Source organism: Chryseomicrobium palamuruense (assembly GCF_042649045.1).
Classification (GTDB): Bacteria; Bacillota; Bacilli; order Bacillales_A; family Planococcaceae; genus Chryseomicrobium; species Chryseomicrobium palamuruense.
In genome coordinates, this window is the sequence record NZ_JBHSEF010000029.1 from 1 (window position 1) to 45,066 (window position 45,066).

Consider the following 45,066-nt stretch of genomic DNA (forward strand, 5'->3'; position numbering starts at 1 on the left):
GCCATGCAAAATCAAATTTTGCATGGCATTTTCTTTTATAAGAAACAACGTGTTCACTATTTGACGCTTACATTTATGTTTTTCTTAGGATTATTTTTTGTTATGATTTCACCAGCCATGCTGATTACGCCAGAGCGAGCTATTGAATTACAGAATAGCAACGACTACTAATAAAAATAGTGAGAAGATGGAAAGAATCCAACAATTCTCTCCATCTCTTTTTAGTTAACGATATAATAAAAAGATGGAATATTATGAAAGTGGGAATGAGTCATGGGGTACATACAAAATTTGCGTAAATATGTGGGGACTGCACCGCTCATCATGGTGGGGGCATGCGTACTTATTTTTGATGAGGACGACCGGTTATTTTTGCAGTTGCGAAAAGATAATGGCAATTGGGGGCTCGCCGGAGGTTCCATGGACCTTGGGGAAAGTCTGGAGGAAGTGGCTATCCGTGAAATGAAAGAAGAGACAGGGCTCGTTCCAGAACAACTCGACCTCTTTATGACGTTCTCGGGAAAAGATTTTTATTATCAGTACCCTCATGGGGATGAAGTTTATAACGTTGTGACTGCTTACATCTGTCGAGACTACAAAGGAAAGCTAAGAGCTGATGAAAATGAAGCCAGTGAATTACGGTTCTTTTCATTAGAAAGTTTGCCTGAAACCATCAGTCCTCCAGATCGGCTAGTGATTGAGAAGTATCTGTCTGTTTACTCGAATGAGGGGAGAATATGAAAAAGCAAGTAAGTGATCAATTGGTGTGGTGGGGAAGTATGCACCCGTACATTGATGTCATGAAAATCGATTTAGTGAATGAGATCGTTATAGGCAGGTATGGAGGAAATAGTCGAGCGGGCGCTTACAAAAATGAAGACGGATGTGTTGTATTCAATGGGCCCGATTGGGAGTTGGTCGTCATTGTGGACGGTCACGATTCCGACGAGAGTACTCAATTGATTGTGACAACACTGGCTCATCGAGAACACGAAATAGAAGCGATACTAAATGAACCTGTGTCAATTGCTTTGAAAAAAATGGAGGAGTACATATTAACAATTTTTCAATCCGCGGAGTTTAAAGAATCTTGCAGACAAGTAACCGGTGAAGCAGCATGTTTATTAGCTATCCGGAAAGAAAATTATTTTTGGTGGCTTTTGATTGGGGATTGTCTAGCTTACGTTTTTCATCCCGAACTTCATCAGTTAGGGCAATATACAGTGAACCAACGGCATTTCTATGAATGGATTGGGAAGGTCAATACTTTCGAGCGAAACGTCCCAGGTTATTCTTCCGGTATAGTAGAATTGCGACCTGGAAAGAATCAGTTACTGGTAGTGACAGACGGTGTGATTGAGTGTGCAAATCGACAATTGGAGAATTCTCGTGAACTCTATAAGTTAATACAGCAATCATCATCAGTAAATTTAGAGTCAGTCGTTTCGACTATTCTACAACATGTACACAACAGCAATGGGAAAGATAGCGCTACGCTTGTTTATTGGGAAGTAGAGAATACATTTTCTGCTGACTATGCAGGGAATCAATCAAAAGGAGAACAAAAATGAATCAGATGATAAAAAATGTCTACACGACAGCGCGCAAGTCTACAATTCCAACCCAATGGATACATGAAGAACAGCCATCGTCTGTGCTATGTATCATGCTTCCGGGAAAAGGCTATACCACCCAGCGACCGCTATTCCACTATGCGACCAGTGCATTGCGTAATCAGGGGGTGGACATTCTTCATATCAATTACGATTACTCAGAAAATGAAGCATTCAACTCGAGTTCCCATGCGCAGCAAGACCAGTGGATGTATGAAGATGTTAACGAAATTGTGCAATCATTTCTTCAAGAACAATCATATGATCAGGTGATTTGGTTCAGTAAGTCGATTGGCACGATTCCCATGGCACTTGGCTGGAAAGAGGGATTTCAAACGGATACAACCGTTTGTGGAATTTGGTTGACTCCTTTACTGAACGAAGAACGCGTATGCGAGTCTATTCAAGCTTCCCGTGTACCCTCGCTCGTCATTATAGGTGATCAAGATTTCGTATATGAACAAGAAAAGCTAGACCAATTGACAAGTGAACATGTCCAGTCGCGCGTGATTCCAGGAGCCAATCATGGATTAGAAATAGAAGGAAATACGATGGTCTCTATCGACACCATGAAGTCCGTAATTCAGTACATACACGAGGTTGTATCCAAGACGAAAAAAGGATGATTGGATGAAGGTGGTATTTCTCGAACGTGCTGGTTCTTTTAACGGGAATTTCCCCTCATTTTATCGCAAAGGATGTTTTAGAAGCAGCACAGTGAATTGTTCGTGACATGGCACTGGAGAGATAGGAGCATGGAAATGGAGACATGGATAGAAGTTGAAGGGGCAACGATTTGGACAAAGCAAACAGGCACAGGAACCTTTCCTGTCTTACTCGTAAGTGGCGGGCCAGGAGCGGCAGATTATATGGACGCCGTGGCAGATCTACTAGTTGATGACTGCAAGGTCATTCAGTTTGATCCACGCGGTTGCGGGCGGTCAACTGAAGACGGGACAACCTTTACTATAGAAGCATGCTTATGCGATATAGAGGTAATTCGTAAGTATTACGGATTTAGTCAATGGACCGTGGTTGGTCATTCATGGGGAGCGGACTTGGGGTTGGCGTACGCACTCAAGTATCCTGATGCACTTCACGGCTTTCTTTCCTTGGCTGGGACAGGCATTCAAAATGATCGTGACTGGAAAGAAGCTTACGTAGCAAATAGACAAAAACAGGGCGAAAGATTACCTGAATTTCTTTACCCTCTAAACAAAGATGTACATAGAAGCCTCCTCACTTCGTGGAGAGACTTCATTAAACATCCGGACTTGTTGAACAATCTTGCAAAACTCGATGTGCCGACGCTCTTTGTAGTAGCGGGGGAGGACATCCGCCCCTCATGGCCAATTCAGCAACTTGCCAAGCTTGTCCCTCATGCGAACTACACAGTAGTCGAAGGAGCAGGACATTATCTCTGGCTCAGTAAACCAGAAGTACTGAAGAGACTACTCGTGAAGTTTATTACCACACCAAGATTGAAGGAGACAACTCATGAAAATCACAAAGTATGAACCACAGTACGAAGAAGGGTGGCTGCGTTGCAGAGTGCTCGCTTATTTACATACGTCCATGTACGAAGATGTCAAAACCTCAAAGCCTATGTTTGATGGTAGACCCACAATTGAATTACTGGCTATTGAAGATGACATGGTCGTAGGAATTCTCGATATGGTACTGGACACCGAAGAAATACAAACATCCTTTTTAGCGAAAGGACTCGGTGCTTTTTTAAGTGTCATAGCGGTCCATCCGGATTATCAGGGAAGAGGGATTGGTCAACAACTTTATGACAAGGCACTAGAAGAATTAAAACAGACACCTATTGAATTTATTGAACTCTATACACGTGGGGATGAGTCAGCCAACAACTTTTACAGAAAGTTGGGGTTTGAATTGCTCTTGGAAACCTACGATGTGTTCGGTGTAGAGCACCGACTCGGAAAAGACGTCGTCATCAAAGGCATACAGGACAAAAAGCTCCTGGTTGAAACAGAAGACGGGCAGCCATGCACGCACACACTAGATCGACTGGGTTGTAGGAGACAGCCAAAAGCTGAAACACGAGTCCTATGATTTTGTTGTCATGACAGCCAATGTCGCGCAGGTGTTTTTAACAGAAGAAAGTTGGGTTGAGACGCTTCGAGCAATCTATCAGGGTTTAAAGCCAAACGGTCAGTTGGTGTTTGATACAAGAAACCCAGAAAGAAAAGTTTGGGAAGATTGGCAACAGGATCTCACGCCGGATAAAGCAAAACGTCCTGAAACCGGAGAAGACCTTGAGATTTGGACAGATTACGACGGAATGAACGGCAGTATTTTTACGTTCTATGAAACCGTAAAATTTGTAGAAACCGGAGAGACCCTCTTACATAACAAAATGCAGCTTAAGTTTCGTACCTACGAAGAACTCATTGCCTCACTAAAAGATGTTGGCTTCTCAGAAGTCCAAGTATTTGGGGATTGGGAAGATCAACTGGCGGACGAACAATCACACTCATTTATTTTTTGTTGTAAGAAGTAAATGAAAAGACATGAGCTCAACATATAAATGGAAATTTGCGAAAAAAGGATGTAACGAGATGACAGTAACAAATGAAGTACAACGTGCGATAGCACTTCGAGCGGAAAAGAAGTATGAGGAATCGAACGAACTCCTAAAGCACCTTGCCGACACGAATCTGACAGATGCCTATATTCAGTACCAGTGCGCGTGGAGCTATGACGTTCTGGGGGAGGAAGCGAAGGCGGTTCCCCATTACGAAGCGGCGATTCAAGGAGGCCTTCAAGAAGATGATCTTCAACGTGCATATCTAGGGCTGGGGAGCACGTACCGTGCACTTGGTGAGTACCAAGACTCAGAGCGAATATTTGAAGAGGCACTCACGAAGTTTCCAAATCATCAAGCCCTAAGCACGTTCTATGCGATGACACTTTATAATCTCGGTCAGCATAACCAGGCCATCCAGCTACTACTAAAAACACTCATTGATACCACCAGTGACCAAGGTGTAAAAGATTATGCACCTGCCTTGTCCTTTTACGCGGAGCATCTGGACGAGACCTGGAAGTCCTAATTTAGGGCGACTGGAATCCGAAAATACCAATAAAGGCAATCACTCCTGTAATGAGCAAAAGAAGAATGCTTAATCCGATGAGAATTGCTTTATACGGGCTCTTCGGGCTCAGGAAAGCAAATAGGGTCGCAAACACGCTATACATGAAATGAAGGACTATATATGACATGCCAGTGGTCTGAAATGTCAGCGTCCGGAACCACGTATTTCCTTGAAACATGGAGATGATGATGCTAAAGCCAAGTAGCAGGAAGATAATAGAGAGTAACGAGAAAGACTTTTTCACAAGATAATCTCCTTTCTATAATGGTAGCACTTGGAAAATTAAACAACAACACAGAGTCAATTACAGACTTGAGAGAGAGGCGAACAGAGTGTCCATGATGAATGAAAGTACAACGATTCAACTGGTTGACTATCAACCTATGCACTACGAGGTCTTGACTCAAATAGACATCCCGGATGAACAGCGAGAATTTACAAGTCTTCCTGTGGAAAAAATAAATAGCCCACTTGTCGAGGCGTCCGCTTGTCATGTGGTCATTTTACATAATGAAGAGCCCATCGGTTACTTTGCTCTAGAAGAAGGGAAGAAACTGCAAAAGTATTCGGCGAATACCCATGCAAAGTTACTTACCGCGTTTTCCATTGACTATCGTCACCAGGGAAAAGGGTATGCGAAAGCAGCCCTTCATCAACTTCCCGACTTCGTTAGAAAAAGATATCCACATGTGGATGAAATTGTTCTGGGAGTGAATCAGGGCAATATCGTAGCCGCTAGTCTCTACCGAAAGCTAGGGTTTATTGACCATGGAGAAGTATTCGTGGGACCTAAGGGACCTCAGCATATCATGCACTTGAGTCTCAACAAAACAGAAAACAGCTAGCTTATGGAATGAGGTTATTCATAATATCCCCTGGAGTCGGGCAACTGTTGATACTCTTCTGTGTTGCGTGCTATTTCATGGATGAATTCTTCCAGTTTCAGAAGCTGTAAAACATCATCTGGATATTCACAGAACGTGCCTTCCTCTTCAAATAGACCGGTGTTTATAGAAAAAAGTTTCAACAAAGGTGAAAAAAGAAAACACAATAAAAAGGTAATCGAATTTTTCATAGGGGTTAGTTTTCTTACCAGCTTCCTCCTAACCACAATCCTATTCCTGCAGAACATACTTCAACGCAAGTTCGGGAATGGATTTAAAATAGGTCGTCATCTTAGTGACATTCGAAGCAGTAGCGGGAAAAACACTTGGCATCTATCAAACCATGAAAGTAGGAAAAGGTAATGAAGTACACCATTCGTGAAGAACGAACAACTGATTATGAATCCACAGAAGCGATAGTGGAAGAAGCGTTCCGCGGGGAGGAATTCAGTGATCAGCAAGAACATCATTTGGTTCGACGCATTCGCCAATCTGCTGAATTTATTCCAGAGCTATCTCTCGTTGCGGAGACAGAAGGAAACCTTGTCGGTCATATTTTATTATCGAAAGTTCAAATTGTAGGGGACACCGAAGAGTGGGAGTCGCTCGCTCTAGCACCTGTATCTATTTCACCGGCATATCAGAAGCAAGGAATAGGGGGTGCGCTGATTCAAGAAGCCATGAAGCGGGCGAAGAATTTAGGTTTTTCATCCATTGTCTTACTAGGGCATCCGGCGTATTATCCGAAGTTTGGGTTTGTGCCAGCGAGCCGTTTTGGGGTACAGTCGCCATTTCGTGTAGGTGACGCATACTTTATGGCCGTAGAATTAGAAAAAGATGCACTGTCAAACGTTAGAGGCACGGTGAAGTATCCTGCTACGTTCGACGAATAATAAAAAACCATGGAAGGACTTTTTGTAGCGAAGTCCATCCATGGGGATATTTTAATGTATCGGTTTTAGTTCAACTACACGCGTCGCAACCCGTTCCACAAAAGCCAAATCATGTTCGATAAAGAGCAGAGTTGGATGATACGTAGCTATCATTTTCTCAATTGGCTGTTGATTGTAGATGTCTAAATAATTGAGTGGTTCATCCCACAAATACAACTCTGCGGATGTACCAAGAGACTTCGCAAATTCGACTTTCTTCTTTTGTCCTTCACTCATGGCTTCGATGGGAACCTGAAATACATCCCGTGTGAATCCGAGAATGCGCAGGTTGTTCAAGAACAATGTGTAATCAATGCCATGCGTGTCCGCAAACGCATCAAGTGTCCCGGAATGAGTGGCCGTTTGAGTAACGTGACTAATAGAAAGTCCTTGCGGCATGATGATTTCACCTGTTTGATACGTTCGTGCGTCTTTCGTTTGAAAATGATTCATGAGCGTCGTTTTACCGGAACCGTTCGGGCCAACCAATGCGAGTTGCTCGCCTTGATAGAGCTCAAAGGAGACAGGTTCGAATAGAGGCGTGTTGCCGTAAGATGCAGTGAAATCTTTCACCCGCATGACAGGATTGCGATGACTGGTTAGAACTTGAATGGTCAAGTCATCTATTTTTTCGATATTCTTCAAGAGCTTTTTCTTTTCCTCGGTTTTTGCGTTATTTCGCTTTTCGATGGCTTTCCCGCGTTTCATCATCCGCTTCGCAACCGCATTGCCAAATGGGTCGTTTCCTGAAGGCTTTTCTCTTTCAAGTCCCCAATTGAATTTTTCACGAGCGGATTTCTCAATGCGGGTAATCTCCGATTTTAATGCGTGGTTTTGGTCCAGTTCAAAATGATCCTGATGCGCTTTTTGTGCTTCGTACGTTGAAAAATTGGCGTGATACAAGACGACTTGGCTTCGTTCAATTGCCAGCACATGGTCAATCACACTGTCTAAAAAGTGACGGTCGTGACTCACCACGATGTATCCGCGCTTTTTTTGTAGATACGTAGCAAGTTGGGAACGTCCGTTACCATCTAAATGATTGGTCGGTTCGTCGAGCAAGGCAAATCGGTTCTCTTCACAAAATAGCGCAGCCAGCATGACTCGCGTCTGTTCTCCACCGGAGAGCTGGGAAAATGGCTGCCACAGAATGCCTTTATCCATTCCAAGTAACTGGCACTCTCGCTCAAGCTTCCACTGCTCCGTGGGGAACACCGCATCAATGGCCAAATAGACAGGAAGCTCCGGATTCGCAATCGGAAGAGGGAAGTAGACAAACTCATTGTCCGTGAAGATGTCTCCTTCGTACGCAAGTTGCTGCATGAAGAGTTTCAATAGCGTGGTCTTCCCACGTCCGTTTCGTCCAACAAGACCGAGTCGCCAAGAAGTGTCGAGCGTAAGGGACACACCCTGAAATAAAGGTGTATCTAATAAGTCATAAGTAAATGTTACGTGTTTCAGTTCAATGGGCATGCAAAAACCTCCTAGTCATTGAGTTGCATGCACACGCATTCTACAAAAAAATCCTTCCACAAGTAGGTGGAAGGAAAAGTATGCGAACATAAATAAACTTTACGGGACCGTAAAGGGCTATAAATGGTCAGACTCATCCTATTTTTCGTGAAAATGCGTATACATTTTGACGTGTAAAATAGAATTAAGAAATCATCGACCATTCATCATCCCTTCTTGTGCGATACACTGAGTATACAAAAACAACCCAATTTTTTCAAATGAAGGAGGAACATATGAAAAAAATAATCATCATTGGATCCAGTGGGTCCGGAAAATCGACATTGGCAAGAGAACTGGCCAACATCTTAAAGTTGCCACTTTTTCATCTCGATCAGTTGAACTGGCGTCCGGGCTGGGAAGAGGTGCCGAAGGAGGAGCAGCGCGCTCTAGCACAAGAAGTAGTAACTAAAGAAGAGTGGATCATCGATGGGAATTACGGGGAAACATTCGATGTACGGATGAAAGAAGCAGACACAATCCTTTTTCTCGATTTTCACCGTCTCATTTGTATCACACGGGCCTTTAAGCGGGTGATTACCTACCGAAATCGTGTACGCCCGGATATGGCGGAAGGCTGTCCAGAACGCTTTGACCTCGAATTTTTCAAATACATATGGAACTTTCCCGAACAGAAAACGCCTCACATCCGGAAACGATTAGCCGATCTTCCGGAAGAAAAGCAGGTGATCCATTTTCGGAAGCCGAGGGAAGTGGAGCGGTTTTTAAAAGAATTGAAGCACACACAGAAAGCACAGACCTCGTAAAGTCTGTGCTTTAAAATCAGTACCTAAAACAAATGCTCTTCCGCTTTCGACAGTTTAATAAGTCGCGGATACGTAGTGATCATCAACACTAAGGCAATGCAAAAGAGGGCGAATGAGTACAAAGTGGGGTCAAATAAAATAGTGAATCCCATGATAAGAACAATGCTGGTGGCTGTAAGTAAGGCAGTGCTTCTGCGTGACTTAGCTGTCTGGAACTGGGCCGCTTCGCAATTTGGGCAACGCATATAGCTGGTTAGGGTAAACGATCGTTTCAAGGTCTCTGCATAGCTCCATGTATATCCGCAGTTTTGACAAATTGGCATTGGAGAGCACCCCCTAATCTTTATTCGCTCACCTTATCATGCGAGAGAAATCGTTTCAAATGAAGGATGGTTTGAAAATGGAGCCCGTCGTGAAAGGCAATGCGTAAAAAGACATCTTGGATTGTCGTGTACCCTTCATACTTTGTAGGAGGGAATACTTCAGAAAGTCGTGAACCATATCTTGTTTGTAAATCGGAAAATTGATCAATCAGTAATTGCTTAAGTTCCTCAAAACTTGGTGTGGCGTCCGTGAAATTTTCCGGAGTCGTGCCATAGCCAAACCACGTGTTCCACTCTTGAATACGTGCATCTTCCTCACCTGTTAGGCTATAGATCCACAAGTACGTGTCCACATACATGTGCCCAAGATTCCAGCGGATAGTGTTTCGGAATCCTGGGAGGATGTCGTTTGCCTGTTCATCCGTTACATCTTCTAATACCCCTAGCAAATACTCTCTATAAATCTTTAATGATTCAATCGGTCGTGCGAATTCCATAGGTCACCTCGTGAGATTAGATTGATTAGACAATTTGTTACTATAAATCGATTATAATCGTTTACTCTATAAATCAAAAAATAATCAATAGCCAATTACTTCATGGCTTATCTAACAGAACTTCAACCTTATCCCTAACACTACTCCGTTCGCAACAACGCATACCTTCCCCGATTAGCCAGAAGCAAAAGGACGAAAATACTGCTGCAAAGAAAAATAGTTCGTACATTCGCCAAAATCCGGGGAAGTCCTGGAAAAACATGTCCGGCTCAAAGAGAGGACCGATGACAAAGACGAATATGCCACCAAATCCTAAGTGAAGAAGAAAAGAAGCTACCATACGCATTCGCTCAGAAAGTGACTTTGTCCATTTGTCACTGAGTAAAGAAACAGGAAGGGCATAGAAAAGCATCAACGGCAGCGCTAAATACGAGACGAAAAGCATCATCGGGAAGAACGCGATAAATCCTTCTTTTTCTGAGACAGTGAAAAATAAAGAAATGATAGAAATAGAGAATAGAGCGGAAACCAAAAATTTGAGAGCCTGTCGTTTAAACAAGAGATCACCTGCTTTCTAAAGAAATAACTTTCTACTTACTAAGAGTGTCTGCTGAATGGGAAAGTTCCCTCATTTCCAATAAATTGTAACGAAAGGAGGATCTACTCGTCTACTTAGCAAGAACTACTCTGAGAAGAGGCGAGAAGATGAAAAAATGGTGGCTGCTAAATATTATATTGATGGTCTTGATGCTTAGCGGATGTATGAGCAGTCAAGCGAATGACAACAGACCAGATGTAAGCAAGTTAGAGCCTCAGTCGCTCTCTGAAATGATTCAAGATGCAGGACTCGAGAACGTGGATGCGCTTGAAGTCCAGAGTGGAAGTACGGGAGAGAAGAAGGACACAACGGATCCAATTCTCATAAATGAGTTTATGAAGCAAATCGCCAGTGTCACCTATACACCTGACCCAAACCAAGAAGAACGAATCGGGTGGGTCTACCGAGTGACGGCAAATGACGGGGACAAATCCTTCGAATTTTATCCGAACTATGTAGAAAATGTCTATTATTTAGCGGACGGGGACGTCAAAGAGATGATGGAAGCGCTGTTTCAAGAAATCGAAAAACAAGAGCCTGTGGGTGCGGGATGGTATCCCACGCAATCTCCACCAACACTCGAGCTTCAAGTCGGTTCTGAAACAGTTCGCATGGGGCTAGGAAGTTATCAGTGGAATTATATAGAGAAAGGAACAGGAGAGGTGCTTTCAATTGCAGCGGAGGCAGCCATGGCTCCAATAGAGCAGGTTCTCGCATTGTCCAATCCACCAAAAGTTAACATGAACCAGATGACGAACATCATTTTTGTGTATAAACCGCAGACCTATACCCTTACACTTTGGACAGATGATGATGCCATGGTGCCGATTACTTCCCTTCAGGATTTGAAAGGCATCGGTCCAGCCGTCATCCAAGTTTCAGCGGAGTGGGAGCAAGGCAAGGCCATGTATTATGGGGTCATGGATATTCAGTGATTTTAGTTACAACCCCAGGGCTTATTCCAATGAAACAAGTTATCTTTATGATGAAACAAGCCCTGGGGTTGTTTCAATCAACCCACCAAAAGGAGTCTGAACGATGATAATTCGAGAAGCACAAGACACCGACATCAACATATTAAGTGAACTCATGACCCATCTAGGCTATCCGACTACTCAACACCAGATTGCGGCACGTTATCAAGCAATTTCTCACCACGCCGATTACGTTCTTTTCGTAGCAGAAACTGAAAAGCAAGTAGTGGGTATGGTGAGCGTCATGCTCGTGTTAGGAATTGAACAAGATGGAGTGTATGGTCGAGTGAATGCGCTCGTTGTCGACCCACAGTCTAGAAAATTGGGAGTAGGTCAACAGCTGATGAAGACAGCAGAAGACTGGGCAACTGCTCACGGAGCAGTTGGGATGGTGCTCAATAGTGGCAACCGAACTGAGCGACAAGCAGCCCACCAGTTTTATAGAACCATCGGATACGAACCAAAAAGTACAGGATTTGTGAAAAAATTATGCTGATGTATCATTGTGTAATCACTTTATAGTAGATCACCGTAGCATCAAACTGTCCGTCGCCAGACTTCGCATACATTGGAATTTTCCCGACCTCTGTATATCCTAAAGACTGATACAGGAAGTTCGAGGGATCTCCTTCGCGCGAGTCTAACACAATCAGCGTCTTGCCGAGGTCAAAGGCGACTTGTTCTGCATGCTCCATCAATAGTCGAGCAATTCCTCTCCTCCGAAAAGCAGGGGAGACCATCAACTTGGCAATCTCGACGCGGTGAAGACCATTTGCTTTTGCTATCAGATGAAGCTGGATGGTCCCGGCGATTTGGTTCTGTTGCTTTGCCACAAAGAGGAGCGTTTGTTCATTACAGACGGATTGCCAATACGTTGCCGCCTCTGTATAAGACAATTCAGGTAAGAAGCCGATGGAAGCCCCGTCGTTCACAACATCAATCAGCAATTCCGTCAAAGCAGGTAAATCAGAGGAAACCTTTTCGAGCGTGTAAATAGTAATTGGTGCAGTCATGATAATTCCTCATTTCCAAGGTTTTCTTTAGTATACTCAAATGCACCAAATAAAAAAATACTCGCTAAAGAAGTTGATCCCCTTCCGGAAGTGTATCTACATACAGAGAATGCACCAGTACATGTTAGCGAAGAAAGATTCAAATCGTTCCACAACAGTCGTTGCGTGAAAAGTATCATTCGCAAATGTACGTGGGCCATGATGTGGTACTTCATTGATAAATCCATTCAATAGTAGGGTTGTCCGATTTATTCCTCTTGTTCCATGTGGCATTGCCCATTAAGATAAACGAAACGGAACTGGAAAGAAAAGATTTCTTTGTAGGCATAAAATGCCAACTTTTTTCAATGAAATGAGTTGGTTATATATGGCCTGGCCAAAACTTGAAAAGGTAGTTTCTCGAATGTGAGAAACTACCTTTTGTAATGTGTATCGATTCTAACAGACTAACTAGTTTCCATAAAATCAGTTGGTTCCTACAAATCGATTCTCTGTGCCATGAAATCTCCGTTCTGTACCTACAAATCTCGGTTTTGTTCCAAGAAACCGTTCCGCTGCGTCATGAACGCTCGCTCAGACTGACAGATTCCCGCTGAGTGGGGGTAGATCTTGCTAGTAAGGGCTTGGCATTCAAGCACTTAACCAAATATGAGTTGTAAATACTCATTGTGAGTGTCAATAAAAGTTTCCATAATACGAGTAATGTACTAATCAGAAAAAATAATGTACGAATGAATCAAATCAGTGTCGCAATCACCAAAAATAATGTCACAATCATTCAAATTAGTGTACTAATGAGACACCTCGAACAATCTTTCTTGATCTTTTATTCGAGTTTACGCCTACTGAATTCCTACCACGACCACATTATCTCCGAAAGCTACCTCAACAACAGGTACTTCTTCAGGAATCGCATCGACATGCAGGGAACGAACCAAGACATTCTGGCGAAGAAGCGATTCAAATCGTTCCACAACAGCCGTCGCATGAGCAGCACCATCCACCCACAAGTCCACATAGACCTCGACAGGCAGATCCAACTGCTTACGTTTGTCTTGAACCGCGCGAATCAGTTCCCGTACGTACCCTTCTTCTACGAGTTCAGATGTCAGCGTGGTGTCTAACAACACAGAGACCCCTGATTCCTCAGCGAGCACGAAGCCTTCGCGAACAATTTTTTCGACCAACACGTGTTCAGGCAGTATGGTAAACTCTGTGCCTTCCAAATCAACGACAAGTGAACCGGATGCCAACAACTCGTGAACAGCCATCGACGGCAAATCTTCTACCATAAGTTTGAGTGCATTGACGTGCTTCCCAAAGACGGCTCCAGCTGTTTTGAAATTTACCTTCGCTTGCAGTGTGAAGAAGTCGTTGAGCGCTTGCGTGCGTTCGACGTGTTTCACGTTCAGTTCGTCTTTTACGATGCGTAGTGCCGCATCATCAAGAGATACTTTCTCATCGAGTGCAATAACCAGGCGAGCTAACGGTTGTTTGGTCTTGAGACTTGTTGCGTTTCGAAGGCTGCGGCCGAGCTCGACAACTTGAAGAACTCGAGCCATCGACGATTCTAGGGACGAGTTGATCCATGCTTCTTCACATGCCGGATAATCGGCAAGGTGAACACTCGAGGACGTCAGTTTCTCATACAAATCATCTGCTACATACGGCGTAAATGGTGCCAGTAGACGAGTGACGGTCGTTAGAACTTCATAGAGAGTAGAAAACGCAGCCCGTTTGTCTTCTGACATCCCGCTTACCCAGAAGCGGGAACGCGAGCGACGCACATACCAGTTGCTAAGCTCGTCCAGTAGTGCCGCAATCTGTCTCGTGGCTGCCGTGAACTGATAGTCATCCATTGCAGCGACCACCGTTTTGATTGTGCTGTGCAAGCGCGACAAAATCCAGCGGTCTAACAGAGTGCGCTCGCCTGTGTTCGCTGCGTCATATTGAAAAGCATCGATTCCCGCATACAACGAGTAAAACTTGTATGTGTTATCGAGCGTATCAATCACTTTTGACTTGGCATCCTGTACAATCTTTTCCGAAAATCGTTTCGGGTTCCACGGCGAACTGTCGACGAGGAAAGACCAGCGTAGCGAATCTGCGCCGAAGCGGTGCATCAGGTCAGTTGGGTCGAGTGCATTCCCTTTACTCTTCGACATCTTCTGGCCATGTTCGTCCAGCACGTGACCGAGGGAAAGAACATTCTTATAGGGTGCCTTACCCGTCATCAGCGTCGATACTGCCAGCAGGCTATAGAAGAATCCGCGTGTCTGGTCGATTCCTTCGATGACCACGTCTGCCGGGAACTGTTGAGCGAATGTATCCTGATTTTCGAATGGATAATGGTGTTGCGCAAACGGCATGGAGCCGCTATCAAACCACACATCGATCACTTCTGGCGTTCGCTGCATGGAACCGGAACAGTCCGGACAAGCCAACGTCACGTCGTCGATAAACGGTTTGTGTAAATCGAACGCTTCCGGAAGAGGGTGCTCAGACAACTGACGGATTTCCTTCACGCTTCCGGGGGCGACTTCATGGTGACAGGTTGTGCAGGACCACACGTTAAGTGGAGTTCCCCAGTAGCGGTTGCGGCCAATGTTCCAGTCCAGCACATTCTCTAAGAAGTTCCCGAAGCGTCCGTCTTTAATGTGCCCAGGATACCAATCCACCGTCTGATTCGCAGCCATCAACTGGTCTTTCATGGCCGTCATGCGGATGAACCAGCTGTCAGTCGCATAGTAAAGAAGTGGAGAGTCGCAGCGCCAGCAATGTGGGTAGCTATGCTCATATTTCTCTTTATGAAACAGAAGCCCTTTACTCGCGAGCAACTGGATAATTGAGACGTCTGCATCTTTCACAAAGACCCCTTGTAGATCCGTCACTTCTACCGTATAACGGCCATCGAGTCCGACGACATTTACGAAAGATAACTCGTTTTCCTGGATGACTTTATAATCGTCTTCTCCGTAAGCCGGAGCCAAGTGGACAATTCCGGTTCCGCTGTCATCGGTGACAAAATTAGCAGCAACTACGACATGTCCTTTTTCGATGGAGACATAATCAAACGGAGCCACGTACTTCTTACCAACGAATTCTGCTCCTTGATGTTGTCTAGTTATGTGGGCATTGTCACCAAACAACTTCGCAACAAGAGCTTTCGCTACGATATAGACTGCACCTTCATGTTCCACCTCGGCGTAGGTCAAGTCCGGATGAACCGCAAGTGCCACATTCGCAGGAAGTGTCCAAGGGGTCGTCGTCCAGCCTAAGAAGAAAGTGTTCTCTTCTCCGATGACAGGAAATTTCACAGTGGCGGATAAATCTTTTACGTCTTGATAGCCTTGTGCCACTTCATGGGAACTGAGTGTCGTCTGGCAGCTCGGACAATACGGCGATACGCGGTGCCCCTTATAGAGAAGTCCGTCTTTATGGACCTTACTCAAGATCGACCAGACACTCTCGATGTAGTCATTGTCGAGGGTCACGTACGGATCATCCATGTCGACCCAATAGCCTAGTTCCTCCGTGAAGCTGCGCCATTTTTTCTCATACGTAAACACACTCTCCTTACAACGTTCGATAAAAGGAGCCACTCCGTATTCTTCAATCGGCTGTTTACCCGAGATGCCTAGTTGCTTTTCCACACCAAGCTCGACCGGAAGACCATGTGTGTCCCATCCGGCTTTGCGCTCCACATAGTAGCCGCGCATCGTTTTGTAGCGAGAAACGACATCCTTCACTGTGCGACCGAATGCGTGACCTACGTGCGGAAGCCCATTTGCAGTCGGCGGACCTTCGTAAAATACGAAAGGGGGACTGTCTTTTCGGTTGTCGACTGATTGTTCAAATGTCTTATTCAATTGCCAGTGGTCGCGAATCCGCTGTTCACGTGCCACAACGGTTTCTGATTTGCTTGATTTTTTCATCATCATCTCTCCTTTTTTGTTCTAAAAACACACAAAAAAACCCCGTCCCAAGAAGGGACGGAGTTATCCGCGATACCACCCTAATTCTATTGATCCGCTCAATAGCACTCAGCAACGTACAATCATACGTGTTCCTTGTAACGGAGGACTCCCGACTCAGCTTAAAACAGGTTCAGCCGAGCTTCTCAGAGAGGATTTTCACGCAACACCTGCACACTGACTTTCACCAAGTTGTCAGCTCTCTGGGGAACAGAATGAAACGTTACTCTTTCTCATCAACGAATTTGTATGCTTTTATTGAAATTGATTGTAACACACGTTTTCGTTTCGTCAACCTATTTGATGCAACCCCAGGGGTTGTATCAAAGAAACAAGTTAACTTAAGTTATGGGACAACCCTTGGAGTCACCACTCACATTTGTTGGAACTTATTCCTATTTGTTACGTACCCCATAAAAAGGGGTGAAGTTGCATGATGGTTGGTAATTTACTGCTTGGTTTAGTGGCGCTCGGTGTCGTGTTGACCATAGGAATCATTTGGGTTTCGTATAAGTTTTTGAAGCCGGATTAAAACAATTTTTAATTTTCAGTAACAAAATTTGTAAAGTTCCGTCTTATAATGTATGAAAGGCGGGAAGTCTTATACTTTTTTTATATGTTTTTCGTACTTATTTTTATTTTATTAGCTATCCTCGTCTACATGATTGTTTTAGATGCAGGACAAAAGCCAAACCCCTTAACGTACATATGGTTGGCAATAACAACGGTTCACTGGGTTCTCTTTTTGTCCGACCTCTATTCTCGACTGCCAGAGGAAATCCTTCGCTATTTCTGGGATATGAGCTGGCTAATATTAATTGGATTCGGTCTTTACTGTGCTTTAAAAGAATGGAAAACCAATAAAAAGATGAGCATTTTGCTAGCGATTATGTCGATGGGGCAACTTGGTTTTTATTTGTTATTGTTATTGATCACTAGTATGTGAGGGGGGTGTTCATGTTCACAGATACTCTTGTTGTCTTATCGATACTCGCTTTGCTTAGTAGCCCACTACTATTTAAACTCGTCCAAAGAAAAACGTGGATAGTTATGAGTATAGGTGTGGCCGGTTTGTTTTTGCTTAGCTGGTTCCTCATACTGTCCGGTATGAACGCTTTTGGGATTGGTGTTGTCTGGAATAGTTCTCTTATCTTGTTGCTCATACTCTTCTTTATCGGTTTTACGATGTACATATTGAAGAACTGGCAGCTTTCCCGTTTACTCCTCAGATCGATTATGGCGTTCACTTTTATTGTTAGCTTGATTTGGCTGATGTGGAACGACGTAACGACAGAGCGCTTACTGAATATGCTTCTGATTGCAACGGTTCCAGCGTTTCTAATCAGCGCCGCTGTCACGGCGCTCATTTCTTATGACCGGAAAACGACCACTACAAAACGACCACTGAATCCATAGGAAACAGTGGTCGTTTATTTAGTTCTTTTCCCAAATCAGTTTTTCTGAATGGATTTTTCTGTCCTCTACAAAAACATGCGTCACATCTTCTGGATTATCAAGGTGAAACTGTCCAGATGAAGAATCCAATGAAAATAGATTTCCATAAACAGTGACATACATGCTTGTGCCTTCTCTGCGAACCTTATGATGCGTATTTAAAAGTGCACTATCCACGAAATCGACTCTTAGAGTGACAGGATTAGATGACACTTCTTCGAAAGCAAGGTGACTTGGTGCAATGACGGTATCTCTAAGAAGATAGAGAGTGGACAATAGAAGTACCACAACGACAATGGCAAACCCGAGCCGTCCCTTATTCATTTCACGTCTTCCGAAAGTGGGGAGGTGACTTTTTGGGCATCAGCAGCTTCCGCCCATTCCAAATACCACTCTTGAAATAAAATGACAACGCCGACGAACCACATTAACACGCTGATGAGGAACATACCACCAATGACTACCGATCCAAAACTGAGCGGCTGCTCTTGAAAAATGGCATACATCAATTTGTTTCCTGACCATGAGCCAATACCAGAAGAAGTTATAGCAGCACTCACTAAGATCAGTCCAGATAACAGTGCACCGGCTAAAGTCAGGACCCCACCTAATAGAATCGTCTTCATTTAAATTCCCCTTTGTTTTGTCTATTCAGACGTTTATACTTAGAATAACATGAAGAAATTGGAAAATATAGTGTATGTTGATAAGTTTGAACTTAACTTTACTATGAAGGAGAATATATAAATGAAATTAAAGAAATCGTTTATTTGGCTTTTGCTGTTTCTACTTGTATTTCTAAGTGCCTGCGGAGAACAACGTATCGAATCGAAAATACCAGATGTGAATACCAATACGAATATAGTTCTCGAAATCGTTGATGACACATTGTCTCCAAGTGGTGTCGTCATCAAAATGACGAACTATACCGATGAAAATCTCTGGTATGGCGAAGGCTTTACTCTGGAGGAATCGATAAATGAGAAGTGGTACGTTGTCCCTTATCAAGGAACGGATGGACATAATGTGCCAGCCATCGGATATATTCTAAATGCGAATCAAACCGATGAGAAAGAGATCACATGGACTTATCCGTACGGAACACTTTCTGAAGGAACTTACCGATTGATCTTGTCATTTGGAGTTGAAGACAGCGGACGGAAATACAATTCGGCAGTTGAATTCTCTATTGAATAAGCTGAAAAAAGGAAGGGGATGCCCATGAAGAATATTTTATTTGAGTGGAGTCCAAGTATTGATGTAACGGGAGACTCACTGCGCACCGAAAAAACCATTCTGCCATGCCAAGACGCGGAAGGGAACGCGTATCTTTTAAAAGGGGAAGTGCAAGATCGGCAGGAGGTAGAGCGAATCTGTGCGTTTACGAACCAACTGAATCTGGTTATCCCCACGCCCTTCTACGAGAAGATGGATTCATCACACTATACGGTTGAGAGAAATCACGTGGTCTACACGCTCGAACGAAAGCTCATAGGCGAGGAAATTGAGGAAGTGTCCGACACTCATCTCACAGAAATCGCCACTGCACTGGGAACGATGCACCGTTTTAGTCTGAAAAATCAACTTCAACTCAACCGCGGTACGACATGGAGTCTCTTTGGTGGCAACGCAAGTGAGGAACTTGGCGACTATGACGAAAACGAAGTAAGCTTTTGGGAATGCCGTGATGCCTTTTCTGAGCACCCTCTATTCCGGGAAGTAGAAGCAGCCTACCACCATATCCGGCAAGACCTCCAAAATATCTGGAGTGAATTGCCGCTAGCTGCAACGCAAGGTGATTTCTGTTATTACAACATGGTGTTCGAAAACGACAAACTGACTGGTCTATTCGATTTTAATCTAGCGGGTGATGAAGTGTTAATCAATGAATGTTTGGCGGTCGCCGTCTATCATAGTTGGCACGCCCCGTATCAAGGAATACTTTCACCAGAGGAACGATTTACTCTATTTTGTGACGCCTATCAACGCATACGTCCATGGACGGAAAAAGAGTCCTCCGTGGTTCCTCAGCTGAAAGCGCTGATTCGAGCGTTTCGCTACGACCGGATAGAGGCGGGGATAAAAGCCAATCAACCGGATGTGTTTCTGAAAGAGACTTTGCAACTGTTGAGGGAAGCAGATACTCACTGACCTAGCTTATAAAACCATAACTCATTTTCTTTTTGAAATCCGACTTTCTCGTAGAGTGGATTTGCGGCCTCATTGTCCGTGCTGACGGTCAAGGTAACGTGTTGAACTCGTTCATCAGTAAATACTTCTGCAAGTACAGCGCTTAGCCAGCGGTAGCCAAGTCCTTGTCCACGAAATGCAGGAGCAATGGCGAGGTATTCCAGGTGAGCAGAATGTTCATCCGGCGCTTTCTCCACGTATGCATACCCGACAGAAGCTCCGTCTAGCTTCGCCATTAGAAGCAAATGGTCAGGAGAGGTACTTCGGTTGATGAGCGTCTGTGTGTCATAATAGGTATCCGGAAATTCAGTAGAATGCATCTTCAGCAAAGCTTCTTGATCGGCATCTTGAAACACATAGGTAAGAGAGTCACGAGAGGAATCAAAACCATCACGTGGACGTACATAATACAAATGTTTTCCGCGGAAATCAGCATGAATTTCGGACATAACTTGTTGCTGGGCAGTATTTTCCGCATGCAAGAAGAAGAGAAACGTTTGAAGCTCCGAAAACTCGTTTCGTGCAAACTGCCACAAAGCCACACTGTCGGATACGGAATGATTCAGGTGGAAAGGTCCCCATACTTCCGCTGTCTCGTCGTCGCAATCAAACCCGATTAACCCGACAAGTTGATCTTGCTCGAACTGACCGACGAGAGTCGTCAATTCGTCCTGAATAAAGTCTTCTTGAAAGTCATTCAGTAGAGCGGAAGCGTCGGTTCCACAAAATCCAATATGATGCGTGTTCTGTTTGTTTAGGTTTGCTATCCACTCCGCTATTTCGGGGAGCTGTTCAGGGAGTAGTCTGAGATACGTTGTCATGTGTAGCCTCCTAATAGATGTACTACCAACTAGTATGAAGAAAGAGTTTGAGGGTGTAAATAATTTACTTATACAAGGAAATGATAAATAGTTTTATATTTTTACCTTATACTTCTCATCGTGTAACGAATTCGCGTAGTGTACAGCCGATTCAGAATTTGCTATAGTTAAGGCGTGAATAGGATTTCCTTCGGGGTCGGGTGCAATTCCCAACCGGCGGTGATGAGGCAAGGCCTCTTAGTCCGTGACCCGGTTTCTGTGAAAAGAAAGCGGTGGATTTGGTGAAACTCCAAAGCCGACAGTAAAAGTCTGGATGGGAGAAGGAAACCACAATGTTTAAAAATCATGTGATTTTTGAACGCTTTTTTGTGCTGCTTTTTTCTCCCTCACCTTTCAAAAAGGTGGGGGTATTTTTGTGCAAGACAAAAACAAAACAATTACCAAGGAGGTATGTTATGACAGATCAAGCCTATATGCAGCTTGCCCTTTCTTTAGCAGAAGCAACGCGCGGGCAAACTAGTCCCAATCCGTCTGTGGCTGCCATCGTGGTTAAAAACGGGAGTATTCTCGGGACCGGTGTTCATGTAAAAGCGGGCGGCCCACACGCAGAAGTCCATGCTCTCCGGCAGGCGGGTGAGGAAGCAAGAGGCGCTACGATATACGTGACACTTGAGCCATGCGCGCATACAGGGAAGACGCCACCATGTGTGGAAGCTATCATAAATGCAGGTATTCAAGAAGTCGTTGTGGCAACGACGGACCCTAACCCGCTAGTCGCTGGAAAAGGGATCGCTTATCTCGAGCGACACGGGATTTCTGTAACCGTAGGCGTCGAAGAGGAGCGCGCGAAACAACTCAATGCTTCATTTTTTTATTCCATTCAAAACCAGCTTCCGTTCGTCACGCTTAAAGCAGGCATGACACTGGACGGCAAAATCGCCACGTCTACAGGCGAAAGCAAATGGATCACATCACAAGCTGCACGCGAAGATGCGCACACACTTCGTCATCAGAATGATGCCATCCTAGTAGGCAAACACACCATTCTTCACGACAATCCTTCTCTCACCACCCGACGACCCCGGGGTGGACACAATCCCATTCGCATCGTGCTCGATTCTGAGCTCACTATTCCAATCACTAGTAAAATCGTACAAGACAAAGAAGCGCCGACCTGGATTTATACGACCCGCCGCGCTCCAAAAGAAAGACAAGCTAAACTACAAGAAGCTGGTATTGAGGTCATCATGTGTGATGACGACACCATCTCTGTTTCTGCTGTGCTACAAGACCTGGCCGAGCGTCAAATTCAGTCTGTCTTAGTAGAAGGCGGTGCGGAAGTATTGGCATCATTTTTACAGGCGGAAGCTTTTCAACAGCTGGTCCTTTATATCGCGCCAACCATCTTTGGTGGTAGCGCAAAACCGATTTTCGGTAGTGCAAATATAGCGTCTATTCTGGATGCCTATGCCCTTACATTCGACCAAATCGAACAGCTAGGGCCTGATATTAAAATCACAGCCACTCCAAGACGAAAGGAGAGTGTGACATGTTCACAGGAATCATTGAAGAACTTGGAACCGTCACCCGTGTCAGTCGTTCTCGAGAATCAATGACCTTGACGATTGCCGCCCAAAAGATTTTATCCGATGTGAGCCTCGGGGACAGCATTGCCATCAACGGAATCTGTCTCACCGTCACTTCATTTTCAAGCAGTCAGTTCACCGTGGACGTGATGCCGGAAACATTTGCTGCGACGACCATCGGAGAGCTATCAACTGGCAGTCGCGTGAACCTTGAGCGAGCCATGGCTGCAAACGGACGATTCGGTGGCCATTTCGTAACCGGTCACTGCGATGCCGTCGGAGAAATCACCAGCATCCAAACGAATCAGAACGCGGTTCAACTAACCATTCAATTTCCAGAGGCCTTTCGTCCATATGTCATTCAGAAAGGTTCTATTAGTGTAGATGGCGTCTCGTTGACTGTGTTTGGACTCAGTCATCAAGAATTGATGATTTCACTGATTCCGCACACGGTAGAGATGACTATTCTGCATGCGAAAAAGGTTGGGGATTCAGTAAATCTTGAGTTCGACATTCTTGGAAAATACATTTTAGGTGCAGCTGAACATAGCCGATCGCCAAAATCGAAGCTGACACATGACTTTTTACAACAAAATGGCTATGTCTAAACAGGAGGAACGCGTATGCACACCATTGAACAGGCACTAGAACAACTGAAACTCGGACGCCCTATCATCGTAGTCGATGACGAGGACCGGGAAAACGAAGGTGATTTTTTAGCACTGGCAGAGCATGCGACGCCAGAGCTTGTGAATTTTATGATTACCGAGGGGCGTGGGCTTGTCTGCGCGCCGGTATCTGAAGAAAGAGCGGAACAACTTGGCCTTACGCCTATGATTGCAGACAATCGTGACCCTTACGGAACGGCCTTTACAGTCAGCGTAGACAGTGCCCTAGCAACGACAGGCATCAGTGCACAGGAGCGGGCAGAGACGTTACAGCTCTTGGCGCAACCTACTGCGACTGCTCAGGAATTTGTCCGTCCAGGACATATTTTTCCGCTTATTGCGAAGCGTGGAGGCGTAACCGTTCGGCCAGGCCATACGGAAGCGGCTGTTGACCTCGCCAACTTATGCGGAGCAGCGCCTGTTGGCATCATATGTGAAATCATGAATCCAGATGGAACGATGGCTAGACTACCTGAACTTGAAGTAATTGCCGAGAAACTGGATCTAGTGATGATCTCCATCGAGCAATTGATTGCTTATCGACATCAACAAGAATGTACGGTCGAAAGAGGAGCGATTGTGGACTTGCCAACACAGGTCGGAATGTTCCAGGCGGTCGGCTTTCGCGGCGTAATTACAGGAAAAGAACACATGGCCATAATCAAAGGGGACATAGAAAACGGACAACCGGTCACGATTCGTGTCCACTCGGAGTGTCTGACAGGAGATGTTTTCGGCTCTAAACGTTGTGACTGTGGACCACAGCTGGATGCAGCGCTCTCCCATATCGAGTCGCAAGGTTCAGGAATTATCCTCTATCTGCGACAAGAAGGACGTGGAGTCGGTCTACTGAACAAACTGGAAGCCTATGCACTTCAACAACAAGGATTAGATACAGTCGAGGCCAACCACCAACTAGGATTTGCGGATGATCTTCGAGACTACAGGGAAGCGGCGGACATGTTAAAGGCACTGGGTATACGAGATGTACGCGTGCTGACCAACAATCCACGGAAGCTCGATGGGCTTGAAAAGTATGGAATTACCATCAAAGAGCGAATTCCACTCGAAATACCAGCAAATGAGTCAAACGCAGGCTATTTGTCTACGAAAAAACAGAAGTTAGATCATATCTTAAAACTCTAGGAGGAATCATTCATGAAACAAGTCATCGAAGGTCATTTAGTAGGAACAGATTTAAAGGTAGGGATTGTCGTCGCGCGCTTCAATGAGTTCATCACGAGCAAACTGTTGGGCGGAGCGGAAGATGTACTTCGTCGCCATGGAGTGAAAGAAGAGGATGTAACCGTGCTTTGGGTGCCCGGTGCGTTTGAAATTCCACTAGCTGCTAAAAAGCTTGCGGATAGCGGCAACTATGACGCAGTGATCACATTAGGAACCGTGATTCGAGGAGCGACACCACACTTTGATTATGTCTGTTCAGAAGTCGCAAAAGGTGTATCGGCTGTAAGTTTGCAATCCGGAGTTCCCACTATCTTTGGTGTCTTGACGACAGAATCTATCGAACAAGCCATCGAACGTGCAGGCACAAAAGCGGGGAATAAGGGAGCGGAAGCAGCTATTACCGCCATCGAAATGGCAAATGTCTACAAGCAAATGGCATAGACTATTAATTGCACATTCTACTACGAGTAATAGACTATTTTGTATAGAAAATGACAGTTGGTTACAATTTTCGAGAAAACGTATAGATTTATATTATTTCCTGGGAAATAATAAAGGACAAATTTCTACAATGTTCGAATTTTGTGCGGGTTAAGGGAGAGGTCAATGCGCAAAGAAGAGGAAATTTTATAAATGCCCGGATGATTCTTAATCAGCTGACGTATGGATTAGATATGGCGAGAGACTGATCACCAGAAAATAATGACGAATACTATCGTTTCTTCAATGATCCTTCTAAGTAAGTCCATGTGTATTCACTCCTTGTCTTTTAAGTGGCGATTGAAAATTGGTGGATGGAGTCATCTTTTCCTTTTACGAAGAAACGCGACATAAGAAATAGGAAACGTTTCCTTACTTTGATTTCGATTCCTGCCGTGCACAGTTCCTTACCCGCACAGATGAAATACAGTAAGAATTTTCTGCGGTCTGTGATATGAGTATGTTATGGTTGACAGGATTGGTTGAAAAAATATAGTGGAGAAGTATCTAGATGCGGAAACTCAAGAACTGATGTGTCAATTGAAAGAGACGATTGCGGCTATGATAAATAGAAAAGCTTACAGTTTTGCAATTCTGTTTTCGGCAGTAGCGGCTTGTATAGAACAGATTCGCAAGGAATGGAACAAGAACAAAACAAAGAAACGTGATTCTCGAATTTACGAGAATCACGTTTTTACGTCTAGATGGAATTAAATAAGGATAATAATTGTTACACGACTAATCCTAAAAAGAAACGGACTCTCCAAGAATCATCCAACTGTGAACGGTTTTTTTCTCTCGCCATATCTGAACGGCAAATAAACGAGAAATACAAATAAGCCTTTCATAGCTAAGATAGATAGCAGTGCGACAACAAAAAAACCATTAGGGGTAAGGTATTTCGCCGTTCGTGCTATTGAAAGCGTTTTGTTCAGCGTCAGGTGACTTTACGTTATTCGGGTTCGTATCATGTGCTTTCCGTGATTTGAAGGTTCCTCGTCGAAGGTCAACAAGAATACCAAGGGTCAAAACAGCAAGAATAAATCCAAGAATATACATACTGAGCACCCCTCTCATTTTCTTAAGTATACCATTTTTTGATAATTCGGAAGGATATTGGGAACTCATTAAAGAAAAAAGCGTAATAAACTAAAATAATGCAAAATGAAAGAGAGGGTACAGAATGACGATTGCGGCATTTTTTCTCATACATACAGTCATTGGCATCCTCTTTGCTTTTGACTATGGGGAGTTGCCTAAGCCAATTACGCTATTCTTTCTTGTATTTTTTATCATGAGTAGTTTGTATTGGGGTGTATTTCTGGTGACATATTTCTTTTGACCAGTTACGAGAGAAAATAAAAGGGGTGCTTACTAGATGAAAAAACGACTGGGAATTGGACTAGGAGTGCTGATGGCCCTCTTTATTGGTGGATCCCTTGTCTATGGACAGGAAATCAAAACATACTTTGAAGTGAAGCAAATAACGGACACATTCTTTGAACATGTGACGAAACAAGAATTTGAACAAGCCTTTGATGCAATCGGATATTATAATGAAGCCTCCGATATGGAACCGACCATCTCTAGAGATGATGCAAAAGCGATGTGGATGAAACGTATGAAAGATGCCTATGCAGAGGGCACATTTGTCTTAAAAGTGTTTGATGTAAATATTTCCTTTAATGATACCTATCCATCTGCAAATGGTATCATGCAATATAACGACCAAGGTGAATGGAATGACCGGGTTGTTTTGATTTCCTACATTTATCAAGACGGCTGGAAAATCGGCCGAGTAGGGTTTGCCGACGAAGATGGACCAGAAGAACATCCATTATCTACCGCCATGTCCGGATATATGCCTGAATAAAGGAGTGAAACCATATGATTTTTCTAGCGATTGCACTGATTGTTTTTGTAATTTTAGCAGTGGTATTTGATATGACGCAGAAAAAGAAATAAATGAGGGGCTGGAGATGAGACGAGCGACGAGTGCACTACTTATTTTCTTTCTCTTGGTCACGGGTGGAAATGCGCAAGCCCTTAGCTGGGCCTATCCATTTGTGACCTGGGACGGAAAAATGTATGAGGTCATGGAAGACCAAACTTTAGAAGCTTCTGAGGTTGGGGCCGTCATCGGGGAAGTAGAGATGCAGGCAGATGATATGACTGGTGATTATTACGGGGACGCATCTAACGTTTATGAAAAAGGCACAAAATACTATGAGATTTTAGGCACACCTAAAGAAGTTGCCATTGCCGTCCAGGTAGGAAACAACTGGGTGCAAGCTGTCTTTGTTGGAGATCAACCGATATCATTGAAAGATATCTTTACGAGTCCATGGTTGTTTGTCTGTACTGGACTCCTCATCGGCGGCTTTGTCTACTTTATTATTCGAGGCGTTCGGCAAGGTGGGCATTGAAGTGATTCCTTGACAGGATGACTTGACTGCTAAGGAAACAAGGTAAGAAGATTTGATGGGGCGACAGTGGTTAGTGTTCCAGGTGGGATTTTCACGCTGTTTTTTGCATTAATGGCTATCAGTCTAACATATGCGGTGTTTTGAGTGTGGCGACGAAGTAAAGGATAATAATGAATCAAGCCCAGGTCTCATTCCAGGTAAGAAGATAACTTCTCGATGGAATAAGCTCTGGGTTGGTTTTATTCAGGCACACTATAGTACCGAATGCCGTTTTCATCCTCGATAATTCGTTTGCCCTTCTTCTCGAAAATCAACGTATGCTCTTCATCTAAAATGACCGTGTAGGTAGATCCTTCTGTCAGAATTTCCGCATCCGGGAATTCGATATAGCCACGTTCAAAGTCGTAATCTATTTCCAGCAATAGTTCCTCTACGGTGGAGTACGATTCTTCTGAATCGATTATTTGAAGCATGCCAATGTGAATACCGTTCTCGTTGTCCCCAAATATCACACCGCCACCGACATGATAGCCAACTTTAAAATCTTCCACACGAGCTGTGAAGTCGTCTGCCCCTTCAATGAAAACTTGAGTACTATACACATTTCCTGCTTCATCTTCATATAGGAGAGGACCTGTTTGCGTCAGTGTGAATACGAGTTCCTCTTCACTATAAATTGAAAAGAGACTATCGGTACGCTCAACATCCAGTTCTGGATAAACAAGTTCAGATGCAGGATCTGATGCCATATCTTCCGGATCCATCCATGGTCGAATAGCACTTATCATGGGGTCAGTGGACACAGTTAAGTTTCCATCTAAAAATTGTAGTGTATCCCCAGCATTCGTTTGCCCTTGAAAAATCATTCCTTCCAAAATGTGTGGTTCCCCGTCAGAAGGAGCGGCCGGTTGATTCATTTGAAGCCAGACACTGGAACCGATAAGTGCAAGGAGGAAGAGGGCGGCAACGGCAACGAAGCCCGCGACTGGTATCCGCTTTTTCTTGCGCTGATGCAGCGATTCCCGAATGGCTTGCTTTTCTTTCTCTCCAAACGTAGCTGATTGAAAGACGGATTGATCCATCGCAGACTTCAGTTTCGTTAGTTCGTTCTCCATACTTCATCCACTCCTTTCAATTCCGTAAGCAGTAGCATCTTCGCCCGACGCAAGCGTGTATGCAACGTGGCTTCTTTGACTTTCAACACTTCGCTGATTTCCCGTACGGTCAAGTCCTCGTAATAAAACAAGAAAATGACTTCGCGGTATTCTTGCGTTAACTTCATGACGGCGTCACTGAGTTCTGATGGGAACGACGATTTTTCATGCGTAGGAGTGGTTGGTGAAGGTTGCTGCGCACCATGCCCGATCACTCGGCGGAACCACGTCGATTTCAAGTAATCTTTCGCTTGATTGATGGTCAGTCGGATGAGCCACCCTTTGACGGAGTGTAATTTTTCTCGCTGATCATACTGATGATAGGCTTTCACAAACACGTCCTGCACCACATCTTGCGCAGTTGACCAATTCTTCACGTAGGTATAGGCAAGCTTAGTCATTTCGAGACCATATGTATCCATGAGGGCATCATGCCACTCATGCTGTTGCTTTTTTTTGTGTGGGTGTTGCCCCAGTTCTTCCATGATTTCCACCTCTTTACATACATAACGATTGAGAACGAGAAAAACTTTCATTTATTTAAAAATAATTTGGAGAAACAAAGGAGAACCACTACTTCTTATGGAATTATATAGAAATTTATGTTTTCGTGAGTGATTTGCAGGATAGAGGAAGGAAGTGTGAGCGTGATGAAGAATATATTTGTGAGCCTATTCGTTCTGATTGCGTTATCCGGTTGTACACAGAACACATCCTCAAAAGAGGGAAGTTGGAGTGAGTCTCCGTACAATCAAGAATTGCCACAAGAAGTGAAGCAAGAACAGATGGATGTGTCCATCTCATTGAATGAGGACGAGTTTTCTTTGCCGGTAGAGGAGTTGCTGGTCACATTGACCAATAGGGGGGATGTGGCTATAGGATATGGAGGCGCGTTATACGTTGAAAAGTTAGTAGACGGAGAATGGCTTGAAATACCTTTGAATCGTTACGCTTATACAGATGATTTAGTAGAGCTTCGAGTTGGTGAGGAGATAACGCAGGATGTGCCGGTTGAACGAGTAGACGGCGGGTTCCAGAAGGGAACGTACCGAATCAGAAAAAGTGTGTCTGTTGACATGAATACGTATCCACTTGCAGTCGAATTTGAAGTTCGATAACAAAGGGCCTACCCTTTAAAGAGTGGGCCTCTATTTTCAGCTATATCTGTATAAGAAATTATCGTTACAACTTTCCTTCATTTATCCACCCAATAATCCGGTACGTTCCATATACATTTACAAAAAAAAGCAGCGTCATGATTGTCGCCCAGAAGGGAAGGAGACCGATTTCTTGAATGCCACGCAAGTTGATGAGTACAAAAATCGCAACGGCAATCCACATTACATGAAGAAAAGCGTTCGGTACGATCCATAGAATTCGTTTAGCATTCAACGGGTCGTCTCCTTCTCGGCGACAGGTAGATTCCACACATAAATAGACTCCAAAATAGTAGTCCCCCCAATCGTGAGCGGCACATCTTTTACATGCTCCGCCCCAAATGCCTCATAAAATTGTTTTGTCGGATTGTCTTTTAATACTTCGACAAACACGTGTGAATAACCGTGCTGTTTATAATGCGCAAAAAGTGTATCCATCAAACGTCTACCGAGCCCCAGACCTTGGTAGCTCTCAAGTAAATAAAGAGAGGTCAAGTCGGTTGCGTTAGGGACGGAATTGGACTCTCTTGTGTTGGTGGTCGCAAACCCCACGATTTCCCCGGTATCATTTTCAACTACCCACATATACAAATCGTCTTGTTGAAGGTTCTTGATCCAGATCTTTTCGCGCTGGTCATATGATAACTTGTCCAAAAATGCAGCCGGTAAAAGATTTTTATACGTTGTGCGCCAGGAATCCACATGCACGCGTGCAATAGCCGGTGCATCATCTAAGTTAGCTCGTCGGATGTTCATTTAGTTTCCTCCATTTTCTGTTGTCGTATAGGAAAAGTGAGTTGCTGTTCGCCATCAGTTGAAAGCCATGTGAGAATCAGTCGTGTCTGCTCGAGAATGTAATGGATCTCTTCTTTCGAGCCTACTGGGAATAGACGGACAAGTTCTTTAGAAGATTTGTAGGTGCTTAGTTCCTCAAACCGTACAGAATGCATAGTACTCCTTATAAACATGCTAAGACGTGGTTCCGCCTCAACCTGAAGGTCCAATCGTTTCACTAATTTTACAGGGGCCGTGTTCACAAATCGCAGCTGCAATTCCGCTTGGTCACGCCCTACCATTTCAAGTGAGTAACTGAACTCCCATCCGGGGAGGACCTGCGTTTCCTGAATAAAATAGCCGGTCATGTTTTTGGATACCGAGCTACCACCCAAGAAAAATAAAAGTATGACAAGGACGAACCACTTTCTCCTCATCTCAATCACCCCTAGTTTACTTCTTTTGTAAAGGATACCATTCCTATGAAGTGACGAGAAGATGGTTTTGATGAAGCCTAGGTATTATTTCAATAAAAGAAGTTGAGTTGTTAACGGTACAACCCCAGGGCTTGTATCACTGAAACAACTCTACTCAACTCAACTATGAAAAGAGCCCTGGGGTCAGGTGACAACATTTGGTATAATAGGAGACAGGAGTAATCACGGAAAATTCAAATAAAGGGTAGGTAAATCGATATGTTGAGCTTCATTGACGATTTGGCAGGAACACTGAAAGATATTTTTCACTACGTAGCGTACTTTTTAGTAGGCACGATTCTCGTAGGTGCACCGCTCTATGGCATAGCAGCGCTATTCAACTGGTTGCTTTAATTCTTTATAAAGAAGGAGATGAATGAAATGGAAAGTTCTCAAGATCATGCAAGAACGACTATTGACGATACGGAGTTCTCAGGAACGGTGCTTGTTCACCGAGGGGAGGAGCAAGTGGTTGCAGAAAGCTATAGTTATGCTAATCGGTCCGACAAGCTCCCGAATACGGTGGATACACGTTATGGGATTGCTTCTGGATGCAAAATCTATACGGCAGTGAGCATCTGCCAACTCGTGGAGCAAGGGAAGTTGGCATTCGACACGCGCATCGTCGACTGCTTAGGGGAGGAAGTCGAACACTTCAATCCTAGCATCACCATTCATCAGTTGTTAACGCACACATCGGGTGTTCCCGACTACTTTGATGAAGAGGTCATGGAAGACTTCGAAGAACTATGGATCAAACAACCGATGTATCATATTCGCACGCTTCGTGATTTTCTTCCGCTATTTGTCGGTGAACCAATGAAATTCGCACCAGGGGAAAAGTTTCACTATAACAATGCGGGCTACATTTTGCTTGGTCGGGTGGTTGAACAGCTTTCAGGACTGTCGTTCACAAGCTATGTCGAAGAACATGTATTCAAGCCTGCCGAAATGAACGGCTCCGGTTATTTTGAAATGGATGCGCTACCTGCAGGAACCGCCTCCGGATATATTGACCTCGAGGATGGTAGCTGGAAGACCAATATTTATTCCTTGCCCGCTAAAGGTGGATCTGACGGGGGTGCGTATGTCACAGCGGGAGACATGAAACGATTTTGGCAAGCATTGTTTGGAAATAAACTGCTTTCGAAAGAGTTCACCGAGAAGCTGCTTACACCGCATGTGTCAGAGGATGAAGACACGTATTACGGCTATGGTGTGTGGATTGACCAGGATGAAAAAGGGATTTCGAAATACCATGTCATGGGATATGACCCTGGCGTGAGTTTTCATTCGGGGTATTATCCAAGACAAGAGGTTACCATCACGGTCTGTTCCAACCGCTCAGAAGGTGCTTATCCCGTACTCAGTCAACTAGAGGAGGATCTCCTCATTAAATAATTGGTTGAAGTGGGAACTATTCCCTCCTTTGCTCGTAAAAGAGAAGAAGGGGGGAATCACCATGCTACACGAAAAATCACCACGTGCTATCTTCGGCGTGATTGCAATCATTCTACTAGTTAGTGCACCACTCGTCATTCTCTTTATACCCATGGTGCAATTAAGTACGTTTCGGTACGATCCGCAAAACCTGCTGATGCTACCACCGATGGTGAACTATTATCTGCTAACCCTAGCAAGTGCTTTCATTATCGCCATATTTATTGGGCTCGCCATCAAGCGGACTCGCGCCATGTACTTTTTGGCAAGCCTCTTGGCTATAGCAGCAATCGTGGCAACCTATTTCTCCAGCCTCAGTCACATACAAATCCACCCAGAATATGTGCAGATTAAAAATTTTCACACGGTTTCCACATACCCCATGGACGACATGGACACTATTATCTATGAATACGGCATTGAAGAAAGAGGCCGCTACCTGTTCATCACGCAGGGAGAAGAAATCGAGGTCACAGATTCACCTATGATGACTGATGAAAAACGCAGGCAACTGAACCGAATCGCGCGAGAGCAAGATGTGGCGTTTGTGGAGCGGGCGATGGAAGTAACCAAACAGAAAGAATGAATAATGTTTGCAGAATAAACATGATTTTTATACACTAGGGAATCCTATGAATCTCGATTTGTCACTTTATATACCTCACCTTTACCATCATATGTGATCCACTCACCCATAGGCTCGCCTTTCTCAAAGTGACCGGATCGTTTCAGGGTTCCATCGGTGCGGTACCATTCCCAATAGCCTTCCGGTTGGTCGTCGATGATTTTTCCTTTCGACCACATCGTTTTGCCGTTCGCATGGTATTTGATCGTAAAGCCATCCACAATGTCCATCTTCTTTTCCGGAACTTTCTTTTCACTGAGGTCACAGTTTTCCTTTTTCATAAGGGCACCTCTTTCTCGTCAGATTTCGTAATTTAAGTATAAAGGAGCTGTCCAACATGACCAAGGGAAACCCCATCAGAAACTCCGCAAAATCTCTAATCGTGAGAGACCAACACCTTTTACTCATCAAGAAGCAAGACGATCAAGGCATCTATTATATTTTTCCGGGTGGTGGGCAGGAAAAAGGAGAGACGCTTGAAGAAGCCGTCCATCGCGAATGCCTAGAAGAGATCGATGCAAAGGTTAATGTCTATGAGCTCGCGTATGTCCGAGAATACATTGGTAAGAACCATGAGTTTTCGGAAGTGGACGGGGATGTGCATCAACTGGAGTTTTACTTTCACTGTGAGATTTTGGAGACTTCCATCAACGGACAACCCACGCAACCGGATGTCGATCAAATTGGGGTTGAATGGTTACCTATAGATCGATTAACAGAGTACCGTATCTATCCGAAAGCGATGGTTGAAACAGTCCGGAACGAGTCGTCCAATCAGCGGATTTATTTGGGAGATGTGAATTAATGCAGGATAGCATAAGAATGGGGGCAAGTAGGTGTTTTCGGCTTGAAGTTGCTGATTGGGATAGTTGGATTACTCGTTATGAGCAAGTAGAAGACGGAGGAGAATCGATGAGTTTTTTTGATAGATGACATACATAGTAAGCGCCAGTAGGTCGTCTACTGGCTATTTTTCATGAAAAGAATTCTGAACCTATTCCGGACTATGTTCCGTCTAAAGGATAACTAGAAATTGGTGGAGGTGGAATGTGTGCTTCAATCAGAAAACGAGTCCTTAAGGGACTTTGAAAAAATCATTGATACTTACGGGGAGGCACTCATGCAGCTCGCCTATACATATGTGAAAAATAAGCAGCAGGCCGAGGACATTGTGCAAGATGTCTTTGTGAAAGCATTTGAAAAACGACAAGATTTTCGGGGGGATGCAAGTTACCAGACGTATCTGTACCGGATGACAGTGAACCGTTGCCATGACCATTTCCGGAGTTGGTCCTTTCGAAATTTGTTCTTCTCAGATAAATTCGTGGAGGGAAGACAGACAGGGCTGAGCGTAGAGGGCGAAGTTATTTATAATTCACTCAGCAATGCCCTTGGCCAAGAAATTATGGATCTTCCGATAAAATACCGGGAAGTGATTGTGTTCTTCTATTTCAAAGAATACAGCGCGCAACAGATTGCAGAAATATTGGGTGTATCGATCAATACAGTGAAAACGCGTCTTCGGAGAGCCAAGGAGCAGCTGAAGGTCAAAATGGTCCACGAGGTAGGTGAGCAATATGAGGGATAAGGAAGTGAAAAAAAGTATCCAGCAATTTGTCGGTGAGGAACCTCTTTATAGCGAACGTATGAAACGAGAAATCATGCAAAAGGTTCGAGTGAAAAAGCGAAAACCCGTTTGGATGCGACGAGAATTTGCCGTTCCTGTTCTGGTCTTCCTATTGCTCATCGGAGGATCTGTCCTGTTTTACGAAATGCTATCTGGAAGTACTCCGGTACAGCAACCCATAGTGGTAGAAGAGCCGAGTGAACAGCAACAACTCCAAGAAACGTTCAATCTCACGATGCGTCTTATCGATGCTATGCTCACCAAGGATTTTGCATACCTTGAATCGGTAGTAGGGCCTGACGTGACCATTGATTATGAAAATGAGATGTTGATATATGATGACTGGGGCTATCAAGCTTTTATCGATAGTTTTGATTATGAAAACTTTGAGTACCGAGGATTTATGGTGGAAGGTGATTCTCTATTCCTTATTTTGGGTGTTTACAACGTCTCGTATGAGTTTCAGTTTGTTCGAGATCCTGATTCGGAAGAGGGCTATCTGCTGAAATCGCTTTTAACGAATTAATGGAACTGTATGGTGAAAGGGTGCATAGGTCTTGAAGAGGAAATTAGTAGGAAGTGCTCTAATTGGATTGTTTGTAATAATCATTATTGGCGTACTGATGAATCAAAATGAAGAACTTGCTGGTACGAAAGGAATGCCCGAGCTGGATGCTATTTCATCAGCGAGTGTCACGTCGCCGCGGCACTTCTCAGAAGAAGATGCCTATACCTATGTGTTGGACGATTCAGAATTCGAGGAATTGCGTGAGGTACTTTCCACACAACAAGTGAACCGGAAATACATTCAGCTGGAGGACGACTTTGAGTATTTTCTGATGTTAAAAACAAATCGTGAAGAGACATTAATGCGCGTGGGGGAAAAGTTGATTCGGAATGAACAAACGAATGATGTGTACGAACTACGAAGCGGGGAGCTTCTAGCATTCGTGGAGTCGCTAAAAGACCGGGCGGACGCTGCTGAAATAAAAGTTGAATTTGGTGATGCTGCACATGACCAATTCCGCACCGCATTGAATCTGAGCTTCCGGATTATTCGTGCGATGGTAGAGGGGGATGAAGCATATATAGCTTCCGTTTCATCGAATAATGTCACCGTTGACCAGGATATTTTGCGCTTTACAGAACCTTCAGCAGAACAAGAGTTTATAGAGAAATTCGATTTTCCGAAGATTGAGCTGAGGGGTTTTGATACTCAGGACGAGCGAATGCGAATTCGATTGGGCGTCGGTGAAATTTTGTACACGTTTGAATATGTGGAAGGTGGAAGTGAAGGATATTTGTTGAACTGGATGGGGGTGGAGTAGCAGAGTGGTTTATCAAGTTATCAACCCCAGGGGTTGTGTCAAAGAAAGAAGTAAACTTCTCTGTGGAATAACCCCTGGGGTTGAATAGTTATTTCTCACCTGCAACCTCCTATTGACAAAAAGCGTAAGTATTGTAAGTCTTTCTAGAAGGACGTGCTCCCTTGACCATCATCCCGAACTTGTTTGCCTTCTTTGTAGGCATCATCACAATTCTTATTGCATTTATATTTATCATTTTTCTGCTCGTCTTTTTAGTTCGACGAAAAAACTTTCCTAAGAAGCTTTTGATTGCCACGTTATCAGGTATCATGCTATACGCAGTAATCGTCGCGGGTACACATCTCTTTTATACATTCGACACCATTGACCGGAACAATACGCAACCGGGTCCCCCAGCAAGCACTTCACCGGATGGTCGCTACGAAGCCACTGCCACATATGAATTATATGGTGGAGCTCTCGGAGGAGTGAATGTGTGGGTGGACGTAATCAACCTCGAAACCCAAGATTTGAAAACTATCTATTATGCAGATGCAGTGGGTAGGGTGAGACTTGAGTGGAATGATAATGAAACGCTTGCGATTTGGAATGAGAGTGTCAGTGGGAGCGGCAGAGATTACAATGCTTTTCTTAACGTGGAAACAGATATTTTTCATGATCGTGGCAGCTTGTAGTAGTGGAACCCCAGGGGTTGTTTCAATAAAAAAGTTAACTTCGAAATGAAACGAAAACAGGTTTAAAAGGTGGTTCAGACCTGTTCTCTCTAAAAGTAGGTGAACTCAATGAAAACTGATTTGTATACCGCAGCGTTATTTCGCAAAGAACATATACCCGTCCTGCTCATTACCGTTACCCTTTTAATTTTCACATTTTGGATTTGGTTCGGTATGCCATTGTACATCGTTTCTTTTATAGAGAACTTCAAAAAAGTATTCGTTACCGGATTACTGTCATCGATAATGGTCAGCATCCTTCTTCTACCGCTTCATTTCACAATTGCGAGACGAATAGAAGGTGACAACGCATGGCATAAACTTCTTCTGAGATATTTCGTCAGATCTCTCGTTATCATATACGTGCTATACATAGTCATCTTTTCCATTGTATTTCTCATATACTAATCAATTGCGAGGTATCCACATGAAACTCTCATCCATCCTAGCCGCCATGGGCTTTCTCGTCATCGGTTGTGCATTTATTTTTCTGATTATGAGCATTTTCTCAGACGACTCAAGTGCTGGCTTGTCAATTGTCGTGTGCGTGTTGATTATCTTTAACGGCTTCATTGCTGTTGGCATTTCCGAGCTGCTTGAAAAAGCGGAAAAGACAGAGAGGTAGATTCCGACTAATTGCTTGTGACCACTCGCCACAAACGGTATTCTAAAAATAGAATGAATAATCTAAAATCGGAGGGGATTGTATGGCAGAATATCAAGTATTACAAGGGGCAGAAGCGTATACATATGAAGGAGGGAAAAAAGGAGTACTCGTCTCTCATGGATTTACGGGCACTACGCAGAGCATGCGTCCGCTGGCAGAAGCTTTTGTGGAAGCAGGGTATACCGTATCGATGCCAAGACTGAAGGGGCACGGGACGGATCCCGAGGACATGGAAGTCGCGACCTATCACGACTGGATTGCGTCCATTGAAGAAGCCTACGCATGGCTCACGGAGCGTTGTGACACCATCTATATGACCGGCCTGTCGATGGGCGGGACGCTGACGCTCTATATGGCACAGCATCACCCGGACCTAAAAGCCATCTCCGTCATCAATGCGGCGATTGAAGTTCCAACGATGGAGGGCGTCACGCAGTTGCCCACAGAAACGCGCTTTTTAGATGCCATCGGTTCCGACATTAAAAAGCCTGGCGTGGTCGAACTTGCGTATGCGAAAACACCGGTAGCTGCGGTAAAGCAACTGCTGACCTTTATGGCGGAAGTGAAAGAAGGTTTATCCAGTGTTCAGTGCCCGACGCTTGTATTGGTTTCGCCTGAAGATCACGTAGTGCCTCCGGGTAATAGTCATACGATTATTGAGGAGATTGCGTCCAAGGACAAAGCGCTCATCGAACTTCCGGACAGCTATCACGTGGCGACACTAGATAATGATCAAGAACGCATCATTCAGGAGACGCTTGCGTTTTTTGAGAAACATAGCAACTAAATGAAGTCACGGAAATTATGGTCCATCAAGTTGAGGCCGTCTTTCTCGTGATGTCTTTCCTGTCCTATGATCCGAGCGCGATTTACTACATTGTCGCGTCGCTTGTCGTCCTGTTGCTCGGATTACTATCCTTAGGCGTCGTAAGTTTACTAAAGAAAGTAAATCGATCCACGAATTAAAAAGGTTTGCCAGGTCATCCTCACGAAATAAATGAGGATGACTTTTTTTGTGAGCCGAAAACCCCATTAGCATCGTCTAACTACAAATGCACCAAGAAGAGGTGAAGAAGTGAATCCAACCAACCAACTGGAAGACTTTATCCGGCAGCACGGCGAAGAGCTGCTGCGACTGGCCTATACCTATGTGAAATCGCGTCATGTGGCAGAAGATGTTGTGCAAGACGTGTTGATCAAAGCGTTTGAAAAGCCGGAAGCGTTTCGGGGGGATAGCCAGTACCGGACATATCTCTACCGGATGACCATCAATCAGTGCAAAGATTATTTGAAGAGCTGGCAGTACCGAAAGACTATCATCACGGACACATTACGAAATCGCACGGCAGCTACTCAGAGGATTGGTCCAGATGACGAGCAGATTCTCGGTCAACAGATCCTTGCGTTACCTGTCCATTTCCGAGAGGTGCTCGTGCTCTACTATTACAAAGAACTAAACACACGCGAGATTGGGGAACTGCTTTTAATCCCGGAAAACACTGTAAAAACAAGGCTTCAACGTGGACGCAAACAACTCAAATTGAACTTGGAAAGGGGTGGATACGATGCGCGATACTTCTATCAAAACGAATATTGAAAAAGCCATTGGCGAAGAAACGTGGATAACAGAAGACCTCGTGCGGAAGATGGCGACGAAGCAGCGTCCACAAAAACAACGAGAATGGCCACAAATCGTGGTACCTACTGTTGCCCTTGTGTCCATTCTCATCGGATCTCTCTTCCTATTCATTACCCAGCCAGAATCGGATGAAATAATGGGGGCGAATCCAGACTGGCGTCAAATTGAGCTGGCAATTGAGGATGAAAATTTGGAAGCGGCATTCAAGTCGTATCTAAAAGCAAGCGTAGATCAGGATTACGCGGCGTTTGAAGAAGTGTCGACAACAACTATCGTGGCTTCTCCCAAAGAAGTCTTTGAACGCTACGAGCAGATTGATTGGTCGACTTTCCGGATTGTTGCCATTTCGGCAAGTCGAGGAGAGCCTGTCACGTCGGTCCAAGCGGCTTTCCAGTACAAAGAGTCCGATGTAGAAGTCGTGCAGACGTATAGTATAGATGCACACGACGGAGAGAATATCACCGTATCCGAACCAATCTACGAAGACCTTCCTGAGTATACACCGTTTGTGTTTCCGGAAAGACTAGAGCTTACGTATGTGGAAATTCCGGAAGCTCGGATAGTGGAGCGTGAATTTACGGATGAAGAGTTGTTACACGTCATAGACATACATGAGCCCGGAAGCGCGATTTTGGTTCACAAAGTGGAGGACGGTGAATATGAGTTTTACGCGCGGACAGGTAAAGGGACGTTCTATTTAACTACTAGTTATGGAAAGGCCGCCCTTAATAACTCATCTGCAAGTATCTTAAATCAAGAAACGGGTGAGGCAGGTTACTATTTACAATTTGAGGACCTTGGTACGATTGGACTCGTGTTCTTTGGAGATAAGGTGCATTTTTTAGAAACTCCATTAGACTATGAACTCGAACGAAGAATTTTACCAGGAGATGAGATGGAAACGATTTTGGTTAATGATGAATACGGGTTACAAATTCTCCGCTACAACGAAGAGACATTTGAAGGGGCTTCGGTTCGGTTCCCGTCTCATAACGAAAATTTCCCGGGCGCTCATGTTACCTATCAACTTGGCGAGAGAGCTAATCACTTTCAGGTGATATCGGGATTTATTGAAGGGGAAAAAAAGGCCATCTATGAATTTGAGGATCAAGAGACAATTGTGAAACGAGACTAAAAAAAGCCCAGGGCTCTTTCCAAAATCCAATTAAACTTCGGATTGGAAAATGCACTGGGCTTTTCTGTGAAGTTAGAACGCACCGGAACCTCCGCCACCGCCACCGACTCCTGCACCGCCGCCACCAACAGAGCCACCGCTTGCGCTCGCGCTTGTTGTGGAACCGGCCGAGATAAAGATGGTCGTCAGGAAAATCGGGTTCATGATGAAGCTAGAATCTTCCGACGTCGTATGCGTAACCGTGAAGACTTCTGCTTTTTTCTCGGCAAGTTTCGCGTCGCTTCCGAGGATGTAGGCGTAGGCACGCTGCCGCTCGTCCTCAGACAATGCTTTCCACTGGTCTTCTGTGATTGTCGGAATGGTCTTCTTCAAATGACGCCATTCTGACCGGATTTCATGGCCTTCTCGCGAAATCGGTGAATAGAGTAACGCAAATCCAAATGCTGCAAAAGCGAAAATAATGGACGCTGACATCCATGACCAAATTTCGTAGATACCCAGATAGATGGCAAACCCTATGAAGGCAGCTGCTGCGATACCTGCTAGCCAGCGAATGACTGGATGCTTTTCATAAAAGTTGTGACTTAGCACTTCTGTGCGGACACCTTTGTTCCATTCCGAAATAGCCATATTGTATTCCGAATGGTAGATGATTTTTTTCGTGAACTCTTTGACTTGGGTCAGAGTGAATTCTTGACCGTTGCCAATACGGTCGACGAGAAGCGCAAGCAGTGTTTCCTCGTGAGCATGTGTGGTCGTGCGGTTCACGAGTTCGAACTGATCTTCTGTGACTTGATGAAGATTGCCTTTACGGATCAGGTCAAGAATCGCGGCTGCTGTGACACTTGGTGAGAGAAAAGCTGAGTTCGTGAAATACAAAGTCGCCGGAATGCTCATCGTCTCTTGTGGGACAATGAATCCCTGTCCACTCGTCCGAAGTGCGCGCTTTCGGAAGAAGGCTTTTAACCAGGACTGGAAGATCAGTGCAATGAGTAATGCACCAGCCAGAGCGACGACAGGAACGCCAATGTCTCGAGCGGTCTGTTGGTTGGCTGCAAACACGGCCGCTTCCTCTTCAAGTTGTGTGCGGTCGGATGCTACCTTGTCCCGAACCGTATCACTTGCTTGTGTAACAGCAGGGAACAAGTCCGCATCAAAAATCACTCGGACATCAGCATTTTCCCCGTCCGGAACCGCACCTAATTCGAATACGACGGCACCGTTACTCGAAATGCGCTCGGAACCGAATGCTTCGTCATAACCAAGCGCATCCGTGTTGGACGAGATGCCAGGGGGCGTTACCGTGATTGTGGCATCGTCATAGGCACTTTCGTTGTTTTCGTCGAAGAAAGCATAGTAGAACTGCGCGCCGTCCGTGAATTTTTCGACAGCGTCCGTGATGGTATAGGTTAGGTTAACCGTAATCGTGTCGCCGTCTTCCCCTGCGCGGTAAATGCGGTAGACCCCGTCCACCCGCTCGGTACGCAGGGTATTGCCATTTTCAGAGGCAGCGAAGTTTTCAATCGACGTCCCTTGTTTTTCAATCAAGCTCCGTGTGATGCCGTTAAAGTCATCGTCAAACACATACGTGAACGTTTCCGTGACATTGGCGGTTCCGTTCTCTTGGAGACGCGCGTCAATATCAACATCGGAAATTTCAAAATCAATAGCCAGAACCTACAGCGGGAACAGCCCGACAAGTACTAGTATTAGAACGAATGATAGAATCATTTTTTCCATGACGGTTCACCTCTTATGTATAGATACGGTTAGAGAGGCGAAAGGATTCGGAATGGTGGGAAATAAAATTGAGTTGGATTGGATATAGAATGTACCAGATATATACAGATGGATAGGGGAGGTTTACACTAATCAGTGAAAAGAAAAAGGGAAGTGGTGAACTTATTTAACTAAAGGGACGATTTAGTTGAAGAAGGAATTTTGTAGCTTTCATGTTAGTAGAAAAGAATCGAGTTAGGGGATGGTATAAATGATTTTTGAATTAAAAGGGATAGAATTCTATAGATGCAGAGACTTAATAAATGAATGTGGCCAGTTAGAAGCAAAAGCAGTAATTGAGGGAGTGAATCCTGGTCGTGTATTTGTAGATGATATTGAAAACCCTACTTCTGGACTGATCTGGTTAGGAAATAACGATGGATTTATCTTTATTGGAAATGAACAGAATGAGACTTTTAATAAAAATCTAAATTATTTTATCGAGAACAGAATTGTACCTGAAGCGACTAACGTTGGTCTGAACTGGTTTGAAGCTATTGGTAATCATAGTAAATGGAATTCAACTATTAAAGAGGTATTTAAAAACCGCAACTTAGGAAGTTGGAATCAAAGAGTGTATTTACTATATAAGGAGGATAATCAAAATCACGACGAACTTAGCATTGAACAAGGTTATAAACTTATGAAAATTGATAAAAACATCTTTGAAAACAAGGATCGTTCAATTGAAAATATTGTTTTTTTACATTCCAAAATTTTAGGGTTTTGGGATTCTCCAGAGAGGTTCTTTAGTGATGGTATTGGATATTGTATGGTTTACAAAAATGAGATTGTAAGTGTTTGCTTTTCAGGTTTTGTCGTTGGAAATGTACACTGTATTCATATTGAAACTTTAGAAGGACATCGAGGGAAAAAGATAGCTCAAACTATTGCTCGGTCTTTTGTAAAAGATTGTTTGGATAATAAAAATGTTCCTTATTGGGATTGTATGGAGTCTAACAAGCCATCTGTTGCAGTTGCGGAAAAAATAGGGTTTAAAAAGGTATTTCAATACATTGGATATGAATTTCCATTTAAATAATTTTCACTTCAACTAATGGGACAAACTAGTTGTAGAAGTAATTCAAATGCTTATATAGAAGTTAATAAAGATGTAACGTAAAAGGGGTGGATTAAAATTACTATAATATGCTTGGTTAGACACGGAGAAACTGATTGGAATGCAATAGGAATGCTTCAAGGAAGAACAGATATCCCATTAAATGAGACTGGTTTTCGACAAGCTGAGGAATGTAGTGAGTTGTTAAAAACATCACAATGGGATGTAATCATAACGAGCCCGTTAAAAAGGGCAAAACAAACAGCAGAAATTATAAACAAAAAGGTCATTGTACCTGTTGTTGAGATGGAAGACTTTTTAGAAAGAGATTATGGGGATGCTGAGGGGATGACATACGAGGAAAGAAATTCTAAGTTTCCAGATAATTTATACCCGAATCAAGAAGAAAGAACAGCCCTTAATAAGAGGGTGATAGAAGGCATTGAGAAGATAAATCAAGAGTATGGAGACAAAAAAATACTGCTTGTCGCTCATGGTGCAGTAATCAATGCAATTTTAGCTGTTTTTTCTAATGGTAAAATTGGTTCGGGGAAAACCAATTTAATAAATGCTTGTATCAGCAATATTTACTTACATAAAGATAAATGGCGAATAAAAGACTTCAATCAAATTTCTCATCTTTCTAAGTACATTTAAAGCAGGTATGCTTTTTCTTATTCAACTATCGGGTGCTTTAGCAGAACAAGACAATCATTAGGAAGGTCTATTTTTACGTCCAAGACTAACGAAGCTTGATTTCTTGAAGAAGTTGCATATTAAAATAGCGAGAAAAGGAGATTGTGAAATGAGTTTAGCAAGATGATTAAGTTCATTAGAGGTCTTTTCCTAATCTCTATTTTTTAGATCCCCAAAACCATTTGTTTACTTTTTCTATTTGTTTACAAACAGAGGATTCTGATTTCCCAAACTGACAAAACGATTAAACAATATTTTCGATTAGTTCATTTTATTTGTAGTCGTAAAAAATCCCTTCTCATAAGAGAAAGGATTAAGTAAGGAATGTTTCTATTTTGGCTAAGCACTCGTCAACAATATCAACCATTTGTGAATCAGTTGAATCAAACTTCTTCAGGACTTTAAGCTTGCGAGCTTTCCAGTCTAGAGTTCTAACTTGATCAGTCAGAATAACACCTGTTATCGGAAAGCCTTCATTTAATTGTATTCCTTCATCAGGTAATGAAACTTCGAAAGGGTATCCTTTCTTTTGATTAGTAATAGGACAAATCGCTACAAATCCAGTTTCTTTATTAAATTCTTTTGGCGATAAGATGATACCATTTCTTCTTCCCTTCTGTTCATGTCCAGCTTGTGGGTCAAAGTTTAATACTACGATGTCGCCTCTTTCTAGTTCAGTTGACATTAAATTAATTCACGTCCCTCTATTCCTAAATCAATTTCTTGATGACGATTTTCAGGAGTGATCTGAGAAAGTAAATCTGATAAGCTATACTTCTTTCTGGCTCTCTTTGGTTTTAATGTAATCATACCCTCTTTAGAAAGAATACTTAAATCCATTTCAGTACCTTGATCAATTCCTAATCGGTCAGCTACATCTTTTGGAATTCTTACACCTAAACTGTTGCCCCATTTTTGTGCGGTAACTGTTGACATGTATTCAACCCCTTTATGTTGGTTTATGTTATTTTGGTTATAATTCATTTTATCACACTCTCCCCCTATTTGTATATACATAGTATATACATGAGGGTGTAACAAAATACCTCGACTTAATAAATATGAGAACGCCAACTGAATAACTACTCATGCAGGAAAAGTTTTTCAGATTAAAACGTGAATCTGAAGCCCAGTTTTCCTTCCTAATACGTTTTGGCTATGTTAGAGGTTGGGGATTGATTATTCGTAAGGTGGTTTTGTTTGTGAAATTTTACACTTAAACTAACGGGGCAGTTTAGTTTAATAAGAAGGGAAATTTGAACATAATAAATGCTAAAAGGGTTGTTTAAATGCTAATAAACATCACTATAGGTTTTATATTGCCTTGGATATTATGTATATTTCATCTTTATAAAAAAAACCGAAAGCTTGTTGTTACGATTGGTCCCTTTTCAAGTATTGTTTCATTTGTAACTCAATAAATTGGGAGATATTATGGCTTTTGGATTGTGGCACCCTTTGAGTGGAAAGAGTTATCCTCTTTACCCTTTATGTTTGGGTTAAATACGGTAACAGGGATTTATTTAATATACTTTATAAATAAATTCAAACATCAATTTTTAGTAATATAACTAATTATTACATTTACAACCATGTTAGAAGTAATTTTTCTATACTTTGGTAAGGTTAAGTATGGAAATGGTTGGAGTGTTTATTGGACATTTTTATCTTATCTGATTCCACGCGTGTTGATTAACCATTTTTTCCCATTGAAATAGAAAGAAAAAGAGAGATGCTTCCTGTAAAATGTAAGTTACCACACCAACATTTTCGAAA

57 protein-coding genes, 1 riboswitch and 1 other annotated feature are annotated in these 45,066 nt (G+C 43.6%); of the genes, 38 read left to right on the plus strand and 19 right to left on the minus strand.

Annotated elements, in window-relative coordinates; genetic code table 11:
* Nucleotides 1–273 precede the first annotated feature (273 nt).
* The 7 genes from ACFO0S_RS14450 to ACFO0S_RS14480 all read left to right on the plus strand — a co-directional run bounded on the left by ACFO0S_RS14450 (nucleotide 274) and on the right by ACFO0S_RS14480 (nucleotide 4,693).
* Entirely contained in the window at nucleotides 274–741 is a 468-nt protein-coding gene (locus ACFO0S_RS14450; protein WP_378142815.1) for an NUDIX hydrolase, read from the plus strand.
* Nucleotides 738–1,571, plus strand: a complete 834-nt coding sequence (locus tag ACFO0S_RS14455; protein WP_378142817.1) for a PP2C family serine/threonine-protein phosphatase — start codon at nucleotides 738–740, stop codon at nucleotides 1,569–1,571. Before ACFO0S_RS14450 ends, ACFO0S_RS14455 begins: the two co-directional genes overlap by 4 nt.
* On the plus strand, nucleotides 1,568–2,239 hold the full coding sequence (locus ACFO0S_RS14460; protein ID WP_378142818.1) for an alpha/beta family hydrolase: 672 nt from the start codon (nucleotides 1,568–1,570) through the stop codon (nucleotides 2,237–2,239). The genes ACFO0S_RS14455 and ACFO0S_RS14460 overlap by 4 nt, the downstream gene beginning before the upstream one ends.
* Before the next feature lie 135 nt (nucleotides 2,240–2,374).
* Nucleotides 2,375–3,130, plus strand: coding sequence for an alpha/beta fold hydrolase (locus ACFO0S_RS14465; RefSeq protein ID WP_378142819.1), 756 nt, complete (start codon nucleotides 2,375–2,377; stop codon nucleotides 3,128–3,130).
* Nucleotides 3,111–3,692: a GNAT family N-acetyltransferase gene (locus ACFO0S_RS14470; RefSeq protein ID WP_378142820.1), complete on the plus strand. Its 582-nt coding sequence runs from the start codon at nucleotides 3,111–3,113 to the stop codon at nucleotides 3,690–3,692. The genes ACFO0S_RS14465 and ACFO0S_RS14470 overlap by 20 nt, the downstream gene beginning before the upstream one ends.
* Nucleotides 3,693–3,702: 10 nt before the next feature.
* A complete protein-coding gene (locus ACFO0S_RS14475) occupies nucleotides 3,703–4,140 on the plus strand; it encodes a hypothetical protein (protein ID WP_378142821.1) in 438 nt (145 codons plus the stop codon).
* 58 nt (nucleotides 4,141–4,198) lie between these two features.
* Nucleotides 4,199–4,693, plus strand: a complete 495-nt coding sequence (locus ACFO0S_RS14480) for a tetratricopeptide repeat protein (protein WP_378142822.1) — start codon at nucleotides 4,199–4,201, stop codon at nucleotides 4,691–4,693.
* A gap of 1 nt (nucleotide 4,694) precedes the next feature.
* Here ACFO0S_RS14480 and ACFO0S_RS14485 read toward each other — a convergent pair whose 3' ends face one another.
* On the minus strand, nucleotides 4,695–4,979 hold the full coding sequence (locus ACFO0S_RS14485) for a hypothetical protein (protein ID WP_378142823.1): 285 nt from the start codon (nucleotides 4,977–4,979) through the stop codon (nucleotides 4,695–4,697).
* A 94-nt stretch (nucleotides 4,980–5,073) separates the two neighbouring features.
* Between ACFO0S_RS14485 and ACFO0S_RS14490 the strand changes: the two genes are divergently transcribed.
* Both ACFO0S_RS14490 and ACFO0S_RS14495 read left to right on the plus strand, forming a co-directional pair.
* Nucleotides 5,074–5,580: a GNAT family N-acetyltransferase gene (locus tag ACFO0S_RS14490; RefSeq protein ID WP_378142889.1), complete on the plus strand. Its 507-nt coding sequence runs from the start codon at nucleotides 5,074–5,076 to the stop codon at nucleotides 5,578–5,580.
* A 401-nt stretch (nucleotides 5,581–5,981) separates the two neighbouring features.
* Complete coding sequence (locus tag ACFO0S_RS14495; protein ID WP_378142825.1) at nucleotides 5,982–6,512, plus strand: GNAT family N-acetyltransferase; 531 nt, start codon at nucleotides 5,982–5,984, stop codon at nucleotides 6,510–6,512.
* Nucleotides 6,513–6,563: 51 nt separating this feature from the next.
* Here the strand turns inward: ACFO0S_RS14495 and abc-f are convergent, their stop codons facing one another.
* On the minus strand, nucleotides 6,564–8,024 hold the full coding sequence (gene abc-f, locus ACFO0S_RS14500; protein ID WP_378142827.1) for a ribosomal protection-like ABC-F family protein: 1,461 nt from the start codon (nucleotides 8,022–8,024) through the stop codon (nucleotides 6,564–6,566).
* A 275-nt stretch (nucleotides 8,025–8,299) separates the two neighbouring features.
* Between abc-f and ACFO0S_RS14505 the strand changes: the two genes are divergently transcribed.
* Complete coding sequence (locus ACFO0S_RS14505) at nucleotides 8,300–8,830, plus strand: DNA topology modulation protein (RefSeq protein ID WP_378142829.1); 531 nt, start codon at nucleotides 8,300–8,302, stop codon at nucleotides 8,828–8,830.
* A 23-nt stretch (nucleotides 8,831–8,853) separates the two neighbouring features.
* On the opposite strand, the gene ACFO0S_RS14510 is transcribed toward ACFO0S_RS14505, so the two are convergent.
* The 3 genes from ACFO0S_RS14510 to ACFO0S_RS14520 form a co-directional block, all read right to left on the minus strand.
* Nucleotides 8,854–9,153: a TIGR04104 family putative zinc finger protein gene (locus ACFO0S_RS14510; RefSeq protein ID WP_378142830.1), complete on the minus strand. Its 300-nt coding sequence runs from the start codon at nucleotides 9,151–9,153 to the stop codon at nucleotides 8,854–8,856.
* Between the two features lie 20 nt (nucleotides 9,154–9,173).
* Nucleotides 9,174–9,650, minus strand: a complete 477-nt coding sequence (locus ACFO0S_RS14515) for a DinB family protein (protein ID WP_378142831.1) — start codon at nucleotides 9,648–9,650, stop codon at nucleotides 9,174–9,176.
* A 100-nt stretch (nucleotides 9,651–9,750) separates the two neighbouring features.
* Nucleotides 9,751–10,209: a hypothetical protein gene (locus ACFO0S_RS14520; RefSeq protein ID WP_378142833.1), complete on the minus strand. Its 459-nt coding sequence runs from the start codon at nucleotides 10,207–10,209 to the stop codon at nucleotides 9,751–9,753.
* Between the two features lie 146 nt (nucleotides 10,210–10,355).
* Between ACFO0S_RS14520 and ACFO0S_RS14525 the strand changes: the two genes are divergently transcribed.
* Both ACFO0S_RS14525 and ACFO0S_RS14530 read left to right on the plus strand, forming a co-directional pair.
* Nucleotides 10,356–11,183 carry a hypothetical protein gene (locus tag ACFO0S_RS14525; protein ID WP_378142835.1) on the plus strand — a complete coding sequence of 276 codons (828 nt, stop codon included), beginning with the start codon at nucleotides 10,356–10,358 and terminating at the stop codon, nucleotides 11,181–11,183.
* Between the two features lie 103 nt (nucleotides 11,184–11,286).
* A complete protein-coding gene (locus tag ACFO0S_RS14530; RefSeq protein ID WP_378142836.1) occupies nucleotides 11,287–11,718 on the plus strand; it encodes a GNAT family N-acetyltransferase in 432 nt (143 codons plus the stop codon).
* 4 nt (nucleotides 11,719–11,722) lie between these two features.
* Here the strand turns inward: ACFO0S_RS14530 and ACFO0S_RS14535 are convergent, their stop codons facing one another.
* Nucleotides 11,723–12,235 carry a GNAT family N-acetyltransferase gene (locus ACFO0S_RS14535; protein ID WP_378142838.1) on the minus strand — a complete coding sequence of 171 codons (513 nt, stop codon included), beginning with the start codon at nucleotides 12,233–12,235 and terminating at the stop codon, nucleotides 11,723–11,725.
* 842 nt (nucleotides 12,236–13,077) lie between these two features.
* A complete protein-coding gene (gene ileS, locus ACFO0S_RS14540) occupies nucleotides 13,078–16,170 on the minus strand; it encodes an isoleucine--tRNA ligase (protein WP_378142839.1) in 3,093 nt (1,030 codons plus the stop codon).
* A 50-nt stretch (nucleotides 16,171–16,220) separates the two neighbouring features.
* Nucleotides 16,221–16,458, minus strand: a binding site (T-box leader).
* A gap of 367 nt (nucleotides 16,459–16,825) precedes the next feature.
* On the opposite strand from ileS, the gene ACFO0S_RS14545 reads away from it, so the two are divergent.
* Nucleotides 16,826–17,155 (plus strand): hypothetical protein, encoded by a 330-nt coding sequence (locus tag ACFO0S_RS14545; protein ID WP_378142840.1) that lies wholly within the window; start codon nucleotides 16,826–16,828, stop codon nucleotides 17,153–17,155.
* Nucleotides 17,156–17,166: 11 nt separating this feature from the next.
* Entirely contained in the window at nucleotides 17,167–17,625 is a 459-nt protein-coding gene (locus ACFO0S_RS14550; RefSeq protein ID WP_378142841.1) for a hypothetical protein, read from the plus strand.
* A gap of 18 nt (nucleotides 17,626–17,643) precedes the next feature.
* On the opposite strand, the gene ACFO0S_RS14555 is transcribed toward ACFO0S_RS14550, so the two are convergent.
* Nucleotides 17,644–17,988, minus strand: a complete 345-nt coding sequence (locus ACFO0S_RS14555) for a hypothetical protein (protein ID WP_378142843.1) — start codon at nucleotides 17,986–17,988, stop codon at nucleotides 17,644–17,646.
* Nucleotides 17,985–18,290 (minus strand): hypothetical protein, encoded by a 306-nt coding sequence (locus ACFO0S_RS14560; protein ID WP_378142845.1) that lies wholly within the window; start codon nucleotides 18,288–18,290, stop codon nucleotides 17,985–17,987. The genes ACFO0S_RS14555 and ACFO0S_RS14560 overlap by 4 nt, the downstream gene beginning before the upstream one ends.
* Nucleotides 18,291–18,411: 121 nt before the next feature.
* Between ACFO0S_RS14560 and ACFO0S_RS14565 the strand changes: the two genes are divergently transcribed.
* Both ACFO0S_RS14565 and ACFO0S_RS14570 read left to right on the plus strand, forming a co-directional pair.
* Nucleotides 18,412–18,861, plus strand: coding sequence for an immunoglobulin-like domain-containing protein (locus ACFO0S_RS14565; RefSeq protein ID WP_378142848.1), 450 nt, complete (start codon nucleotides 18,412–18,414; stop codon nucleotides 18,859–18,861).
* Between the two features lie 24 nt (nucleotides 18,862–18,885).
* A complete protein-coding gene (locus tag ACFO0S_RS14570) occupies nucleotides 18,886–19,815 on the plus strand; it encodes a phosphotransferase enzyme family protein (protein WP_378142849.1) in 930 nt (309 codons plus the stop codon).
* Here the strand turns inward: ACFO0S_RS14570 and ACFO0S_RS14575 are convergent.
* Entirely contained in the window at nucleotides 19,809–20,675 is an 867-nt protein-coding gene (locus ACFO0S_RS14575; RefSeq protein ID WP_378142850.1) for a GNAT family N-acetyltransferase, read from the minus strand. The genes ACFO0S_RS14570 and ACFO0S_RS14575 overlap by 7 nt on opposite strands.
* A 182-nt stretch (nucleotides 20,676–20,857) precedes the next feature.
* Nucleotides 20,858–21,004: riboswitch (FMN riboswitch) on the plus strand.
* A 126-nt stretch (nucleotides 21,005–21,130) separates the two neighbouring features.
* On the opposite strand from ACFO0S_RS14575, the gene ribD reads away from it, so the two are divergent.
* The 7 genes from ribD (at nucleotide 21,131) to ACFO0S_RS14610 (ending at nucleotide 27,020) form a co-directional block, all read left to right on the plus strand.
* Complete coding sequence (gene ribD / locus ACFO0S_RS14580; RefSeq protein ID WP_378142852.1) at nucleotides 21,131–22,291, plus strand: bifunctional diaminohydroxyphosphoribosylaminopyrimidine deaminase/5-amino-6-(5-phosphoribosylamino)uracil reductase RibD; 1,161 nt, start codon at nucleotides 21,131–21,133, stop codon at nucleotides 22,289–22,291.
* Nucleotides 22,225–22,869, plus strand: a complete 645-nt coding sequence (ribE, locus tag ACFO0S_RS14585; protein ID WP_378142853.1) for a riboflavin synthase — start codon at nucleotides 22,225–22,227, stop codon at nucleotides 22,867–22,869. The genes ribD and ribE overlap by 67 nt, the downstream gene beginning before the upstream one ends.
* Nucleotides 22,870–22,884: 15 nt before the next feature.
* Nucleotides 22,885–24,075, plus strand: a complete 1,191-nt coding sequence (locus ACFO0S_RS14590; RefSeq protein WP_378142855.1) for a bifunctional 3,4-dihydroxy-2-butanone-4-phosphate synthase/GTP cyclohydrolase II — start codon at nucleotides 22,885–22,887, stop codon at nucleotides 24,073–24,075.
* Nucleotides 24,076–24,087: 12 nt separating this feature from the next.
* Nucleotides 24,088–24,555: a 6,7-dimethyl-8-ribityllumazine synthase gene (gene ribH, locus ACFO0S_RS14595; protein WP_378142857.1), complete on the plus strand. Its 468-nt coding sequence runs from the start codon at nucleotides 24,088–24,090 to the stop codon at nucleotides 24,553–24,555.
* A 534-nt stretch (nucleotides 24,556–25,089) separates the two neighbouring features.
* Nucleotides 25,090–25,308, plus strand: a complete 219-nt coding sequence (locus ACFO0S_RS14600) for a hypothetical protein (protein WP_378142858.1) — start codon at nucleotides 25,090–25,092, stop codon at nucleotides 25,306–25,308.
* Nucleotides 25,309–25,972: 664 nt separating this feature from the next.
* Nucleotides 25,973–26,467, plus strand: coding sequence for a hypothetical protein (locus ACFO0S_RS14605; protein ID WP_378142859.1), 495 nt, complete (start codon nucleotides 25,973–25,975; stop codon nucleotides 26,465–26,467).
* 106 nt (nucleotides 26,468–26,573) lie between these two features.
* The gene (locus tag ACFO0S_RS14610; protein ID WP_378142861.1) at nucleotides 26,574–27,020 is read left to right on the plus strand and encodes a hypothetical protein; all 447 of its coding nucleotides are present in this window, start codon (nucleotides 26,574–26,576) and stop codon (nucleotides 27,018–27,020) included.
* Nucleotides 27,021–27,259: 239 nt separating this feature from the next.
* Here the strand turns inward: ACFO0S_RS14610 and ACFO0S_RS14615 are convergent, their stop codons facing one another.
* Both ACFO0S_RS14615 and ACFO0S_RS14620 read right to left on the minus strand, forming a co-directional pair.
* Nucleotides 27,260–28,135, minus strand: coding sequence for a hypothetical protein (locus tag ACFO0S_RS14615; protein ID WP_378142862.1), 876 nt, complete (start codon nucleotides 28,133–28,135; stop codon nucleotides 27,260–27,262).
* On the minus strand, nucleotides 28,120–28,659 hold the full coding sequence (locus ACFO0S_RS14620) for a sigma-70 family RNA polymerase sigma factor (RefSeq protein ID WP_378142864.1): 540 nt from the start codon (nucleotides 28,657–28,659) through the stop codon (nucleotides 28,120–28,122). Before ACFO0S_RS14620 ends, ACFO0S_RS14615 begins: the two co-directional genes overlap by 16 nt.
* A 165-nt stretch (nucleotides 28,660–28,824) precedes the next feature.
* On the opposite strand from ACFO0S_RS14620, the gene ACFO0S_RS14625 reads away from it, so the two are divergent.
* The gene (locus ACFO0S_RS14625; RefSeq protein ID WP_378142891.1) at nucleotides 28,825–29,292 is read left to right on the plus strand and encodes an immunoglobulin-like domain-containing protein; all 468 of its coding nucleotides are present in this window, start codon (nucleotides 28,825–28,827) and stop codon (nucleotides 29,290–29,292) included.
* A 64-nt stretch (nucleotides 29,293–29,356) separates the two neighbouring features.
* On the opposite strand, the gene ACFO0S_RS14630 is transcribed toward ACFO0S_RS14625, so the two are convergent.
* The 3 genes from ACFO0S_RS14630 to ACFO0S_RS14640 are packed head-to-tail and all read right to left on the minus strand — an operon-like array spanning nucleotide 29,357 to nucleotide 30,542.
* Complete coding sequence (locus ACFO0S_RS14630; RefSeq protein ID WP_378142865.1) at nucleotides 29,357–29,566, minus strand: hypothetical protein; 210 nt, start codon at nucleotides 29,564–29,566, stop codon at nucleotides 29,357–29,359.
* Entirely contained in the window at nucleotides 29,563–30,087 is a 525-nt protein-coding gene (locus ACFO0S_RS14635; protein ID WP_378142866.1) for a GNAT family N-acetyltransferase, read from the minus strand. The genes ACFO0S_RS14630 and ACFO0S_RS14635 overlap by 4 nt, the downstream gene beginning before the upstream one ends.
* Nucleotides 30,084–30,542: a hypothetical protein gene (locus ACFO0S_RS14640; RefSeq protein ID WP_378142867.1), complete on the minus strand. Its 459-nt coding sequence runs from the start codon at nucleotides 30,540–30,542 to the stop codon at nucleotides 30,084–30,086. Before ACFO0S_RS14640 ends, ACFO0S_RS14635 begins: the two co-directional genes overlap by 4 nt.
* Before the next feature lie 258 nt (nucleotides 30,543–30,800).
* On the opposite strand from ACFO0S_RS14640, the gene ACFO0S_RS14645 reads away from it, so the two are divergent.
* From ACFO0S_RS14645 to ACFO0S_RS14655, 3 genes are all read left to right on the plus strand, one after another.
* Complete coding sequence (locus ACFO0S_RS14645) at nucleotides 30,801–30,935, plus strand: hypothetical protein (RefSeq protein ID WP_378142869.1); 135 nt, start codon at nucleotides 30,801–30,803, stop codon at nucleotides 30,933–30,935.
* 27 nt (nucleotides 30,936–30,962) lie between these two features.
* The gene (locus ACFO0S_RS14650; protein ID WP_378142870.1) at nucleotides 30,963–31,982 is read left to right on the plus strand and encodes a serine hydrolase domain-containing protein; all 1,020 of its coding nucleotides are present in this window, start codon (nucleotides 30,963–30,965) and stop codon (nucleotides 31,980–31,982) included.
* 61 nt (nucleotides 31,983–32,043) lie between these two features.
* A complete protein-coding gene (locus tag ACFO0S_RS14655; protein ID WP_378142871.1) occupies nucleotides 32,044–32,607 on the plus strand; it encodes a hypothetical protein in 564 nt (187 codons plus the stop codon).
* Between the two features lie 44 nt (nucleotides 32,608–32,651).
* Here the strand turns inward: ACFO0S_RS14655 and ACFO0S_RS14660 are convergent, their stop codons facing one another.
* On the minus strand, nucleotides 32,652–32,927 hold the full coding sequence (locus tag ACFO0S_RS14660) for a toxin-antitoxin system YwqK family antitoxin (protein WP_378142872.1): 276 nt from the start codon (nucleotides 32,925–32,927) through the stop codon (nucleotides 32,652–32,654).
* Between the two features lie 56 nt (nucleotides 32,928–32,983).
* Here ACFO0S_RS14660 and ACFO0S_RS14665 point away from each other — a divergent pair, with 56 nt between their 5' ends.
* The 9 genes from ACFO0S_RS14665 (at nucleotide 32,984) to ACFO0S_RS14705 (ending at nucleotide 39,755) form a co-directional block, all read left to right on the plus strand.
* Nucleotides 32,984–33,451: an NUDIX domain-containing protein gene (locus tag ACFO0S_RS14665; RefSeq protein WP_378142873.1), complete on the plus strand. Its 468-nt coding sequence runs from the start codon at nucleotides 32,984–32,986 to the stop codon at nucleotides 33,449–33,451.
* 246 nt (nucleotides 33,452–33,697) lie between these two features.
* Nucleotides 33,698–34,234 (plus strand): sigma-70 family RNA polymerase sigma factor, encoded by a 537-nt coding sequence (locus tag ACFO0S_RS14670; protein ID WP_378142874.1) that lies wholly within the window; start codon nucleotides 33,698–33,700, stop codon nucleotides 34,232–34,234.
* A 4-nt stretch (nucleotides 34,235–34,238) separates the two neighbouring features.
* Nucleotides 34,239–34,799: a hypothetical protein gene (locus ACFO0S_RS14675; protein WP_378142875.1), complete on the plus strand. Its 561-nt coding sequence runs from the start codon at nucleotides 34,239–34,241 to the stop codon at nucleotides 34,797–34,799.
* 31 nt (nucleotides 34,800–34,830) lie between these two features.
* Nucleotides 34,831–35,601: a hypothetical protein gene (locus tag ACFO0S_RS14680; RefSeq protein ID WP_378142876.1), complete on the plus strand. Its 771-nt coding sequence runs from the start codon at nucleotides 34,831–34,833 to the stop codon at nucleotides 35,599–35,601.
* A gap of 161 nt (nucleotides 35,602–35,762) precedes the next feature.
* On the plus strand, nucleotides 35,763–36,275 hold the full coding sequence (locus tag ACFO0S_RS14685; protein ID WP_378142877.1) for a DUF5412 family protein: 513 nt from the start codon (nucleotides 35,763–35,765) through the stop codon (nucleotides 36,273–36,275).
* A 466-nt stretch (nucleotides 36,276–36,741) separates the two neighbouring features.
* Complete coding sequence (locus tag ACFO0S_RS14690; protein WP_378142878.1) at nucleotides 36,742–36,939, plus strand: hypothetical protein; 198 nt, start codon at nucleotides 36,742–36,744, stop codon at nucleotides 36,937–36,939.
* An 82-nt stretch (nucleotides 36,940–37,021) separates the two neighbouring features.
* The gene (locus ACFO0S_RS14695) at nucleotides 37,022–37,768 is read left to right on the plus strand and encodes an alpha/beta hydrolase (protein ID WP_378142880.1); all 747 of its coding nucleotides are present in this window, start codon (nucleotides 37,022–37,024) and stop codon (nucleotides 37,766–37,768) included.
* 288 nt (nucleotides 37,769–38,056) lie between these two features.
* Nucleotides 38,057–38,578, plus strand: a complete 522-nt coding sequence (locus ACFO0S_RS14700; RefSeq protein WP_378142881.1) for a sigma-70 family RNA polymerase sigma factor — start codon at nucleotides 38,057–38,059, stop codon at nucleotides 38,576–38,578.
* Nucleotides 38,547–39,755 carry a hypothetical protein gene (locus ACFO0S_RS14705; protein ID WP_378142882.1) on the plus strand — a complete coding sequence of 403 codons (1,209 nt, stop codon included), beginning with the start codon at nucleotides 38,547–38,549 and terminating at the stop codon, nucleotides 39,753–39,755. The genes ACFO0S_RS14700 and ACFO0S_RS14705 overlap by 32 nt, the downstream gene beginning before the upstream one ends.
* Nucleotides 39,756–39,827: 72 nt before the next feature.
* Here the strand turns inward: ACFO0S_RS14705 and ACFO0S_RS14710 are convergent, their stop codons facing one another.
* Complete coding sequence (locus ACFO0S_RS14710) at nucleotides 39,828–41,429, minus strand: DUF2207 domain-containing protein (protein WP_378142893.1); 1,602 nt, start codon at nucleotides 41,427–41,429, stop codon at nucleotides 39,828–39,830.
* A gap of 316 nt (nucleotides 41,430–41,745) precedes the next feature.
* Between ACFO0S_RS14710 and ACFO0S_RS14715 the strand changes: the two genes are divergently transcribed.
* Both ACFO0S_RS14715 and ACFO0S_RS14720 read left to right on the plus strand, forming a co-directional pair.
* Complete coding sequence (locus ACFO0S_RS14715; RefSeq protein ID WP_378142883.1) at nucleotides 41,746–42,576, plus strand: GNAT family N-acetyltransferase; 831 nt, start codon at nucleotides 41,746–41,748, stop codon at nucleotides 42,574–42,576.
* A 96-nt stretch (nucleotides 42,577–42,672) separates the two neighbouring features.
* Nucleotides 42,673–43,251 carry a histidine phosphatase family protein gene (locus ACFO0S_RS14720; protein WP_378142895.1) on the plus strand — a complete coding sequence of 193 codons (579 nt, stop codon included), beginning with the start codon at nucleotides 42,673–42,675 and terminating at the stop codon, nucleotides 43,249–43,251.
* Between the two features lie 352 nt (nucleotides 43,252–43,603).
* Here the strand turns inward: ACFO0S_RS14720 and ACFO0S_RS14725 are convergent, their stop codons facing one another.
* Both ACFO0S_RS14725 and ACFO0S_RS14730 read right to left on the minus strand, forming a co-directional pair.
* On the minus strand, nucleotides 43,604–43,975 hold the full coding sequence (locus ACFO0S_RS14725; protein WP_378142885.1) for a type II toxin-antitoxin system PemK/MazF family toxin: 372 nt from the start codon (nucleotides 43,973–43,975) through the stop codon (nucleotides 43,604–43,606).
* Nucleotides 43,975–44,226 carry an AbrB/MazE/SpoVT family DNA-binding domain-containing protein gene (locus ACFO0S_RS14730; protein ID WP_378142887.1) on the minus strand — a complete coding sequence of 84 codons (252 nt, stop codon included), beginning with the start codon at nucleotides 44,224–44,226 and terminating at the stop codon, nucleotides 43,975–43,977. Before ACFO0S_RS14730 ends, ACFO0S_RS14725 begins: the two co-directional genes overlap by 1 nt.
* Nucleotides 44,227–45,066: the final 840 nt, after the last annotated feature.

Coding starts and splice junctions, on each gene's coding strand:
- ribE (WP_378142853.1), top strand. CDS start 22,225: ATGTTCACAGGAATCATTGAAGAACTTGGAACCGTCACCCGTGTCAGT.
- ACFO0S_RS14645 (WP_378142869.1), top strand. CDS start 30,801: ATGTTGAGCTTCATTGACGATTTGGCAGGAACACTGAAAGATATTTTT.
- abc-f (WP_378142827.1), bottom strand. CDS start 8,024: ATGCCCATTGAACTGAAACACGTAACATTTACTTATGACTTATTAGAT.
- ACFO0S_RS14465 (WP_378142819.1), top strand. CDS start 2,375: ATGGAGACATGGATAGAAGTTGAAGGGGCAACGATTTGGACAAAGCAA.
- ACFO0S_RS14650 (WP_378142870.1), top strand. CDS start 30,963: ATGGAAAGTTCTCAAGATCATGCAAGAACGACTATTGACGATACGGAG.
- ACFO0S_RS14695 (WP_378142880.1), top strand. CDS start 37,022: ATGGCAGAATATCAAGTATTACAAGGGGCAGAAGCGTATACATATGAA.
- ribH (WP_378142857.1), top strand. CDS start 24,088: ATGAAACAAGTCATCGAAGGTCATTTAGTAGGAACAGATTTAAAGGTA.
- ileS (WP_378142839.1), bottom strand. CDS start 16,170: ATGAAAAAATCAAGCAAATCAGAAACCGTTGTGGCACGTGAACAGCGG.
- ACFO0S_RS14610 (WP_378142861.1), top strand. CDS start 26,574: ATGAGACGAGCGACGAGTGCACTACTTATTTTCTTTCTCTTGGTCACG.
- ACFO0S_RS14495 (WP_378142825.1), top strand. CDS start 5,982: ATGAAGTACACCATTCGTGAAGAACGAACAACTGATTATGAATCCACA.
- ACFO0S_RS14475 (WP_378142821.1), top strand. CDS start 3,703: ATGACAGCCAATGTCGCGCAGGTGTTTTTAACAGAAGAAAGTTGGGTT.
- ACFO0S_RS14535 (WP_378142838.1), bottom strand. CDS start 12,235: ATGACTGCACCAATTACTATTTACACGCTCGAAAAGGTTTCCTCTGAT.
- ACFO0S_RS14590 (WP_378142855.1), top strand. CDS start 22,885: ATGCACACCATTGAACAGGCACTAGAACAACTGAAACTCGGACGCCCT.
- ACFO0S_RS14565 (WP_378142848.1), top strand. CDS start 18,412: ATGAAATTAAAGAAATCGTTTATTTGGCTTTTGCTGTTTCTACTTGTA.
- ACFO0S_RS14730 (WP_378142887.1), bottom strand. CDS start 44,226: ATGTCAACAGTTACCGCACAAAAATGGGGCAACAGTTTAGGTGTAAGA.
- ACFO0S_RS14470 (WP_378142820.1), top strand. CDS start 3,111: ATGAAAATCACAAAGTATGAACCACAGTACGAAGAAGGGTGGCTGCGT.
- ACFO0S_RS14525 (WP_378142835.1), top strand. CDS start 10,356: ATGAAAAAATGGTGGCTGCTAAATATTATATTGATGGTCTTGATGCTT.
- ACFO0S_RS14625 (WP_378142891.1), top strand. CDS start 28,825: ATGAAGAATATATTTGTGAGCCTATTCGTTCTGATTGCGTTATCCGGT.
- ACFO0S_RS14615 (WP_378142862.1), bottom strand. CDS start 28,135: ATGGAGAACGAACTAACGAAACTGAAGTCTGCGATGGATCAATCCGTC.
- ACFO0S_RS14480 (WP_378142822.1), top strand. CDS start 4,199: ATGACAGTAACAAATGAAGTACAACGTGCGATAGCACTTCGAGCGGAA.
- ACFO0S_RS14460 (WP_378142818.1), top strand. CDS start 1,568: ATGAATCAGATGATAAAAAATGTCTACACGACAGCGCGCAAGTCTACA.
- ACFO0S_RS14705 (WP_378142882.1), top strand. CDS start 38,547: ATGCGCGATACTTCTATCAAAACGAATATTGAAAAAGCCATTGGCGAA.
- ACFO0S_RS14690 (WP_378142878.1), top strand. CDS start 36,742: ATGAAACTCTCATCCATCCTAGCCGCCATGGGCTTTCTCGTCATCGGT.
- ACFO0S_RS14530 (WP_378142836.1), top strand. CDS start 11,287: ATGATAATTCGAGAAGCACAAGACACCGACATCAACATATTAAGTGAA.
- ACFO0S_RS14635 (WP_378142866.1), bottom strand. CDS start 30,087: ATGAACATCCGACGAGCTAACTTAGATGATGCACCGGCTATTGCACGC.
- ACFO0S_RS14555 (WP_378142843.1), bottom strand. CDS start 17,988: ATGAATAAGGGACGGCTCGGGTTTGCCATTGTCGTTGTGGTACTTCTA.
- ACFO0S_RS14550 (WP_378142841.1), top strand. CDS start 17,167: ATGTTCACAGATACTCTTGTTGTCTTATCGATACTCGCTTTGCTTAGT.
- ACFO0S_RS14605 (WP_378142859.1), top strand. CDS start 25,973: ATGAAAAAACGACTGGGAATTGGACTAGGAGTGCTGATGGCCCTCTTT.
- ACFO0S_RS14455 (WP_378142817.1), top strand. CDS start 738: ATGAAAAAGCAAGTAAGTGATCAATTGGTGTGGTGGGGAAGTATGCAC.
- ACFO0S_RS14655 (WP_378142871.1), top strand. CDS start 32,044: ATGCTACACGAAAAATCACCACGTGCTATCTTCGGCGTGATTGCAATC.
- ACFO0S_RS14715 (WP_378142883.1), top strand. CDS start 41,746: ATGATTTTTGAATTAAAAGGGATAGAATTCTATAGATGCAGAGACTTA.
- ACFO0S_RS14560 (WP_378142845.1), bottom strand. CDS start 18,290: ATGAAGACGATTCTATTAGGTGGGGTCCTGACTTTAGCCGGTGCACTG.
- ribD (WP_378142852.1), top strand. CDS start 21,131: ATGACAGATCAAGCCTATATGCAGCTTGCCCTTTCTTTAGCAGAAGCA.
- ACFO0S_RS14620 (WP_378142864.1), bottom strand. CDS start 28,659: ATGGAAGAACTGGGGCAACACCCACACAAAAAAAAGCAACAGCATGAG.
- ACFO0S_RS14545 (WP_378142840.1), top strand. CDS start 16,826: ATGTTTTTCGTACTTATTTTTATTTTATTAGCTATCCTCGTCTACATG.
- ACFO0S_RS14515 (WP_378142831.1), bottom strand. CDS start 9,650: ATGGAATTCGCACGACCGATTGAATCATTAAAGATTTATAGAGAGTAT.
- ACFO0S_RS14450 (WP_378142815.1), top strand. CDS start 274: ATGGGGTACATACAAAATTTGCGTAAATATGTGGGGACTGCACCGCTC.
- ACFO0S_RS14665 (WP_378142873.1), top strand. CDS start 32,984: ATGACCAAGGGAAACCCCATCAGAAACTCCGCAAAATCTCTAATCGTG.
- ACFO0S_RS14570 (WP_378142849.1), top strand. CDS start 18,886: ATGAAGAATATTTTATTTGAGTGGAGTCCAAGTATTGATGTAACGGGA.
- ACFO0S_RS14490 (WP_378142889.1), top strand. CDS start 5,074: ATGATGAATGAAAGTACAACGATTCAACTGGTTGACTATCAACCTATG.
- ACFO0S_RS14575 (WP_378142850.1), bottom strand. CDS start 20,675: ATGACAACGTATCTCAGACTACTCCCTGAACAGCTCCCCGAAATAGCG.
- ACFO0S_RS14510 (WP_378142830.1), bottom strand. CDS start 9,153: ATGCCAATTTGTCAAAACTGCGGATATACATGGAGCTATGCAGAGACC.
- ACFO0S_RS14640 (WP_378142867.1), bottom strand. CDS start 30,542: ATGAGGAGAAAGTGGTTCGTCCTTGTCATACTTTTATTTTTCTTGGGT.
- ACFO0S_RS14725 (WP_378142885.1), bottom strand. CDS start 43,975: ATGTCAACTGAACTAGAAAGAGGCGACATCGTAGTATTAAACTTTGAC.
- ACFO0S_RS14660 (WP_378142872.1), bottom strand. CDS start 32,927: ATGAAAAAGGAAAACTGTGACCTCAGTGAAAAGAAAGTTCCGGAAAAG.
- ACFO0S_RS14505 (WP_378142829.1), top strand. CDS start 8,300: ATGAAAAAAATAATCATCATTGGATCCAGTGGGTCCGGAAAATCGACA.